50 protein-coding genes and 9 tRNA genes are annotated in these 56255 nt (G+C 67.7%); 18 read left to right on the forward strand and 41 right to left on the reverse strand.

Annotated elements, in window-relative coordinates; translation table 11 throughout:
• Position 1 precedes the first annotated feature (1 nt).
• From BW39_RS02720 to folC, 15 genes are all read right to left on the reverse strand, one after another.
• A tRNA-Asp gene (locus tag BW39_RS02720) sits at positions 2-78 on the reverse strand.
• 44 nt (positions 79-122) lie between these two features.
• Positions 123-198: transfer RNA gene (locus BW39_RS02725), tRNA-Glu, on the reverse strand.
• A 71-nt stretch (positions 199-269) separates the two neighbouring features.
• Positions 270-346, reverse strand: a tRNA-Asp gene (locus BW39_RS02730).
• Between the two features lie 44 nt (positions 347-390).
• Positions 391-466, reverse strand: a tRNA-Glu gene (locus tag BW39_RS02735).
• 71 nt (positions 467-537) lie between these two features.
• Positions 538-614 (reverse strand) — tRNA-Asp (locus BW39_RS02740).
• A gap of 44 nt (positions 615-658) precedes the next feature.
• A tRNA-Glu gene (locus tag BW39_RS02745) sits at positions 659-734 on the reverse strand.
• Between the two features lie 71 nt (positions 735-805).
• A tRNA-Asp gene (locus BW39_RS02750) sits at positions 806-882 on the reverse strand.
• 44 nt (positions 883-926) lie between these two features.
• Positions 927-1002 (reverse strand) — tRNA-Glu (locus BW39_RS02755).
• A 37-nt stretch (positions 1003-1039) separates the two neighbouring features.
• Positions 1040-1115, reverse strand: a tRNA-Ala gene (locus tag BW39_RS02760).
• 70 nt (positions 1116-1185) lie between these two features.
• Positions 1186-2592, reverse strand: coding sequence for a glutamate--tRNA ligase (gene gltX / locus BW39_RS02765; RefSeq protein WP_043819614.1), 1407 nt, complete (start codon positions 2590-2592; stop codon positions 1186-1188).
• Positions 2589-3803, reverse strand: coding sequence for an O-succinylhomoserine sulfhydrylase (locus BW39_RS02770; RefSeq protein WP_013801588.1), 1215 nt, complete (start codon positions 3801-3803; stop codon positions 2589-2591). Before BW39_RS02770 ends, gltX begins: the two co-directional genes overlap by 4 nt.
• Before the next feature lie 213 nt (positions 3804-4016).
• Positions 4017-5525 (reverse strand): amidophosphoribosyltransferase, encoded by a 1509-nt coding sequence (gene purF / locus BW39_RS02775; protein WP_012206568.1) that lies wholly within the window; start codon positions 5523-5525, stop codon positions 4017-4019.
• Between the two features lie 133 nt (positions 5526-5658).
• Complete coding sequence (locus BW39_RS02780; protein ID WP_012206569.1) at positions 5659-6150, reverse strand: CvpA family protein; 492 nt, start codon at positions 6148-6150, stop codon at positions 5659-5661.
• A gap of 49 nt (positions 6151-6199) precedes the next feature.
• Complete coding sequence (locus tag BW39_RS02785; protein WP_043819616.1) at positions 6200-7123, reverse strand: SPOR domain-containing protein; 924 nt, start codon at positions 7121-7123, stop codon at positions 6200-6202.
• A gap of 70 nt (positions 7124-7193) precedes the next feature.
• Positions 7194-8516 (reverse strand): bifunctional tetrahydrofolate synthase/dihydrofolate synthase, encoded by a 1323-nt coding sequence (gene folC, locus BW39_RS02790; protein ID WP_043819618.1) that lies wholly within the window; start codon positions 8514-8516, stop codon positions 7194-7196.
• Between the two features lie 79 nt (positions 8517-8595).
• On the opposite strand from folC, the gene BW39_RS02795 reads away from it, so the two are divergent.
• From BW39_RS02795 to argG, 4 genes are all read left to right on the forward strand, one after another.
• On the forward strand, positions 8596-8973 hold the full coding sequence (locus BW39_RS02795; RefSeq protein ID WP_043819621.1) for an ArsC family reductase: 378 nt from the start codon (positions 8596-8598) through the stop codon (positions 8971-8973).
• Between the two features lie 127 nt (positions 8974-9100).
• Entirely contained in the window at positions 9101-9844 is a 744-nt protein-coding gene (locus BW39_RS02800) for a glycine zipper 2TM domain-containing protein (protein WP_043819623.1), read from the forward strand.
• A 127-nt stretch (positions 9845-9971) separates the two neighbouring features.
• A complete protein-coding gene (gene ppnP / locus BW39_RS02805) occupies positions 9972-10289 on the forward strand; it encodes a pyrimidine/purine nucleoside phosphorylase (RefSeq protein ID WP_012206574.1) in 318 nt (105 codons plus the stop codon).
• A 118-nt stretch (positions 10290-10407) separates the two neighbouring features.
• Positions 10408-11742 (forward strand): argininosuccinate synthase, encoded by a 1335-nt coding sequence (gene argG, locus BW39_RS02810; protein WP_013801583.1) that lies wholly within the window; start codon positions 10408-10410, stop codon positions 11740-11742.
• Positions 11743-11808: 66 nt separating this feature from the next.
• Here argG and BW39_RS02815 read toward each other — a convergent pair whose 3' ends face one another.
• Entirely contained in the window at positions 11809-12708 is a 900-nt protein-coding gene (locus tag BW39_RS02815) for a LysR family transcriptional regulator (protein WP_043819625.1), read from the reverse strand.
• A gap of 138 nt (positions 12709-12846) precedes the next feature.
• Here BW39_RS02815 and BW39_RS02820 point away from each other — a divergent pair, with 138 nt between their 5' ends.
• Both BW39_RS02820 and BW39_RS02825 read left to right on the forward strand, forming a co-directional pair.
• Positions 12847-13716 (forward strand): MBL fold metallo-hydrolase, encoded by an 870-nt coding sequence (locus BW39_RS02820; RefSeq protein WP_043819627.1) that lies wholly within the window; start codon positions 12847-12849, stop codon positions 13714-13716.
• Between the two features lie 98 nt (positions 13717-13814).
• Positions 13815-14180, forward strand: a complete 366-nt coding sequence (locus BW39_RS02825) for an SPW repeat protein (RefSeq protein ID WP_043819628.1) — start codon at positions 13815-13817, stop codon at positions 14178-14180.
• 96 nt (positions 14181-14276) lie between these two features.
• Here BW39_RS02825 and murB read toward each other — a convergent pair whose 3' ends face one another.
• Positions 14277-15377: a UDP-N-acetylmuramate dehydrogenase gene (murB, locus tag BW39_RS02830; protein ID WP_043819630.1), complete on the reverse strand. Its 1101-nt coding sequence runs from the start codon at positions 15375-15377 to the stop codon at positions 14277-14279.
• A gap of 104 nt (positions 15378-15481) precedes the next feature.
• On the opposite strand from murB, the gene BW39_RS02835 reads away from it, so the two are divergent.
• Genes BW39_RS02835 through BW39_RS02845 form a run of 3 tightly spaced genes read left to right on the forward strand, consistent with a single transcriptional unit; the run spans position 15482 to position 17696 of the window.
• Entirely contained in the window at positions 15482-15967 is a 486-nt protein-coding gene (locus tag BW39_RS02835) for a YajQ family cyclic di-GMP-binding protein (RefSeq protein ID WP_012206580.1), read from the forward strand.
• Between the two features lie 33 nt (positions 15968-16000).
• Positions 16001-16666 carry a retropepsin-like aspartic protease family protein gene (locus BW39_RS02840; protein WP_043819633.1) on the forward strand — a complete coding sequence of 222 codons (666 nt, stop codon included), beginning with the start codon at positions 16001-16003 and terminating at the stop codon, positions 16664-16666.
• 40 nt (positions 16667-16706) lie between these two features.
• Positions 16707-17696: an HD-GYP domain-containing protein gene (locus tag BW39_RS02845; protein WP_034395880.1), complete on the forward strand. Its 990-nt coding sequence runs from the start codon at positions 16707-16709 to the stop codon at positions 17694-17696.
• A 38-nt stretch (positions 17697-17734) separates the two neighbouring features.
• Here BW39_RS02845 and BW39_RS02850 read toward each other — a convergent pair whose 3' ends face one another.
• The 9 genes from BW39_RS02850 to ybaK all read right to left on the reverse strand — a co-directional run bounded on the left by BW39_RS02850 (position 17735) and on the right by ybaK (position 28942).
• Complete coding sequence (locus tag BW39_RS02850) at positions 17735-18703, reverse strand: Bug family tripartite tricarboxylate transporter substrate binding protein (protein WP_043819635.1); 969 nt, start codon at positions 18701-18703, stop codon at positions 17735-17737.
• A 101-nt stretch (positions 18704-18804) separates the two neighbouring features.
• Positions 18805-19842, reverse strand: a complete 1038-nt coding sequence (locus BW39_RS02855; RefSeq protein WP_043819637.1) for an amidohydrolase family protein — start codon at positions 19840-19842, stop codon at positions 18805-18807.
• A 180-nt stretch (positions 19843-20022) separates the two neighbouring features.
• On the reverse strand, positions 20023-21783 hold the full coding sequence (locus BW39_RS02860; RefSeq protein WP_052155267.1) for an FAD-dependent oxidoreductase: 1761 nt from the start codon (positions 21781-21783) through the stop codon (positions 20023-20025).
• A complete protein-coding gene (locus BW39_RS02865) occupies positions 21762-23306 on the reverse strand; it encodes a polyamine aminopropyltransferase (protein ID WP_034395892.1) in 1545 nt (514 codons plus the stop codon). Before BW39_RS02865 ends, BW39_RS02860 begins: the two co-directional genes overlap by 22 nt.
• 87 nt (positions 23307-23393) lie before the next feature.
• Positions 23394-25541, reverse strand: a complete 2148-nt coding sequence (locus BW39_RS02870) for a TonB-dependent receptor (RefSeq protein WP_043819639.1) — start codon at positions 25539-25541, stop codon at positions 23394-23396.
• Positions 25542-25730: 189 nt separating this feature from the next.
• The gene (locus BW39_RS02875) at positions 25731-25949 is read right to left on the reverse strand and encodes a DUF350 domain-containing protein (RefSeq protein WP_013801574.1); all 219 of its coding nucleotides are present in this window, start codon (positions 25947-25949) and stop codon (positions 25731-25733) included.
• Positions 25950-25967: 18 nt separating this feature from the next.
• Positions 25968-27500 carry a DUF4178 domain-containing protein gene (locus BW39_RS02880; RefSeq protein WP_043819642.1) on the reverse strand — a complete coding sequence of 511 codons (1533 nt, stop codon included), beginning with the start codon at positions 27498-27500 and terminating at the stop codon, positions 25968-25970.
• 98 nt (positions 27501-27598) lie between these two features.
• Positions 27599-28279, reverse strand: coding sequence for a glycerol-3-phosphate 1-O-acyltransferase PlsY (gene plsY, locus BW39_RS02885; RefSeq protein ID WP_013801572.1), 681 nt, complete (start codon positions 28277-28279; stop codon positions 27599-27601).
• A gap of 168 nt (positions 28280-28447) precedes the next feature.
• The gene (gene ybaK, locus BW39_RS02890; RefSeq protein WP_012206589.1) at positions 28448-28942 is read right to left on the reverse strand and encodes a Cys-tRNA(Pro) deacylase; all 495 of its coding nucleotides are present in this window, start codon (positions 28940-28942) and stop codon (positions 28448-28450) included.
• Positions 28943-28999: 57 nt separating this feature from the next.
• Here ybaK and BW39_RS02895 point away from each other — a divergent pair, with 57 nt between their 5' ends.
• From BW39_RS02895 to BW39_RS02905, 4 genes are read left to right on the forward strand one after another with little or no spacing between them, the layout of a single operon-like run.
• Positions 29000-29548, forward strand: coding sequence for a DUF2975 domain-containing protein (locus BW39_RS02895; protein WP_043819645.1), 549 nt, complete (start codon positions 29000-29002; stop codon positions 29546-29548).
• Complete coding sequence (locus BW39_RS31615) at positions 29545-29703, forward strand: hypothetical protein (RefSeq protein WP_016449238.1); 159 nt, start codon at positions 29545-29547, stop codon at positions 29701-29703. Before BW39_RS02895 ends, BW39_RS31615 begins: the two co-directional genes overlap by 4 nt.
• Positions 29704-29706: 3 nt before the next feature.
• Complete coding sequence (locus BW39_RS02900; RefSeq protein WP_013801570.1) at positions 29707-29922, forward strand: helix-turn-helix domain-containing protein; 216 nt, start codon at positions 29707-29709, stop codon at positions 29920-29922.
• On the forward strand, positions 29919-30542 hold the full coding sequence (locus BW39_RS02905; RefSeq protein ID WP_043819647.1) for a hypothetical protein: 624 nt from the start codon (positions 29919-29921) through the stop codon (positions 30540-30542). The genes BW39_RS02900 and BW39_RS02905 overlap by 4 nt, the downstream gene beginning before the upstream one ends.
• Positions 30543-30579: 37 nt before the next feature.
• On the opposite strand, the gene BW39_RS02910 is transcribed toward BW39_RS02905, so the two are convergent.
• From BW39_RS02910 to BW39_RS02920, 3 genes are all read right to left on the reverse strand, one after another.
• On the reverse strand, positions 30580-31641 hold the full coding sequence (locus BW39_RS02910) for an aldo/keto reductase (protein ID WP_043819649.1): 1062 nt from the start codon (positions 31639-31641) through the stop codon (positions 30580-30582).
• A 104-nt stretch (positions 31642-31745) separates the two neighbouring features.
• The gene (hppD, locus tag BW39_RS02915; RefSeq protein ID WP_013801567.1) at positions 31746-32840 is read right to left on the reverse strand and encodes a 4-hydroxyphenylpyruvate dioxygenase; all 1095 of its coding nucleotides are present in this window, start codon (positions 32838-32840) and stop codon (positions 31746-31748) included.
• A 21-nt stretch (positions 32841-32861) separates the two neighbouring features.
• Positions 32862-34286 (reverse strand): amino acid permease, encoded by a 1425-nt coding sequence (locus BW39_RS02920; protein ID WP_043819652.1) that lies wholly within the window; start codon positions 34284-34286, stop codon positions 32862-32864.
• 320 nt (positions 34287-34606) lie between these two features.
• Between BW39_RS02920 and BW39_RS02925 the strand changes: the two genes are divergently transcribed.
• Positions 34607-35254, forward strand: a complete 648-nt coding sequence (locus tag BW39_RS02925) for a TetR/AcrR family transcriptional regulator (protein WP_043819654.1) — start codon at positions 34607-34609, stop codon at positions 35252-35254.
• Here the strand turns inward: BW39_RS02925 and BW39_RS02930 are convergent.
• From BW39_RS02930 to BW39_RS02945, 4 genes are all read right to left on the reverse strand, one after another.
• Positions 35227-36138: a LysR family transcriptional regulator gene (locus BW39_RS02930; protein WP_043819656.1), complete on the reverse strand. Its 912-nt coding sequence runs from the start codon at positions 36136-36138 to the stop codon at positions 35227-35229. The genes BW39_RS02925 and BW39_RS02930 overlap by 28 nt on opposite strands.
• An 83-nt stretch (positions 36139-36221) precedes the next feature.
• Entirely contained in the window at positions 36222-37313 is a 1092-nt protein-coding gene (locus tag BW39_RS02935; protein ID WP_012206598.1) for an ABC transporter ATP-binding protein, read from the reverse strand.
• Between the two features lie 6 nt (positions 37314-37319).
• On the reverse strand, positions 37320-39059 hold the full coding sequence (locus BW39_RS02940; protein ID WP_012206599.1) for an ABC transporter permease: 1740 nt from the start codon (positions 39057-39059) through the stop codon (positions 37320-37322).
• A gap of 97 nt (positions 39060-39156) precedes the next feature.
• Entirely contained in the window at positions 39157-40485 is a 1329-nt protein-coding gene (locus BW39_RS02945) for an ABC transporter substrate-binding protein (RefSeq protein ID WP_013801562.1), read from the reverse strand.
• Between the two features lie 209 nt (positions 40486-40694).
• On the opposite strand from BW39_RS02945, the gene BW39_RS02950 reads away from it, so the two are divergent.
• Positions 40695-41672, forward strand: a complete 978-nt coding sequence (locus BW39_RS02950; RefSeq protein ID WP_043819658.1) for an alpha/beta fold hydrolase — start codon at positions 40695-40697, stop codon at positions 41670-41672.
• A gap of 45 nt (positions 41673-41717) precedes the next feature.
• Here BW39_RS02950 and BW39_RS02955 read toward each other — a convergent pair whose 3' ends face one another.
• A complete protein-coding gene (locus BW39_RS02955; RefSeq protein ID WP_043819659.1) occupies positions 41718-44252 on the reverse strand; it encodes a penicillin acylase family protein in 2535 nt (844 codons plus the stop codon).
• A 185-nt stretch (positions 44253-44437) separates the two neighbouring features.
• On the opposite strand from BW39_RS02955, the gene BW39_RS02960 reads away from it, so the two are divergent.
• Complete coding sequence (locus BW39_RS02960; protein ID WP_034395933.1) at positions 44438-44818, forward strand: hypothetical protein; 381 nt, start codon at positions 44438-44440, stop codon at positions 44816-44818.
• 150 nt (positions 44819-44968) lie between these two features.
• Here BW39_RS02960 and BW39_RS02965 read toward each other — a convergent pair whose 3' ends face one another.
• The 4 genes from BW39_RS02965 to BW39_RS02980 form a co-directional block, all read right to left on the reverse strand.
• A complete protein-coding gene (locus tag BW39_RS02965; RefSeq protein WP_016449226.1) occupies positions 44969-45718 on the reverse strand; it encodes a sterol desaturase family protein in 750 nt (249 codons plus the stop codon).
• A 19-nt stretch (positions 45719-45737) separates the two neighbouring features.
• On the reverse strand, positions 45738-46730 hold the full coding sequence (locus BW39_RS02970; protein WP_043819753.1) for an LD-carboxypeptidase: 993 nt from the start codon (positions 46728-46730) through the stop codon (positions 45738-45740).
• A gap of 364 nt (positions 46731-47094) precedes the next feature.
• Positions 47095-48522, reverse strand: coding sequence for a tRNA adenosine(34) deaminase TadA (gene tadA, locus BW39_RS02975; protein ID WP_081816116.1), 1428 nt, complete (start codon positions 48520-48522; stop codon positions 47095-47097).
• Positions 48491-49750, reverse strand: coding sequence for a branched-chain amino acid ABC transporter substrate-binding protein (locus BW39_RS02980; protein WP_043819661.1), 1260 nt, complete (start codon positions 49748-49750; stop codon positions 48491-48493). The genes tadA and BW39_RS02980 overlap by 32 nt, the downstream gene beginning before the upstream one ends.
• Before the next feature lie 503 nt (positions 49751-50253).
• Between BW39_RS02980 and BW39_RS02985 the strand changes: the two genes are divergently transcribed.
• Positions 50254-52260 carry a peptidase U32 family protein gene (locus tag BW39_RS02985; RefSeq protein ID WP_013801553.1) on the forward strand — a complete coding sequence of 669 codons (2007 nt, stop codon included), beginning with the start codon at positions 50254-50256 and terminating at the stop codon, positions 52258-52260.
• Here BW39_RS02985 and BW39_RS02990 read toward each other — a convergent pair.
• On the reverse strand, positions 52224-52505 hold the full coding sequence (locus BW39_RS02990) for a hypothetical protein (protein ID WP_012206611.1): 282 nt from the start codon (positions 52503-52505) through the stop codon (positions 52224-52226). The two genes, BW39_RS02985 and BW39_RS02990, sit on opposite strands and share 37 nt — an antisense overlap.
• A gap of 10 nt (positions 52506-52515) precedes the next feature.
• Positions 52516-54858 (reverse strand): FdhF/YdeP family oxidoreductase, encoded by a 2343-nt coding sequence (locus BW39_RS02995; protein WP_043819664.1) that lies wholly within the window; start codon positions 54856-54858, stop codon positions 52516-52518.
• Positions 54859-54986: 128 nt separating this feature from the next.
• On the opposite strand from BW39_RS02995, the gene BW39_RS03000 reads away from it, so the two are divergent.
• Complete coding sequence (locus BW39_RS03000; protein ID WP_043819666.1) at positions 54987-55451, forward strand: GNAT family N-acetyltransferase; 465 nt, start codon at positions 54987-54989, stop codon at positions 55449-55451.
• 47 nt (positions 55452-55498) lie between these two features.
• Here BW39_RS03000 and BW39_RS03005 read toward each other — a convergent pair whose 3' ends face one another.
• Positions 55499-56227 (reverse strand): alpha/beta fold hydrolase, encoded by a 729-nt coding sequence (locus BW39_RS03005; protein ID WP_043819670.1) that lies wholly within the window; start codon positions 56225-56227, stop codon positions 55499-55501.
• Between the last annotated feature and the right edge of the window lie 28 nt (positions 56228-56255).

The following is a 56255-nucleotide window of genomic DNA, read 5'->3' on the forward strand; positions in this document are numbered from 1 at the left end:
CTGGCGGAGTGGACGGGACTCGAACCCGCGACCCCCGGCGTGACAGGCCGGTATTCTAACCAACTGAACTACCACTCCTGGCAGGCAGCTTTTGCGCTCTTGCGAGCCAAGTGCTGCAAACTTGGCGACCCTACGGGGATTCGAACCCCGGTACTCACCGTGAAAGGGTGATGTCCTAGGCCTCTAGACGATAGGGTCACAGCCTATGATCCGCCGATAAAAAAGCGCCTTCGTTTTTCAAAGGCGCTTACATACCAAGCGGCAAATTTTGGCGGAGTGGACGGGACTCGAACCCGCGACCCCCGGCGTGACAGGCCGGTATTCTAACCAACTGAACTACCACTCCTGGCAGACAGCTTTTGCGCTCTTTCGAGCCAAGTGCTGCAAACTTGGCGACCCTACGGGGATTCGAACCCCGGTACTCACCGTGAAAGGGTGATGTCCTAGGCCTCTAGACGATAGGGTCACAGCCTATGATCCGCCGATAAAAAAGCGCCTTCGTTTTTCAAAGGCGCTTACATACCAAGCGGCAAATTTTGGCGGAGTGGACGGGACTCGAACCCGCGACCCCCGGCGTGACAGGCCGGTATTCTAACCAACTGAACTACCACTCCTGGCAGACAGCTTTTGCGCTCTTTCGAGCCAAGTGCTGCAAACTTGGCGACCCTACGGGGATTCGAACCCCGGTACTCACCGTGAAAGGGTGATGTCCTAGGCCTCTAGACGATAGGGTCACAGCCTATGATCCGCCGATAAAAAAGCGCCTTCGTTTTTCAAAGGCGCTTACATACCAAGCGGCAAATTTTGGCGGAGTGGACGGGACTCGAACCCGCGACCCCCGGCGTGACAGGCCGGTATTCTAACCAACTGAACTACCACTCCTGGCAGACAGCTTTTGCGCTCTTTCGAGCCAAGTGCTGCAAACTTGGCGACCCTACGGGGATTCGAACCCCGGTACTCACCGTGAAAGGGTGATGTCCTAGGCCTCTAGACGATAGGGTCAATCCTAGAACTTGCGTAAATACTCAAGTCTCAATTTTGGTGGAGGTAAACGGGATCGAACCGATGACCTCTTGCATGCCATGCAAGCGCTCTCCCAGCTGAGCTATACCCCCTTCATGCTGCAATCGCTGCTTCTTGTTAGTTGCTGCGTTTGCATCAGAGACTCGAATTATAGACAGGTTTTTAGCGGTTTTTCAAACGGGCCAGAATTTTTTCACGACCCAGCAGCTCCAGCACCGCGTCCACCGAAGGCGTGTGCGCCGTGCCCAGCGTCAGCACGCGCACCGGCATGGCCAGTTGCGGCATCTTCAGGCCCTGGGCCTTGAGCACTTCCTTGATCAAAGCGGCAATGGCTTCCTTGCTCCACTCCACCGAGGCGATGCCTTCGGCGAAGGCGTCCAGGGCGGGCGCCACGGCGTCGGTCACATGCTTGGCCAGGTCTTCGGCGTTGCGGTCGAAGGCTTCCACATAGAACAGACGCACCCAGCCGGCCAGATCGACCAGGGTTTCGCAGCGGTCCTTGAACAGGGCGCAGATGCGCGGCAGGCGGTCGTCGGCGTCGAGCAGGGCCTGGTCCAGGCCGGTCTTGAGCACGAAGGGGCGCACCAGCTCTGCCAAGGCCGCATCGTCCAGCGCCTTCAGGTGCTGGGCGTTGACCCAGCGCAGCTTGGCCTCGTCGAACTGGCCTGCGCTGCGGCCCAAGTGGTCGAGGTTGAACCACTCCAGGAACTGGGCGCGGCTGAAGATTTCGTCGTCGCCATGGCTCCAGCCCAGGCGGGCCAGGTAGTTGACCATGGCGTCGGGCAGGTAGCCTTCGTCGCGGTACTGGGTGACGGCCTTGGCGCCGTTGCGCTTGCTCATCTTCTCGCCCTGCTCGTTGAGCACTGTGGGCAGGTGGGCGAACACGGGCACGCTGGCGCCCAGCGCCTCGAAGATGTGGATCTGGCGCGGCGTGTTGTTGACGTGGTCGTCGCCACGGATGACATGGGTGATGGCCATGTCCATATCGTCCACGCAGACGCAGAAGTTGTAGGTGGGCGTGCCATCGGGACGCGCGATCACCAGGTCATCGAGTTCGCTGTTCTGGAACTCGATGCGGCCCTTGCACTTGTCTTCCCAGGCCACGACGCCGCCCTGCGGCGTCTTGAAGCGCAGCACGGGGCGCACGCCTTCGGGCACGGGCGGCAGCACCTTGCCTTCTTCAGGGCGCCAGGTGCCGTCGTAGCGCGGCTTTTCCTTGTTGGCCATCTGGCGCTCGCGCAGGGCGTCGAGTTCTTCCACGCTCATGTAGCAGGGATAGACATGGCCCGAAGCCTGCAGGCCGGCCAGCACCTCCTTGTAGCGGTCCATGCGCTGCATTTGATAGAAGGGACCTTCGTCATGGTCCAGCTGCAGCCAGGCCATGCCTTCGATGATCACGTCCACCGAAGCCTGGGTGGAACGCTCCACGTCGGTGTCTTCGATGCGCAGGATGAAATCACCACCCGTGGCACGCGCGAAGGCCCAGGGATACAGGGCCGAGCGGATGTTGCCCAGGTGGATGAAGCCCGTGGGAGACGGGGCAAAACGGGTTCGTACTTTTTGTGTCATTGCAGGGTATCCAGTCCGCGGGACAGATCGTTCTTGATGTCGCCCAGGTATTCCAGTCCGACGGAGATGCGCAGCAGGCCCTGGCCGATGCCGGCGGCACGGCGCTGCTCTTCGCTCAGGCGGCCATGCGAGGTGCTGGCCGGGTGGGTGATGGTGGTCTTGACGTCGCCCAGGTTGGCCGTGATCGAGCACACCAGGGTGCTGTCGGCCACATGGAAGGCATTGGCGCGCAGTTGCTCGGCGCCCTCGCCCACCACGTCGAAGGACAGCACGCCGCCGCCCATGCCGTTTTGCTGGCGCATGGCCAGCTCGTGCTGCGGGTGGCTGGCCAGGCCCGGGTAGTAGACACGGGCGACCTTGGGATGGGCCTCCAGCCAGGTGGCCAGCTCCAGCGCGGCGGCGCTTTGCGCCTTGACGCGCAGGGACAGCGTCTCCAGACCCTTGAGCACCACCCAGGCGTTGAACGGCGCCAGGTTCAGGCCGCCGCTGCGCAGGAAGGTCCCCATGACCTTGTCCACCAGTGCCGTCGTGCCACAGACGGCGCCCGACATGACGCGGCCCTGGCCGTCCAGCAGCTTGGTGCCGGAGTGCACGACCAGGTCGGCACCGAACTGGGCGGGCCGCTGCAGCGCGGGCGAGGCAAAGCTGTTGTCCACCGCCAGCAGCGCGCCATGGGCGTGCGCCAGTTCGGCCAGCGCGGCGATGTCGCACAGGTCGGTCAGCGGGTTGGTCGGCGTCTCGGCGAACAGCAATCGCGTGTTGGGACGGATGGCGGCCTTCCAGGCCTGCACATCGGTCTGCGAGACAAAGCTGGTCTCGATGCCGAAGCGCGCCATCTCGCCGCCCAGCAGCTTGATGGTGGAGCCGAACATGGACTGCGAGCAGATCACATGGTCGCCCGCCTTGAGCGTGGTCAGCGCCACCAGCAGGATGGCCGACATGCCGGTGGACGTGGCCACGGCGCATTCCGTGCCTTCCATGGCGGCCAGGCGCTGCTCGAAGCTGGTCACCGTGGGGTTGGAGGTGCGGCTGTAGGTGTAGCCGGGCTCTTCGTTGGCGAAGCGGCGCGCTGCCGTTGCGCAGTCGGGCTGCACAAAGCTGCTGGTCATGTACAGGGCTTCGCTGTGCTCGCCCCACTGGCTTCGTTCCACGGCCACGCGCAGGGCCAGCGTATCGGGATGCAGGCCTTCGGGAAGTGTCTTGTTCGTCACGTTGATGGTCCTTGGGGTCGGGCGCGGCCCGCCGATGGCGGCGGTGCCCGGAAAAAAGGAGCTAGAAACACTTGTCACCTGGGGACTTGCTGGGCGTTGCAGCCTGCAGTCCTCCAGCACCAGCGCTTTTAGCTCATTTGTCAAAAAAGGGCGGGCCTCAGGCCCGCCCCCGTATTGTCACTGAAGCCCGATCGCTCTGACTCAGGCTCGGGCTCAGGCTTCCTGGGCGTTGGGCAGGGACAGGCGCGAGGCGTCGCTGGACTCTTCCTCGCCGCCGCGGTTGCGGCCTTCATTGAGTGCCGTGACTTCGTCCTCGGAGATGTCGCCCGTGATGTAGACGCCATCGAAGCACGAGGCCTCGAAGCCCTGCACCTGCGGGTTGATCTTGCCCACGGTCTGCTTCATGGCAGCCACGTCCTGGTAGATCAGCGCGTCGGCACCGATGACCTGACGGATTTCCTCGACCGTGCGGCCATGCGCCACCAGTTCGGCGCGCGTGGGCATGTCGATGCCGTAGACGTTGGGATGGCGCACCGGAGGCGCTGCCGAGGCCAGGTAGACCTTGACGGCACCGGCATCACGCGCCATCTGCACGATTTCCTTGGAGGTGGTGCCGCGCACGATGGAGTCATCCACCAGCAGCACCTTGCGGCCCTTGAACTCGCTGCCGATGGCGTTGAGCTTCTGGCGCACCGATTTCTTGCGCGAGGACTGGCCCGGCATGATGAAGGTCCGGCCCACGTAGCGGTTCTTGACGAAGCCTTCGCGGTACGGAATGCCCAGCAGCTGGGCCAGCTGCATGGCGCTGGGGCGGCTGGATTCGGGAATCGGGATGATGGCGTCGATCTCGTTGGGCGGCACGGTGGAGACCACGCGCTTGGCCAGCGTCTCGCCCATGTTCAGGCGGGCCTGGTAGACGGAGATGCCATCCAGCACGGAGTCCGGGCGGGCCAGGTACACGTACTCGAACACGCAGGGGTGCAGCTCGCTCTTTTCAGAGCACTGGCGGGTTTCGACCTGGCCGTCGCTGTGCACGAACACGGCCTCGCCCGGGGCGACATCGCGCTCGAGCTGGTGCAGCGTGCCTTCCAGGGCCACGGACTCGCTGGCCAGCATCACCGAGCCGTCGGCACCGCGGCCCATGCACAGGGGGCGGATGCCGAACGGGTCGCGGAAGGCCAGCAGGCCGTAGCCGGCGATCAGCGCGATCACCGCATACGAGCCCTTGATGCGCTTGTGCACGGCGCTGACGGCCTGGAACACGTCTTCGCTCTTGAGCGGCGCGCCACTGCTGGCGCGGGCCAGCTCGTGGGCCAGCACGTTGAGCAGGACTTCGGAGTCGCTCTCGGTGTTGGTGTGGCGGTGGTCGGTGTCCGACAGCTCCTCGCGCAGCTGCTTGGCATTGGTGAGGTTGCCGTTGTGCACCATGACGATGCCGAAGGGCGCGTTCACGTAGAAGGGCTGGGCCTCTTCCTCGCTGGTCGCGTTGCCGGCCGTCGGGTAGCGCACCTGACCCAGGCCCACCGTGCCCGGCAGGGCACGCATGTTGCGGGTGCGGAACACGTCGCGCACCATGCCCTTGGCCTTGTGCATGAAGAACTTGCGCTCCTGCTGGGTCACGATGCCTGCGGCATCCTGGCCACGGTGCTGCAGCAGCAGCAGGGCGTCATAGATCAGTTGATTCACGGGCGCGGTGCTGACTACACCAACGATTCCACACATAGTTGCGTTCCATCCGTTTGCGAAGGTCGCCCTTCGCTGTCTGGGCCGTAGCAGCCACCCATTGGCCACGCCTGCGCCCGATTTCTCTATCCAAACTGTTTCTGCCAGCTGACTCCTGCGCTGCAGCGCCTTGTCATGCAGCCGGCAGATAGCGTCCCCATTCCTGCGGCAGCTGTGGCAAAACCACAGCCAGCGCCTGCATCAGCCATGGCGCCAGGGCTGAATCCTGCCACCACTGCCCCTGGTGCAGCGGCGTGTAGCTGATCACCATCGTTGCCACCAGGGCCAGCAGCGCCCCGCGCAGCACGCCGAACAGCGCGCCCAGCGTGCGGTCCACGGGCCTCAGCCCCACCGCCTCGATCAGCCGGCGCGACAGCCAGGACACCAGGCCCCAGCCGAACAGCGCCAGCACGAACAACAGCACAAAGCCTGCGGCGTAGCGCAGCTGCATGTCCCAGTCCTGCATGGGCAGCCACAGCGCCACGTCGGCCGCCCAGATGCGGGCCACGACAAAGGCCACCAGCCAGCCCAGCAGAGACAGTACCTCGTACACCAGCCCGCGCCAGGCGCCAAGCAGCATCGAGGCCAGCACGCAGGCCAGCAAAACCCAGTCCACCGTGGACATACGCTATTTCTGTGCGCCCGTGCTGCTTTGCAAGATGTACGTCACCGCGTCAGAGCTTGATCACCGACGCCGGCAGGCCCTGGCCCTTGACGCGCGCCGCCGCCTTGTCTGCTTCAGCACGGCCGTTGAACGGGCCCACACGCACCCGCGTGCGCTTGCCGTCCTTGGTGTCCACCACCTGCGTGAATGTCTTCAGGCCCGCCAGCTCCAGCTTGGCGCGGATTTCCTGGGCCTTGCCGGCGTCGGAGAAGGCACCGACCTGCACGATGAAGCGTTCGTCCGTCGCCGCGGCCGCCGTTGAAGCGGCGGGCGCGCTGCGTCCTTCCAGCAGGGCCCGGGCACGCGCGGCATCGTCGCTCCTGGACGGCTCGGGCTTGGGTTCGGGCTTTGGCTTGGGCTCGGGTTTCGGTTCGGGCTTGGGCTCCGGCTTGTGTTCGGGCTTCGGCTGCTCAGGCTTGGGCTTGGGTTCCGGCTTGGGCTCGGGCTTGGCCGCGGGCTTGGGCTCCGGCTTTGCCTCGGGCTTCGCTTCAGGCTTGACCGGAGCCACCTGGGAAACGGGAGGCGCCACAGGCACGGACGGCACGGACGGCGTTGAAGGCCTGCCCATGGGAACCTCTTCCTCATCGGCACCCAGCGAGGCCTGGGCCGACACGCGGCCCGTCGGCGCAGCCGCGCCATGCGAATGGGCATCCACGGCATTGGCGCCGGGCACGACCAGGGGCGCAACCTTGTCGCGGTCAGGAATCTCGATGGGGATGTCTACGGGAATCGGACGCGGCTGGGTGTCGAACAGCAGGGGGAAACCGACCACGCCCGCCAGGACCAGCACGGCAGCGCCGATGAGGCGGTGGCGCGCCCGGCGGCGCATGACATCGACGCTTTCCGCCTGTCCCAGCCGTGTGGGCCGCCTCGATGCGGACGACGAATCACCGTCGTCTTTTTTGCCGGGCCAACGAAAATTGAAAAATGCCATGGAGTGCGGACTCGTTCATATCGGCCACCACAGCGGCCACGATGGCCGCCTGCGGTGCGGATCACTGGATTCAGGTGCCCAGATGCTTGGCGTTCAGCCGGGGCGGGCCGTCCTGCAGCACGCCGCCCACCGTGAAGAACGAGCCAAAGACCACGATTCTATCAGTGGGACCTGCGGCCAGAACCGCTGCATCCAGCGCCAGCTGCGGGTTTGCGAAGGTGGCCACCGACAGCTCGCGGGGCACGCCGGGCGCGGGCGGCAGGGCTTCGATCTTCTGGCGCAGCACTTCGGCGCTTTCGGCACGCGGCGTGGGCAGGTCGGTCAGGTACCAGCGGTCGATCAGCGGTGCGATCCTGCCCAGCATGGGCGCCAGGTCCTTGTCGCGCATGGCGCCGAACACCGCATGCGTGCAGGGAAAGTAGCCCATGGCGTCGAGGTTGGCCGTCAGCGCCGCCACCGAATGCGGGTTGTGCGCTACGTCCAGCACCAGCGTGGGCTGGCCCGGAATGATCTGGAAACGCCCCGGCAGCTCGACCATGGCCAGCCCCGTGCGCACGGCCTGGGCCGTGACCGGAAGGCGGCTGCGAATGGCTTCGAGCGCGGCCAGCGCACCCGATGCATTGACCAGCTGGTTGGCGCCGCGCAGCGCCGGATAGGCCAGGCCCGCATAGCGCCGCCCGCGCCCGGCCCAGCCCCACTGCTGCTTGTCGCCCGAGAAGTTGAAGTCCTGGCCCAGGCGCCAGAGATCGGCGCCAATGGCCTGTGCATGGTCCAGCACGCTTTGCGGCGGCATGGGATCGCTGACCACCACCGGCCGGCCGGCGCGCATGATGCCGGCCTTCTCGCGGCCGATGCTCTCGCGGTCCGGGCCCAGGAATTCCACATGGTCGATGTCGATGCTGGTGATGACGGCGCAATCGGCGTCGATCACGTTCGTGGCATCCAGCCTCCCGCCCAGGCCCACCTCGAGAATCGCCACATCCAGCCTGGACTGGCTCATCAGCCGCAGGATGGCCAGCGTGGTGAATTCGAAATAGGTGAGCGCCACTTCCGTGCCCTGCACGCGCGCCTGCTCCACGGCCTCGAACTGCGGCAGCAGCTCGGCGGCCCTCACGATCTCGCCGCCCACGCGGCAGCGCTCCTCGAAATGCACCAGATGCGGCGATGTGTAGACGCCGGGACGAAAGCCCGACTGCAGCGCCACGGCCTCCAGCATGGCGCAGGTCGAGCCCTTGCCATTGGTGCCCGCCACCGTGATCACTGGGCAGTCGAAACGCAGGTCCAGGCGCTGGGCGACTTCGCGCACGCGATCCAGGCCCAGCGCGATATTCTTGGGGTGCAGGCGCTCGCAATATGCGAGCCATGCATCCAATGTGGGAAATGAGGTGTGCATACTGCGCGCTATTGTTACCCAGGGACAGTGTCCTTATGGGGTCCTCGCCATCCGCGGACTGCGGCAACTGCAACCAATCATGACCACCTCAAACACTGTGACGCTCTACGGCATTCCCAACTGCGACACCGTCAAGAAGGCCCGCGCCTGGCTCACCGACCAGGGCATCGCCTACGAATTCCACGACTTCAAGAAACAGGGCGTCCCTGCCGCTCAACTGCCCGCCTGGATGCAGGCCGTGGGCTGGGAAAAGCTGCTCAACCGCCAGGGCACGACCTGGCGCAAGCTCGATGCCGACACCCAGGCCGGCGCCCAGGATGCGGCCGGTGCCGCCGCCCTCATGCAGCAGCAGCCCAGCGTCATCAAGCGCCCGGTCGTCCAATGGCCGCAGGGACGCATCACCGTGGGTTTTGCGCCCGACGCCTGGGCAGAGCTGGCCCACGAGGGCAAGCGCTAACACTGCCGTCAGGCCTGGAACAGCTTATTACGTGGATTTACGCGGCCGCAAACTGCTTTTCGGGCCCGAGGAATACACTTGCATGGAGCCTGGCAGGAAGTACCGCCAGCGCAACAGGAGTGCAATCATGAAATCCCTGGTTCTTTTGACGCTGGCGGCCACGACCGCCACCGTAGCCCTGGCCCAGGAGCAAGGCCGGGTGCTTTCCGTGACCCCGGTGACGCAACAGGTGGCCGTGCCCCAGCAGGTCTGCCGCGATGAGAACGTCTACTCGGGCCAGCGCAGCACCTCGGGCGCGGGCGCCGTGCTGGGTGCGCTGGCGGGCGGCGTGGTGGGCAACGCCATTGGCCACGGCGGCGGACGCGCTGCGGCCACGGCAGCCGGCGTGATTGGCGGCGCCATGCTGGGCAACCAGGCTGAAGCCTCGGGACAGCAGCCCCAATACCAGACGGTGCGCAACTGCACCACCCAGACCTACTACCAGAACCGCGCCGTGGCCTACGACGTGGTCTATGAGTACGCGGGCCGCAACTACACGACGCGGACCACCACGCCGCCTGGCGACTGGATTGCACTGAGCGTGCAGCCCGCCGCCAACAGCGGCGCCTACGGCAGCAATGGTTACTACAGCACCAACCAGCCGCCCCAGGCCGCGTACTCCACCACGCCCGTGCCGCCGCCCGTGGTCTATGAAAACAATTACTACGACGGTGGTTACTACCCGGCCCAGCCGGTGCAACCGGTGTATTCGGCCGGTGACTATGTGGCGCCCGTGGTGATTGGTGCAGCCCTTGCTGCCGGCGTGTACTACGCCTCGCGCCCCAGCTATCACGGCTGGCGCGGCGGCTACCGCCATGGCTGGCGCCGCTGAGGCCGCCATGCGCTCGCCCCGCAAGCCCCGACAAGGGGCTTTTTGCATGGCGGCGGCCAGCACGTACGGGCAGCGGCCGGGTGCTGGCCTAAAATGGGCGGTTTAGTCCACCCTCTGCCCAGCTTCCATGACCACCGAAACCATCTCTGGCATCACCCTGACCACCAAGGCCAATGTCTATTTCGACGGCAAATGCATCAGCCACGGCTTCACGCTGGCCGATGGCACGAAGAAGTCTGCCGGCGTGGTGCTGCCCAGCCAGCTGACTTTCGGCACGGCCGCTGCCGAGATCATGGAATGCGTGGCCGGCTCCTGCGAGTACAAGCTCGACGGTTCGGACCAGTGGCTCACCTCCAAGGCCGGCGAGTCCTTCCAGGTGCCTGCGAACTCCAAGTTCGACATCCGCGTGACCGAGGCCTACCACTACATCTGCCACTACGCCTAAGCGCCTGAGCGCCTGAGCAGACCGACGCATTCGACCTGACGGCGCCCAGGCGCCTTCCGTGTTTTCCGGCAGCCGCGTCCCGCACGCCAGCCGCCATCGTTATTGAGAGAAGCATCGTATGGAAACCATCCTGCAAAACGTTCCCGTCGGCCAGAAGGTCGGCATCGCCTTCTCGGGCGGCCTGGACACCAGCGCTGCCCTGCGCTGGATGAAGAACAAGGGCGCCCTGCCCTACGCCTACACGGCCAACCTGGGCCAGCCCGACGAGGCCGACTACGACGAAATCCCCCGCAAGGCCATGGAGTACGGCGCCGAGCAGGCCCGCCTGATCGACTGCCGCTCGCAGCTGGCCGGCGAAGGCATTGCCGCCATCCAGGCCGGCGCCTTCCACATCTCCACGGGCGGCATCACCTACTTCAACACCACGCCCCTGGGCCGCGCCGTGACCGGCACCATGCTGGTGGCCGCCATGAAGGAAGACGACGTCAACATCTGGGGTGACGGCTCGACCTTCAAGGGCAACGACATCGAGCGCTTCTACCGCTACGGCCTGCTGACCAACCCCGCGCTGAAGATCTACAAGCCCTGGCTGGACCAGACCTTCATCGACGAGCTGGGCGGTCGCGCCGAGATGTCGGCCTTCATGACCAAGGAAGGCTTCGGCTACAAGATGAGCGCCGAGAAGGCCTACTCGACCGACAGCAACATGCTGGGCGCCACGCACGAGGCCAAGGACCTGGAGTTCCTGAACAGCGGCATCCGCATCGTCAACCCCATCATGGGCGTGGCGTTCTGGAAGCCCGAAGTCGAGGTCAAGGCCGAGGAAGTGTCGGTGACCTTTGACGAAGGCCGCCCCGTGGCCATCAACGGCAAGGAAATCGCCGACCCCGTGGAGCTGTTCCTGGAAGCCAACCGCATCGGCGGCCGCCACGGCCTGGGCATGAGCGACCAGATCGAGAACCGCATCATCGAAGCCAAGAGCCGCGGCATCTACGAAGCCCCCGGCATGGCCCTGCTGCACATCGCCTACGAGCGCCTGGTGACCGGCATCCACAACGAGGACACCATCGAGCAGTACCGCATCAACGGCCTGCGCCTGGGCCGCCTGCTGTACCAGGGCCGCTGGTTCGACCCGCAGGCCATCATGCTGCGCGAAACCGCCCAGCGCTGGGTGGCCCGCGCCGTGACCGGCACCGTGACGCTGGAACTGCGCCGCGGCAACGACTACTCCATCCTGAACACCGAATCGCCCAACCTGACCTACGCTCCCGAGCGCCTGTCGATGGAAAAGGTCGAGGACGCGCCTTTCAGCCCCGCCGACCGCATTGGCCAGCTGACCATGCGCAACCTGGACCTGATGGACACGCGCGACAAGCTGGCCATCTACTCCAAGGCCGGCCTGCTGTCGCTGGGCACCAGCACCGCCCTGCCCCAATTGGGCGGCAAGGAATAAGCCACTCTGCGGCGCCCTGCCGCAGATTGCCAAGAGCCGCCGCAAGGCGGCTTTTTTACGCCCCTGCTACCAGCGCGCGCCCTCGAAGCGCTGCACGAGAAAATCCAGCAGCGCGCGCACGGCCACCGGCAGGTGGCGGCGGGAGCTGTACAGCGCATGCACGGTCAGCGGCTGCGGGCGCCAGTCCGGCAGCACCAGCTCTAGCTCGCCGGCCTGCAGCATGGGCTGGACCAGGTAGGTGGGCTGGAAGGCGATGCCCGCGCCCTCGACGGCGGCGGCGGCCAGCACGGTGGCTTCGTTGGCGTTGAACCAGGTGGTGACGGCGATCTGCTGCTCATCGCTCTCATCGTCACGCCGCGCCAATTGCCAGACATTGCGGCCCACGCGCATATGGCCCAGGCAGCGGTGGGCCTGCAACTGGGCCGGTGTCTGCGGCCGCCCTGCCGCGTCCAGGTAGGCAGGCGAAGCCACCAGCACCGATTCGCACACGGCCAGCGGCCGGCCGATGAGTGCGGCGCCCGGATCGGCGCTGATGCGTATGGCCAGGTCGATGCGCTGCTGCACCAGGTCCAGCGCGCCGTCGTCCACCAGCAGGTCGATCTTGAGGTGCGGGTGCTGCCGCATGAACTGCGCAATGGCCGGCGCCATCTGCGCATGGCCGAAGGACATGCTGCAGGTCACGCGCAGCAGGCCGCGCAGCTGGCTGTCGCCCGAGCGCATTTCACTTTGCACCTCATCGGCCAGGGCCAGCATCTGCTGGCTGTAGCGCAGGCACTGTGCACCGGCATCGGTGAGCGAGACGCGGCGCGTGGTGCGGTGCAGCAGGCGCGCGCCCAGCCACTGCTCCAGCGACTCCACATGCCGCGTGGCCATGGCACGCGACAGGTCCAGCCGCTCGGCCGCCGCCGTGAAGCTGCCGCATTCGGCCACCGTGGCAAACACCTGCATCGCCAGCAATCGGTCCATGGATCTGCTCGATTTTTGCAACAAACAAGCGCATATTCTGCGGTTTATCTGCTCGATTTCAAAAACTAAAGTACCACCCATGGCAGCACGGCGCTGCCACCCGTTTTCTGTCTTGTGCTTTTTTCAAAGGAAATCGACATGCTTCGCACCACCGTGCTTTCGCTCACCCTGGCCCTGTCGGCCGGCCTGTCCCATGCCCAGGCGCCCGCCCCGCTGCAGATGAAGGTCTACCAGGCCGACGAACACAGCTTTGCCGTGACCTCCACCCTGATCACCGGCGCCAAGGAGGCCGTGGTCGTGGACAGCGGCTTCACCCGCGCCGATGGCCTGCGCATTGCCGCCAATGTGCTGGACAGCGGCAAGCAGCTGACCACCATCCTCATCAGCAATGCCGATCCCGACTACTACTTCGGCGCCGAGGTGCTGAAGAACCTGTTCCCGCAGGCCAAGGTCGTGGCCACGCCCGCCGTGCGCGAGAAGATCGAGTCCAAGCTGCAGGGCAAGCTGGCCTTCTGGGGCCCCAAGATGGGCGCCAACGCACCCGGCAAGCCGGTCCTGCCCGAAGCCCTGCAGGGCAATACGGTGACCGTGGACGGCCAGATGCTGGAGCTGCGCGGCACCACCGGCCCGCTGGCCCATCGCCCCTATGTCTGGGTGCCTGCGCTGCAGGCCATCGTCGGCAACGTGGGCGTGTTCGGCAACCTGCATGTCTGGACGGCGGACACGCAAAAGAGCGCCGAGCGCAAGGCCTGGCTGGCGCAGCTGGACGAGATGCAGGCCCTCAAGCCCGCCGTCGTCGTGCCCGGCCACATGCAGGCCGGCACCGCCATGGACGCCAGCGCCATCGCCTATACACGCGACTATCTCCAGCGTTTCGAAGCCGCCGCCGCCAAGGCCGCAAACAGTGCCGAGCTGATCGGTGCCATGAAGCAGGCCTACCCGCAGGCCGGCATGGCGCTGTCGCTGGACATTGGCGCCAAGGTGAACAAGGGCGAGATGCCCTGGTAAGCAGGTACTTTCACAAAAATCCTCATGGAACCTGCATGCTGCGGCCTTGATCCAACGAGTTGCCGCCCTCATTCGTCGTGGCGGCAGGAGGTGCAGCCATGAAATACATGAAGCATTGGCAGGACCCGATCAATGTCCTGCTGGGAGCCTGGTTGGCGGTCTCGCCCTGGGTGCTCGGGTTCCAGGACCAGATGGCGCCCACGGCCAATGGCGTGGTCATCGGCCTGGCGCTGATTGCCGCTGCGCTGGGGGCCATCTTCATGCCCCGCGCGTGGGAGGAATGGACCGAAGGCCTGCTGGGACTGTGGATGGTGATCTCGCCCTGGGCGCTGGGCTTTGCCGGCCAGATGGATGCCATGCGCAATGCCGTGGTGTCCGGCGTGGTGGTCATGGTGCTGGCGCTGTGGGTGCTGATGACCGACAAGGACTACATGAGCTGGCGCAGCAGCCACTCCGCCCACTGATGCGCTGAAGCACTGAAGCGCCGATACAAAGCAAGCAAAGCGGCCCGCAGGCCTCCACGGTCTGCGGGCCGCTGTTTTCTTGAGGCCGTCGATCGATCAGACCACGACGGGCTCGGGCTCCAGGCGGATGCCGAATCGCTCGTAGACGCTGGTCTGTATCGCGCCGGCCAGCGTCATGACCTCGCCGCCGGTGACGCTGCGGTCCACGCTGTGCCGGTCGCCCCGGTTGACCAGCACCAGGGCCTGCTTGTCATACACCCCGGCGCGGCCCATGGATTTGCCCTTCCAGCCGCAGGCATCGATCAGCCAGCCGGCGGCCAGCTTGATGGAGCCGTCGTCCATGGGGTAGTGCACGATCTTGGGCTCGCGCGCAATGATGTCGGCGCACTGCTCGGGCGTCACCGTCGGGTTCTTGAAGAAGCTGCCGGCGTTGCCGATCTGATCCGGATCGGGCAGCTTGGCGCGGCGGATCTCGCAGACCCAGTCGAAGATCTGGCGGGCCGTGGGCTCGGCCACGCCGGCCTCGGCCTGGCGGCGCTGCAGGTCCAGGTAGCCCAGGCCGGGCTTCCAGTCCTTGGGCAGGGCCAGGCGCACGCGCGTGATCACCGCACGGCCCTTGAGGCCCATGCCGCGCGGCGGCACGCCGCTCATGCGCGCCCGCGCCACGGGCGTGGGCTCGGCCGGGGCGTGCTTGAACACCGAGTCGCGGTAGCCGAAGGCGCATTGCGCGGCATCCAGCGTGAAGGATTCACCCGTGGCCAGGTCGATGGCGTCCAGCGACTCGAACCGGTCCTGCAGCTCCAGCCCGTAGGCGCCGATGTTCTGCACCGGCGATGCGCCCACGGTGCCGGGAATCAGCGCCATGTTCTCCAGGCCGCCATAGCCCTGCGACAGGGTCCAGGCCACCAGGTCGTGCCAGCGCTCGCCGGCACCGGCCTCGACGATCCAGTGGCGCTCGGTCTCGCGCAGCAGGCGCATGCCCGCTATTTCCATCTTGAGGACCACAGGATCGACATCGCCCGTGATCACCACGTTGCTGCCGCCACCCAGCACGAACACGGGCTGGCGGCCCCACAGCGGATCGGCCAGGAAATGGCGAATATCCTCATCGCTGCGCACACGCACCAGGGTGTGGGCACGGGCGGCGATGCCGAAGCTGTTGCAATGCTGCAGCGGAACATTTTTCTCGACTAACATCAGCCGGATTGTCGCACCGCGTCCCCACGCCTCCGGCACCGTGCCCGCATCGCCCGGTCCCGCGCTGCGATACTTTTTCAGAACATTTACAGGAAATATTTGCCATGCCTTCTTTTGACACCGTGTGCGAAGCCGACTTCGTCGAAGTGAAGAACGCCGTGGAGAACACCGCCAAGGAAATCGGCACGCGCTTCGACTTCAAGGGCACCTCGGCCGCCATCGAGCTCAAGGACAAGGAAATCACGCTGTTCGGCGATGCCGACTTCCAGCTGCAGCAGGTCGAGGACATCCTGCGCAACAAGCTGACCAAGCGCAGCGTGGACGTGCGCTTCCTGGACATCCAGAAGGCCCAGAAGATCGGCGGCGACAAGCTCAAGCAGACCATCAAGGTCAAGAACGGCATCGAGGCCGAGCTGGGCAAGAAGCTGCAAAAGCTGATCAAGGACAGCAAGCTCAAGGTGCAGGCCGCCATCCAGGGCGACGCCGTGCGCGTCACGGGTGCCAAGCGCGACGACCTGCAGGCGGCCATGGCCCTGATCCGCAAGGACCTGGCCGACCATCCCCTGTCCTTCAACAACTTCCGCGACTGATCGCCCGGCATCCGCCCCTGCACCACAAGCCCCATGCGTCACCTGCGTGCCGTACTTCTGAGCCTGGCCGGCGTTGCCGTGCTGGCTCCGCCACCGGCGACAGCGCAGTCCGTGGCGCTCAGCGGCGTGCTAGGCAGCAAGGCCCTGCTGGTCATCGACGGCGGCACGCCACGCGCTCTGGCGGCCGGCGACAGCCTGCAGGACGTGCGCGTGCTGCAGGTATCGGGCGACACGGCCGAGGTGGAGATCAAGGGCCGTCGCCAGACATTGCGCCTGGGCGAAGCGCCCATCAGCCTGGGCGGCCGGGGCGCGGCAGCGGGCGATCCCGCGCTTGGCCGGCGCGTGGTGCTCAAGGCCGACAACCGGGGCCATTTCATCGAACGCGGCCAGATCAATGGCAAGACCATGGTGTACATGGTGGACACGGGCGCCAGCTCGGTCGCCATAGGCCGGTCCGACGCCGAACGCATGGGCCTGCCCTTTCTCAAGGGCCAGCCCGTGATGATGCGCACCGCCAATGGCGACGCCCAAGGCTGGAGCCTGCGGCTGGACTCGGTGCGCGTGGGCGATGTCGAGGTCTTTGGCGTGGACGCCGTGGTCGCCCCTCTTGCCATGCCCTATGTGCTGCTGGGAAACAGCTTTCTGGCCCACGTCCAGATGACCCGCCAGGGCAGCGAGATGGTGCTGGAGCGGCGCTGATGCGGCCTGCACGCGCCCCGTTTTCCGCACCCCGCCACCGATGAGCCGACGCCCCGACGATTCCTACGAAGACCTGCTGGGCCTGTGGTCCGACCTGGAGGCCGCGCTGTCCGTGCTGCTGTCCGCGCCGCTGCAGGTGCAGGGCTTCCTGGTCAAGCTGCAGCAGATCGACCTGTGGCTGCAGGAGTTGATCGCCCACGACAGCGATGCCGCGCTGTACCTGATGTTCCAGCGCGCCTGCTCCTCCACCGTGGGCTACAGCGCCTCCCATGCCCTGGTCTGCGCCTGCCTGTGCCATGTGCTGGCGCGCGAGCTACGCCTGAACGAGACCGAGCACCGCACCCTGGTACGCGGCGCGCTGACCATGAACATCGGCATGAACGCGCTGCAGGACGAACTGGCGCTGCAGCGCGAGCCGCTGACCCCCGCCCAGCAGCAGGCCGTGCAGCGCCATCCGCTGCAAAGCCAGGCCCTGCTGGCGCGTCTGTTCGTCAACGACGCGCTGTGGCTGGAACTGGTGGCCCGCCACCATGAAGCCGTGCCCCAGCAGCCCTTGGCCACACTGCCCCCGGTGCAGCGCCTGGTGCGCATCCTGGGCACGGTGGACCGCTACGCGGCCCTGATCAGCCCGCGCAAGTCACGCGAAGGCCGCAGCGCCGCCGAGTCGCTGCGCGCACTCACCCAGCAGCAGCGCTACTCCGACGAGGTGGGCTTTGCGCTGGTGCGCGCCGTGGGCCTGTGCCCGCCCGGCACCTACGTGCGGCTGGACAACGGCGACATCGCCGTGGTGCTGCGCCGTGGCGAGCCGCCGCAGCCGCCGCTGGTGGCCAGCGTGATCGGCGCCGACGGCGCCAGCCTCTACCCGCCCGTCATCCACGAAGGCGAGGACGGCCCCCGCATCCGCTCGGCACTGGCGCGCGCCGCCATCACGCTGGAGCTGGACCCGCGCACGCTGGCGCAGCTGGGCGTGCTCGCCGCACGCGGCAGCCAGTCGCTGTACCGCATGGTGCAGGTGCCGGGTCCGCTGTAGCGCGTCCTGCCGGCCGGCCATCGGCCTTAAATCGGTCGTCAATCGGCCTTGATGCCCGCCTGCCGGATCACGGCGCTCCAGCGCTGTATCTCGTTCTGCACCCATTGCGTGGCCTGCTCGGGCGTGTTCGCCACCACGGACAGCCCCATCTCCGCCATCTTCCGGCTGGCCTGCGGCTGGGCCAGTGCCGCGTTGAATTCCTTGTTCAACCGGGCGACGGCGGCCGCAGGCGTGCCGGCCGGGGCGCCTATGCCAATCCAGTAGTCGATGTCCATGGCGGGGATGCCGGCCTCTTTGGCACAAGGCACATCAGGCAGCGTTGCATTGCGCTCCGAGCCCGTCACCATCAGTGCCCTGAGCTTGCCGCTTCGGATGTAGGGCAGCGCCGTGGGGACCGAAGTGATGAGGGCCTGCACCTGGTTGCCCATCAGGTCGGCCAGCACGGCGCCCGCGCCCTTGTACGGCACATGGACCAGATCCGCGCCCGTTGCGCTTTTGAACAGCTCGCCGGCCAGGTGGGTGTTGGTGCCGTTTCCGCCAGAGCCGTAGTTGAGCTTGCCGGGCTGCGCCCTGGCCAGCGCAATGAACTCGCCCACGCTGCGCGCCTGCACCTGGGGGTTGACCACCAGCACATGGGGCACCTTCACCGCCGTGGTGACCTGGGTGAACGCCTTGCGCGGATCGAAGGGCAGGTTCGGCATCAGGCCGGCTGCAATGGCATAGGACAGCTCCACGGTCAGCAGCGTCTGGCCGTCGGGCGCGGCACGTGCGGCCGCGCTCCAGCCCACCACGCCGCCACCGCCGGTGCGGTTGTCCACCACCAAGGCAGAGCCCAGTCCCGGCGCGGCGAACTGCGCGATCACGCGCGTCACCAGATCGGCGCTGCCGCCCGGCGCATACGGCACGATGATGGTCACGGGCTTGCCCTGGGCCGCCGCCCAGGTGGGGGCGAGGCAGGCTGTGCCGGCCAGCGCCAGCATGGCGCGACGAGAGATGAGGGATGGCATGGCGGTCTCCTTGGAATGATGGCTTGGACGAATAAGTCGGGTGAGTCAGGTGAGATGGGATCGATGGGGCAGGCGAGGCAGATGGTTCCGGTGATGCAGCGTCATTCGCGCTGCGCCTGGCCCAGCCGGTACACGCGGCTTGCCGTTCCTTCGAAAAGGGCCTGGCGCTCGGCGGCACTTGCGCCCGCCGCCAGCCGCTTGAAGGCGTTCCAGCAGGTGGCGTAGCTGAAGGAACCCTTGTCCACCGGGAAATTGCTCTCGAACATGCAGCGGTCGGCGCCGAATGCCTCGATGCAGGTCTCCATCCACGGTCTCCAGGCCGCAGCCAGTTGCTCCGAGGCCGCAGGCCTGTCCGCTTTCTCGAAGCCGAATCCGTTGATGCGCATGCCCAGCCCACCGAGCTTCACGTACACATTGGGCAGCCGGGCCAGGGCCTGCATGGAGGTCTTCCAGCGCTCGAACACCTCGGCATGCCGGCCTTCATAGGCGCCGATGCGCGCCACGCCCCCGCAGTGGTTGATGATCACGGCTGTCTGCGGAAAGGCCAGTGCCAGGTCCAGCAGCTCCGGCAGCTGCGGAAAAAGCAGCCAGGCATCGAAGGAAAGCCCCAGCGGCGCCAACTGCGCTACGCCCTGCCGGTAGGCCCGGTCCAGCAGCAGGCCCTGCGGCGCGGCGGTCAGGGGGTTGACCAGGGAACTGTCCGCGTCCCAGGTCGCCAGGTGCCGGATGCCGCGAAAGCGCCCCTTGCCGGCCTCCAGATGGGCCAGCAGCACCTCGCGCACCGCCGCACCGGCGCGCAGGTCCGCATATCCGACGATGCCCTGCGCCAGGGCGCAGGCCGCATGGCCTTGCCTGTGCTCCTGCACGTCCTCCGCCGCCTGCACCACGAACTCGGTCTCGCCCACCGGCTGCATCGCCTGCGGGCCGGCAGTGCGGTAGCGCGTCAGCGCCTGCATGTAGACCGAGGCACGGACCCTGTGGCCCGAGCCCGCGTCGGCCAGGTACTCGTCCGCCAGGTAGCGCCAGCCCGGTCGATCGTAGAAATGGTGGTGGGCATCGACGATGGCCAGCGATGGCTCAAGGATCTCCTCCTCGTGCAGGCCCAGCCAATCCGGCCTCACCGGTAGATAGTTGCCCATGTGCGTTTCGTACCCTTTTTCAAAGTTCTATCTGACAGAATTAAGATCTATCAAATAGAACTATAGCCAGGCATCTACGGCACACGGACAAGGGCAAACCCGCTGGCGGACGCGGCCAGCGACGAACCGGCAGCAGCTTGCCCGGCGATCAGGAATCCACGAAAGAGGTCGGTATGGAGATCAGGCGCCGGCCCACAGGCCCGCATGGTGGCCGCGCGTGAAGGCCTCTTCCAGCACCGAGTAGCCGGCCCAGTCGGAATGCGCGAACCACAGGCGTCTCGTGCCCGGCGTGGGCAGCAGGGCCACGCGCTCGCCGGCGCACTGCGCGCTGCGGCCCCGGTGGAGCGACTGCAGCGCCACCTGGCTGAGCAGTTGCTGGTCGCCAGGCCGGGGAATGGCCATGGCGTGGCCGTAGCGCGTGATCTCCATGCGCGTGGCCTTGTGCAGCAGGTCGGGATGGGGGACGAGCAGGCTGCCGACGATGCGGTCCCGCCAGAAGCCGAAGGGCTGGCCCAGCAGTTGCGCACGCCCGTCAGGCCAGTCGCCCAGCGCCTGGTAGTAACTGAGCACCGTGGGCCGGGGCGTGAGCCGGTCCAGGCCCTGGTGGCCCGCGTCCACGTAGCCCAGACCGCCCGCATTCGGATCGGCAAAGAGCACGTTGTCCCAGGCAGGATCGGCGCCGGGCCGGTCAGCCAGCGGCCGCTGCAGATGGATGTTGGCCACCAGCCAGGGCGCCCAGTCCAGCCGGCCCGCCACCGCGCGCAGGAAGTCCGGCGCATCGCGCACCACGCGTGCCGCGATGAAGCTGGGCAGGGCCACGACGCAGCGCGCGGCCAGCCAGCGCTCGTGCTGCTGGCGGCCATGGTGGTAGACGTCGATCTCCACACCGTCGGCACCTTCGGCGATGGATAGCACGCTGCAATCCGTCTGCAGGTCGGTGGAGCCCAGCCCTGCCACCAGCTGCTGTGAAAGCCAGCCATTGCCCTGGGGCCAGGTCAGCACGGCATCACCCGCCTCTTCGGCAGTGCGCTCGTCCTGGCGGCGCGGGGCCGAGAAACCATGGCGGCTGGCGAAATAGTGAATGCCTGCCCAGGCCGATACGCGCGCCAGGCCCGCGCCAAAGTCGTCGCGGCAGCAGTACTCCAGATACCAGATCAGCTGCGCATCATCGATGCCCTGGCTCGTCAGCCAGGCCTGCATGGTCTGGCCGTCCAGCGCGGCATGGGCGGCGGGCAGACGGCCCTCGCGCTGCCAGACACGGATGGACGGCATGGCAAAGGCCGCCCTGTCCATCTCCTGGGCCACGCTGCGCGCAAAGAGTTCGTACTGCTCCAGCGTGCGCGGCGCCACGCCATCGACGGGCAGCAGGCCCTCATGCCAGGCGCCCTGCCAGAACAGGCGCTCCTGCGGGCTGTGGCACAGATGGCGCTCGTCGTACTGCCAGCGGCCCGCGCGGCGCTGGCGCAGACCCAGGGCCTCCAGCCAGTCCTGCACCTCGGCCGCATCGTCGCCGGGCAGGGGCAGATAGTGGGCACCCAGCGGACAGGGCAGGCCCGCAATGCTGCCGCCCTGGCTGTTGCCGCCCATGGCCTGCTGCGTGTCCAGCAGGGCCACGCCCTGCACTCCCGCCAGCTCCAGTGCGCGCGCGGCGGCCAGGCCTGCCATGCCGCCGCCGGCAATCACCACCTTGGCACGGTGCACCACGGCCGGCGGCGGCAGCGCCAGGCCCTGGGCCAGGCGCTGCCAGAACGCGCGCAAGGCATGGCCGCGCTCCAGCGCCACGCCGCTGAATCCGCCGGGCAGGTCCTCAAGCCGCGGTGGCGTTGGCGTACAGCCGGACAGGCCCAGGCCCAGGGCCGCGCCGCCGGCCAAGCCCTGCAGCCATTGGCGCCGGCTCCACAGGGGCAAGAGGCCGGTGCTCAACGCTCCACCCTGCCCCATTCGCGCTCGTAGGTATTGACCAGCACCTGGTTCGACAGGCGGTTGACCTCGGCCGGCACACGCGCCATGTCCAGCGGGAAGTCGAACATCAGCGCCATGGTCTGCGCGCTCAGAAAGCGCAGGCCCGCAGGCAGGGCATCGGGCTCGCGCCAAGGCCGGTGGCTGGCGATGACGAAGCCCCATTCGCCAAAACTGGGCACATGCGCGTGGTAGGGCGTGGCCTGCAGGCCGATGGATTCGATGGTCTGCACCACGGTCCAGTAGCTCTTGCGTGCGATCAGGGGCGAGGTGGTCTGCACCACGGCGTAGCCGCTGGCCGCCAGGCGCTTGTCCAGCAAGGCATAGAAGCTGTTGGTGAACAGCTTGCCGATGGCGAAATTGGTCGGATCGGGGAAATCGACGATGACCACGTCGAAGGTATCGCCGCCCTGCTGCAGCCAGTGGAAGGCATCGGTATTGAGGATGTGCACGCGCGCATCGCTGAGCGCTTCGCCGTTGAGCCGGCGCAGCATGGCGTTGTCCTTGAACAGGTCGGTCATGGCCGGGTCCAGCTCCACCAGGGTGACCGACTCCACCGAGGGGTACTTGAGCACCTCGCGCACGGCCATGCCGTCGCCGCCGCCCAGCACGGCCACGCGCTTGGGCGCACCATGCGCGGCCATCACGGGGTGGACCAGGGCCTCGTGGTAGCGGTACTCGTCGCTTTGGGCGAACTGCAGGTTGCCGTTGAGGTACAGCCGCGCGCCCTGGCGCCCCTGCGTCACCACGATGCGCTGGTAGGGCGAGCTGCTGGAGAGCACGATGCGGTCCTGGTAGAAATGGTCGTCGGCCAGGCGCGTCAGATGGTCGGCGCCCCAGATGCCCGTGCCCAGCAGGGCCAGCACGGCCGCGCAGGCCAGGGCATGGGCGCGCGGGCGCCGCAGTTCATGGCGAAACAGCAGCAGTGCCCAGACCGCCACCGCCGCATTCATGAAGCCGAACAGCAGCCCTGTGCGCACCAGGCCCAGCTTGGGCACCAGCAGCAGCGGAAATGCCAGCGACACGGCCAGCGCGCCCAGGTAGTCGAAGGTCAGCACCTGGGACACCAGGTCCTTGAGCGTCACATTGCGCTTGAGGATGCGCATCACCAGCGGAATCTCCAGCCCCACCAGCGTGCCCACCACCAGCACCATGCCGTACAGCAGGAACCGGAACGCGCCGGGCGCGTAGGCGTTGGCAATGAACAGCGTGGCCGGCAGCGCGCCGCCGACCAGGGCCACCATCAGCTCGATGCGCAGAAAGTGCGCGGGCAGATGGTCCTCGAAATAGCGCGAAAGCCAGGAGCCTATGCCCATGGCGAACAGATAGCTGCCGATGATGGTGGAGAACTGCAGGACCGAGTCGCCCAGCAGATAGGAAGCCAGCGCACCTGCAGCCAGTTCGTAAAGCAGGCCGCAGGCCGCGATCACGAAGACGCTGACCAGCAGGGCGATGTCGATGGGACGCGCCGGCTGCGCGCCGGCAAGAGGGGCTGAGGTTTGCACGGCCGGTATTGTGCGCGATGCGCCCCTTCCCGCGTGCAACGCACACCGTGCAAAGCGGGAAGGAGCGCAGCGCCTCGGGCGCCGCCGTCAGAACTGGTAGTTGGCGCTGACCAGAACGCTGCGCGGTGCGCCTGGCATGGAGCTGGAGCGCCAGTACTGCTTGTCGAACAGGTTGGACAGCGCCACGGTCACCGTCCAGGCGTCCTGGCGCCAGCCCACCAGCGCATCCCAGCGCGTGTAGCCGGGCAGGAGGGCCGTGTTGGCGGCGTTGGTGAAGCGGCTGCCCGTGTAGGTCACGCCGACTTCGCCGTACCAGGGTCCCTTGGGCGCATAGCGCAGGAACAGGTTGCCGTTGCGCTTGGCCGTGTCACGCAGGTACAGGCCCACGTTGGCGGGGTTTTGCGCGTCTTCAGCCACCTTGGCCTCCATGAAGGCCACGCCGCCGCGCACATACCAGGAACTGGCCACGCGGCCGGCCGCGCTGAACTCGATGCCGCGCGAACGGTCCTTGCCCCGGATGGCCCAGGTGTAGGGATCGTTCTCGGGATCGGGGCGGTAGCGGATGTTGTACTTCTCCAGCTGGTAGACGGAGACCTGGGTGGACAGCGCGCCGCCCAGCCAGTCGCTCTTGACGCCGACCTCGGACTGGCGCGAGTACTGAGGCTCGTCGTCCGGCACCGCGCCCACGGCGGTTTCCACGGTCAGGATGCCGCGGCCGCCATAGGGCGAATAGCTCTTGTTCCAGGACGCATAGAAGCTGTGCTCACGCACCGGCTGCCACACCACGCCCACGCGCGGGCTGAAGCCGTTGCCGTCGGTCTTGCGCGTGAGATTGGCGATCCTGTTGGTGCTCTGGAAGTCGTAGCTGTCGTAGCGCAGGCCCAGCAGCAGCTTCCACTGCTCGGTCAGGCTGACCAGGTCCTGCATGTACAGCGCCTGGCCCTTGCCCTTGTGATAGTTGTCCTGGGTCGGATTGCCCTGCGCCGGACGGCTGGGCCAGACGATGGGCTGCAACGGATCGTAGGAGAAGGTGCTGCCGGGCTGGCCGACGCGCGGCGCGCGCTCTTCCTCGCTGGCCTCCAGGCCCACCAGCAGATCGTGCTTGATGCTGCCCGTGCTGAACTTGCCCGTCAGGTCCAGCGTGTTGGACAGCGTCGTGTTGCGGGTCTGCTGCCAGGCGTAGTTGGGCGTGATCTTGCCGGTCGCGGCGCGGTAGGTACCGGCGAAATAGTGGTCGAAGTCCTGGCTGGCCTCGCGCTTGCTGGCCACCCAGCGCAGACTCCAGCGGTTGTTGAAGTCATAGGACAGGTCGGAGCGCAGCACGCGCAGGCGATCTTCCACGTAGTCGCCCGGTGCCGCGAAGCCCTTGCGGATGGAAACGCCGGCTGGCAACTGGTCATAGACCGGACCGCGATCGGGCACGCGCCAGACGTTGTCATAGGTGTACTGGCCGGTCCAGCGCCATCCCGTGCGGGTGTCCACCAGGATGCTGGGCGAGACCATCTCGTTGCGGTTGCGTATGCCTTCGCGGAAGCTGTGGGCCTGCTCGCGGTCGGCCGTCAGGCGCACGGCCACGTTCTCGTTGAGCACGCGGTTGATGTCGATGGTGCCGCCCACGTTGTCCCAGGAGCCGCCGCGCAGCGTGATGCTGCTCTTGGCGTCGAAGCGCGCCTGCTTGCTCACCATGTTGACCACGCCTCCGCCCGCGCTGCGGCCGTAGAGCACCGAGGCCGGTCCCTTGAGGATCTCGATGCGCTCCACATTGGCCGTGCTGCGGCGCACCTGGCCGCTTTCGCGCACGCCGTCGCGGTAGATGTCGCTCTCGTCGGCCTTGAAGCCGCGGATGTACACGCCCTCGCCACGCATGTCGTAGGTGGTGTTCACGCCCGGCACGCCGTCCAGCATGGTGGCCAGGTCGTTGATGCCGTAGCTCTTGTACTTGTTGACCTCCAGCGTATCGATGGTCTGCGGGATGTCCTTGGGCGCCAGGTAGGTCTTGGTCGCCGTGGTCACGCCTTCGGGGCGCACGTCGTCAGGGTCGTACTGGGAAGCGTTGACCTGCAGCGTGGGCAGGGTGTGGGCCTGTTGAGGCTGCGTCTGTGCCTGGGCCGGATCGGCTGGAACGGCTGGAGCGGCCTCCTGGGCATGGACCGCGCCCGCCAGCGCGGTGGTGATGATGCCAGCGGTCACACCCGCTGAAAGCCTTGCCCTGCGGTCGGCTTGATGGTCTGTCATGGAAACCCTCTCTTCGAATGAAGGGGGCGATTCTATTTAGAATGCAAACGAATATCATTTGCAAACTCACTATCAACAAGGAATTTGTTGCCACGCAGCAACGCCGCCATGCGCAGCGCAGCCGCACCTTTTCAGGCGGACTGCGTGTCGGCGGGAGATGGGGAGTGCAGGGGGGCCAGGCGGCCCCGTTCAGTGGATGGCGGCAGCGACGATGATGCTGATGCCCAGGCACATGGCGGCCACCACCATGGCCAGCGCCTTGTTGTGCTTCTCGACGATCTCGGCCCACATGTCCACGGGCGTGATCTTGTCGATGATGATGAAGCACAGCCAGAACACCACCACGCCCACCAGCGCATAGAGGATCGAGCCGAAGAAGGCGGCGGGGTTGAACCAGTCGAAGTTCATGATCAGTTTCTCCGTTGTTTACTTGTGGCTGCCGCCCGAGGTGTAGCCACCCCAGGAGCCGCCGCTGCTGCGGGTGTAGCTGTTGCAGTTGGGATCGGTGTTCGGGTTGCAGTTCGGGCGCGACATGCAGCCGCGCAGCATGACGAACACCAGCCACAGGATGACCAGGCCGATGACGATGGTCCACAGGCCGAAGCGGCTGCCCGACATCACGCCGACCTGCGAGCGGTCCCGCAGCTGCTTGAGGCCGAAGGCCGTGGCCAGCGTGGTGGCCGAGACGGCGCTGCCATGCGACCAGGTGGTCTCGCCGTTCTCGGTCTCGCTGGCCAGAAAGGCCTTGTTCTGCGCGCCTGCGCTCACATAGTCCACATTGCGCGTGGTCTGGCCGCGCTGCACGGGCCAGTAGAACTCGCCCAGCGCATAGGTGGTCTCGGCCGTGTAGCGCGATTCAAGCTGATATTGCCGGCCCATGTACTTGGCCGTGCTGCGGTTCTTGGAGAGCTTGGGCACGCCCGTGGTCACGCGGGCCATGCTCCAGCCATCGGAGGAATCGACCAGGAAGGCGAAGCCGGCCTTCTGGCTGAACAGCAGGTATTCCTCCCAGCCAAAGCTCTCGTCGTCGCCAGGCTCCTCGCCCATGCGGTGCTGAAAGCCCACCACCTGCCACTGCAGGCCTTCCAATGCGCCCTTGCTGCCCAGGGGGATGGCGGGGCGCACGGGCTCGTTCTGTTCGGCATAGGACAGTTCCTTGCCAATGCCCTGGCTCAGGTCCACCAGCGATCCGCAACTGGGGCAGCTCAGGCTCTTGGTGGTGGAAAAGCGCACAGGCACCACGGCGCCGCACTTGGGGCAGTTGAAGTGCCTGCCCTGCTCGCCCTTGAGCGAGGCGCCGTCGCGCAGGCCCTGCAGCCTGAGGTCGTCCAGCACCACGCGTTCGCCCAGGCTCAGCGCAGGCGGCTGGGCCGAGAAGTCCACGGACAGGACCTGGCCCTGCTCGCTGCGCAGCTCCACCAGCCGGTACGGCGTGCCGGGCTCGGGCAGCTGCGCCAGTTCGCCCTGGGCCGATACCAGCCGCGCGTTCTGCACGCTGCTGACCGTGAAGCTCTTGCCGCCCAGCACGCGCTGCGAGCCCAGCAGCCAGTCGGAGGCCTTGAACGGCCCGTTGCGCAGGGCCTCGGCCTCCCAGGGCCAGGACCAGACGAACTGGCCGTTGTCCTCGCTCAGAAAGCCCAGCGCACCATCGCTGAACGCGGCCACCCATTCGCTCCAGGCGCCCGCCTCGCTCTTGAGCTGCAGCCGCCCGACCAGGGTGAAGTGCTCGGGCTTGCCGTTGCGCAGCATCTGGCCAGTGGCGCCGATGCGCAGGGGGCTGTAGTCCTCGAAGACCTCGGCCATGGAGCCGCGGCGCTGCAGCACATCGCCCTGGCGCACCACGGTGCTGCGGCAGAACTCGCAGACGGCGTAGCTGGCCTGGGCGCTGGAAAATTCCACGGGCGCGCCGCAGCCGGGGCAAGGTGCGCGGTAGACGCGCTGCGATGGACTCGATGCCATGTGGGAAGGTCGTCAGTGGTGAGAGGGCCTGGAGCGCGGCTGGCCGGCCACGCCATTCGCGCAAGCTGCGCCCGTGGAGCGCAGCGCGGCGGCGGCGGTCAATGCGGCTTGCCTTTGGCCGTGCCGGGCTTGGCAGCGGCGGCTGCCGGGTCGGCCTTCTTGCTGCCCAGCCTGGATTCCTTGCCGGCCATCAGGCGCTGGATGTTCTCGCGGTGGCGCCAGATCAGCAGGGCCGCCATGGCGACGATGGCGGCGGCAATCGGCGTCTCGGCATACCAGACCACGCCACTGCACAGCAGGTAGTAGACGGGGGCGAACACGGAGGCCACCAGGGCCGCCAGCGAGGAATAGCGGAAGAACACGGCAATGATCAGCCAGGTCAGCGCCACCGCCAGGCCCAGCCAGACGCTGATGCCCAGCAGCACGCCCAGGGCCGTGGCCACGCCCTTGCCGCCCTTGAAGCGGAAGAACACCGGGTACAGGTGGCCCAGGAAGGCGGCCAGCGCCACCATGGCCACCGTGCCGTCGCCCAGGCCGAAGCGGCTGCCGAACCATTGCACCAGGGCCACGGGCAGCCAGCCCTTGGCGGCGTCCAGCAGCAGGGTCACGGCTGCGGCCGCCTTGCTGCCGGAGCGCAGCACATTGGTGGCGCCGGGGTTGCCGCTGCCATAGGTGCGCGGATCATTCAGGCCCATGGCCCGGCTGACGATGACGGCGAACGACAGCGAGCCGATCAGGTAGGCCGCCACGGTGGCGAGAAGGGGGTAGAGCGCGTTCAATTGAAGTCCTTGGCCGGTCTGTGGAGCGCCGGCGCGCGATCCGGCCGGCCATGATGGCCCGCCCTCCCTGATCGCCGACACATGTTTTTCATCAGGACCTGCGCGAACCCGTGGGAGGCGGTGGCCGCCTTCCCGTGTGCGCAAGTCATGTTCATTTCTTCAGGGCATCTATTCTGCCAGCGCGCAGTGCACGGGCCGTGCATCCAGCAGCTGCACGCAGACCTGCGGGTCCAGCTGCACCAGAAAGCCCCGGCGCCCGCCGTTGATGGCGATGCGCGGCAGCGCCAGGATGCTCTCTTCGATATAGACCGGCATGTCCCGGCGCGTGCCGAAGGGCGAGGTGCCGCCGACCAGGTAGCCGCTGTGGCGGTTGGCGACTTCGGGCTTGCAGGGCTCCACGCTCTTGGCGCCGATCTGCCGTGCCAGGTTCTTGGTGGAGACCTTGCAGTCGCCGTGCATGAGCACGATCAGCGGCCTGGCGTCCTGGTCCTGCATCACCAGGGTCTTGACCACCATGTGCTCGTCCAGGCCCAGGCTGGCCGCGCTGTGCTCGGTGCCGCCGTGTTCCAGGTACTCATAGGGATGCTCGGTGAACTCCACCTTGTGGGCGCGCAGCAGCTGCGTGGCCGGTGTCTCGCTGACATGAGAGTTTTTCTTGGACATGAATTTTTTATCGTTTTACAATAATTTTTTATCGATTCATCAATACAAGGCTGTGCCATGAACTATACGCCCCACGCCGCGGGCAACGCCCTGAGGCGCCACTCCCAGGCGGCGCGCATCCTGATTGCGCTCGGTGCCGTCGCGCTGCTGGCCCTGCCGGCAGCCGCCCTGCTGTCGCCGCAAGATCTTTCGGGCCAGGCGGAAGGCCTGCTGGGCATGCCGCCCGACCAGCCGCTGGACATGGCTGCGCGCTGGCGCACCGCACTGGTCAGCCTGCTGCCCGTGGGCTGCGGCCTGTATGCGCTGCGCCAGTTGTGGACACTGTTCGGCGAGTACCTGCAGGGCCGTGTCTTCGGCCAGCAGGCGCAGCACGCCCTGATGCGCTTTGCCTGGACGGTGCTGGCGGGCGCGCTGGCCCTGCCCTTCACGCGCGCGCTGATGTCGGTGGCGGCCAGCATGGGCAATCCGCCAGGGCAGCGCTTCGTCACGCTGGGCCTGTACTGGCACGATGGCCTGCTGGTCCTGCTCGGCGTGGTGCTGGTCTCCATCGCCCATGTGATGCTGCAGGCGCGGCGCATCGCCGACGAGAACGCGGGATTCGTATGAGCGGCGTTCCCATCACGATCCACCTCATGGTGCTCCCCGGCCAGCGCCCGCTCTCGCTGCACCTGTACGAGGCCGCATTGGTGCTGCTGGGCCTATTCCTGCTGACCCTGGTGATCTTCCTTCGCGACGCCAACCGATTCCGGGATGGCGACTGAACCATGCCCATCATCGTCCACCTCGATGTGATGCTGGCGCGCCGCAAGATGCGCTCGCGCGAACTGGCCGAGATGGTCGGCATCACCGAACAGAATATTTCCCTGCTCAAGAGCGGCAAGGTGCGCGGCGTGCGCTTCGACACGCTGGAGCGCATCTGCGAGGCACTGCAGTGCCAGCCCGGCGACCTGCTGGAATGGGTGGCAGGGCCCGAGGCTTGAGCAGCGGACGGCTGCGGCTGATCGCGGGCCTGCTGCTGTCGCTGCTGCTGCACGGGGCGCTGCTGTGGCAGGGTCTGGCCCCGGACATTGCGCGGCCCGGCACCGGGCAGGCCGAGGCGCACCGCCTTCAGGTGGTCTGGGTCGAGACGCCGACTTCGACGCCGACGCCGGCCCCCTCTCCTGCTCCAGCGGCTGCCCGGCCCGGACCGGCGCCCGCGCCCGCGTCCCCGCCTACGCGACGGCCGGACACCGCCGCCGTCGCACCGCCTTCAAGGCAAGGCGCAGGGGCTGCAAAGGCCACGGAGCAGGCCGCGACAGCCGCCGCGCCGCAAGCGCCTGTCCCCGCCGACACCGAGGCCGTCCCGGACACCGCGCGCAGCGCCAGGGCCATGGGCCGCCTGCTGGACTCGGCCGCAGGCCGCGAGGCCGTGCAGTCGGCGGCCCGGCAAGGCCTGGTCAGGCCCCAGATCCCTGCGCAGCGCGAGGACCCGCTGGCCAGCGGCATGCGCGAGGCCGCCCAGGGCGACTGCATGAAGGGCGAGTTCAAGGGCGGCGGCATGGGCCTGCTGAGCCTGCCCATGCTGGCGGCCGCTGCGCTCAAAGGCGAGTGCAGCCGCTGAAGGCGCGGGGCCGAGGCCTATTGCGCAGGGCCTAGGCCTATTGCGCAGGGTCGCGCACTTCCCAGCGGATGGCGTCGATGGCCGACAGCAGTTCGGGCGACAGTTGCGTGCCCCAGGCGTTCAGGTCCTCATCGAGCTGGGCCACCGAGGTCACGCCGATGATGGTGCTGGCCACCTGCCACTTGGTGTAGCAAAACGCCAGCGCCAGCTGCGTGGGCGTCATGCCATGCTCGCGCGCCAGCGCGTTGTAGCGGCGCGCGGCGGCCAGGGCTTCGGGCCGGCCCCAGCGCTGCTTGCGCACGGACTCGTAGCGCGCAATGCGTGCGGCCTGCGGCGCTGCGGGATCGGTGGGTGCATGCACGTCGAACTTGCCCGTGAGCAGGCCGAAGGCCAGCGGCGAATAGGCCAGCAGTGACACGCCCAGGCGGTGGCAGCTTTCGTCCATGCCGTTTTCCCAGCTGCGGTTCAGCAGGCAGTAGGCGTTTTGCACCGAGGCCACGCGCGGCAGGCCGTGCTGCTCGGCCAGGCGCACGAATTCGTGCACGCCCCAGGGCGTTTCATTGGACAGGCCGATGTGGCGCACCTTGCCTTCCCGGACCAGGCGGCCCAGCGCCTCGAGCTGCTCGTGGATGCCGGTCTGCGAGCCTTCCTTGGACGGGTCGTAGTACAGCTGGCCGAAGGCCGGCACATTGCGCTCGGGCCAGTGGATCTGGTAGAGGTCGATCACGTCCGTGCCCAGGCGGCGCAGGCTGCCTTCGCAGGAGGCGGCGATGTCGGCCGCCGTCATGCCCTTGCCCTCGCGCACCCAGGGCATGCCCCGCGAAGGACCAGCCACCTTGGTGGCCAGCACGACCTTGGCGCGCGCGCCGGGGCGCTGGGCGAACCAGCGGCCGATGATGGTTTCGGTGGCGCCGCAGGTTTCGGCGCGTGCGGGCACGGCATACATCTCGGCCGTGTCGAAGAAGTCCACGCCGCGTTCCAGCGCGCGGTCCATGATGGCGAAGGCCTCGGCCTCGCCGACCTGCTCGCCGAACGTCATGGTGCCCAGGCAGATGGGGCTGACTTGCAATGCGCTTTGACCGAGCGCCACCGGTTGCATCGAGGGGGAATTCATGGGCACCGAGTGTAGGGCCGCCCGTGTTTACCCTGACGACAGCGCGCCCACCCGGCCAGGGCCGGGCGGGCGCGTTGCGTCCGTTGGGATCAAGCGCCCTGCGGTGCCTCGGTCTGCAGCACGCCGCGGTTGATCTGGTCGCGCTCCATGGACTCGAACAGGGCCTTGAAATTGCCTTCGCCGAAGCCTTCGCGGTAGTTGCCCTTGCGCTCGATGAACTCGAAGAACACGGGGCCCAGCATGGGCTGGGAGAAGATCTGCAGCAGCAGGCGCGGCTGGCCGCCCTCGGTCGTGCCGTCCAGCAGGATGCCGCGCGCCTGCAGCTCGCCCACGGGCTGGCCGTGGCCGGGCAGGCGGCCTTCCAGGTTCTGGTAGTAGATGTCGTTGGGCGCGGTCAGCAGCGGAATGCCGGCCATCTGCAGCTGGTCGATGGAGTCCAGCAGGTTGTCCGTCAGCAGGGCGATGTGCTGGATGCCCTCGCCGTTGAACTGCATGAGGAACTCCTCGATCTGGCCGCCGCCCTGGCGCGATTCCTCGTTCAGCGGAATGCGGATCAGGCCGTCGGGCGCCGTCATGGCCTTGGAGGCCAGGCCGGTGTACTCGCCCGAGATGTCGAAGTAGCGGATCTCGCGGAAATTGAACAGCTTGCTGTAGAAGTCCGCCCAGTAGGTCATGCGGCCGCGGTAGACGTTGTGCGTCAGGTGGTCCACCACGTGGAAGCCGTGGCCCTTGGGGTTGCGGTCCACGCCGGGCAGGAACTCGAAGTCGATGTCGTAGATGGACTTGCCTTCGTCGAAACGGTCGATCAGGTACAGCGGCGCGCCGCCGATGCCCTTGATGGCCGGCAGGCGCAGCTCCATGGGACCCGTGGGGATCTCCACCGGCTGGGCGCCCAGTTCCAGCGCGCGCTTGTAGGCCTGGTGCGCGTCCTTGACGCGGAAGGCCAGGCCGCAGGCCGAGGCGCCGTGCTCGGCCGCGAAATAGGCGGCCTGCCCCGGCTCATTGTTGATGATGAAGTTGATGCCTCCCTGGCGGTACAGCAGCACGTTCTTGGAACGGTGCTTGGCCACCAGGGTGAAGCCCAGCTTCTCGAACAGCGGCTCCAGCACGCCGGGCGCGGGCGACGCGAATTCCACGAATTCGAAGCCCATCAGGCCCATCGGGTTGTCGAACAGGTCTGCCATGGTTGGTTCTCCTTGAAGGTTTCAACGGGGGATGTGCGCGGGTTCCAGTACGGATTCCAGCACAGGCGTGGGACGTTGGCGGAACACGAGGCGATAGGCCCCGTAGACCACCAGGACCCAGATCGGAATGGCCAGCGCGGAGGACCGCACCGACGGTGTCAGCAGCATTACGCCCACCACCAGGGCCATGGCGGCCAGGCAGATGGCGTTGGTCAGCGGCGCGGCCGGTGCGGGAAAGCCCAGCACGGTCTTGCGCGCCACATGCGCCCGGCGAAAGCGCCAGTGCGCCACGATGATGATGGTCCAGGTGATCACCAGGGCTGCCACGATCAGCGACATCAGCAACTCCAGCACGCCGGCCGGCGCCACATAGTTCAGCACGATGGCCAGCGCCGTGAAGATGGCCGGATAGACGATGGCCCGCACCGGCACGCCGCGGCGGTTGACCTGCATCAGCGAGCGCGGCGCATTGCCTTCGCTGGCCATGCCGTACAGCAGGCGGCTGTTGCTGTAGACCATGCTGTTGTAGACCGACAGCGTGGCCGTGAGGATCACGAAGTTCAGCAGGTGGGCGGCCGTGTTTTCGCCCAGGCCCGAGAACACCAGCACGAAGGGGCTGCTGCTGTAGGTGTCGCCGCCGGCCTTGAGCTGGCCCAGCAGATCGGTCCAGGGCATCAGCGACATCAGCACGGCCATGGAGCCGATGTAGAACACCAGCACGCGGTAGATGAGCTGGTTCACGGCCTTGGGGATGACGGTGCGCGGCTGGTCGGTCTCGGCCGCCGCGAAGCCCAGCATCTCCACGCCGCCGAAGGCGAACATGATGAAGGCGAAGGCCATCACAAGGCCTGAGAAGCCGTTGGAGAAGAAGCCGCCGTGCGTCCACAGGTTGCGCACGGTCTGCTCGGGCCGGTCGGCATTGGCCAGCAGATACACGCCCGCAGCGATCATGGCCAGCACGGCCGCGATCTTGATCAGCGCGAACCAGAACTCGAACTCGCCATAGGCCTTGACGTTGATGAAGTTCACGCCGTTGATCAGCACGAAGAACACCGCCGCCGTCACCCAGGTGGGTATGCCGGGCCACCAGAACTGTATGAACTTGCCTGCGGCCGTCAGCTCCAGCATGCCCACGAGCACATACAGCGCCACACAGTTCCAGCCCGCCAGAAAGCCCGCGAAGCGGCCCAGATAGCGGTTGGCGAAATAGCTGAACGAGCCCGCGTTGGGCTCCTCGACCAGCATCTCGCCCAGGAAACGCATGATGAAAAAGATGATCAGCCCGCCAATGGCGTAGCCGAGCAGCACGGACGGGCCGGCCAGCTCGATGATGCCGGCCGAGCCCAGGAACAGGCCCGTGCCGATGGTGCCGCCCAGCGCGATGAGCTGGATATGGCGGTTCTTGAGCCTGCGCTCCAGATGGCCCTGCGAAGAAGAACTGTGCATCAAGGGGGTGCTCCGGCTCTCAGCAAGGCGCGCGGCGGCGCAGGGGTTGGAACACTTCGGTGGTCTTCACGGCAATGTCTCCTCGTGGGGTGCCTGTTGGAATGCGGGGCCTTGTGCGCCCCTTGTTGATGGGTATCAACTATAAAAAACAATAAATTATTATTTCTTGTAATTTATCCCTATGGACAAGCCCAAAAAGAAGGAGTAGCGAAGGCGATCGACACATTGCCGCCCGCCATGCCGCACTGCGGCAACGGTTGAACGCCCGCAACAAACAAAAACAATCTACTATTATTTTTTTGCCCTCTGGAGCCCAGAACATGACGACGTCCGCCACGCAGCGGCGCGCACGCACGCCGCAGACCGAGCGTGTGGAGACAACGCAACGCAAGATCATCGACTCCGCCCTGGCGCTGCTGCGCGAGGGCGGCTTCAAGAGCGCCACGCTGCAGGCCATCGCGCGCGGCGCCGATGTGTCGCTGGGCGCGCTGCAGCACCACTTCGAGAGCCGCGATGCGCTGATGGAGCGGCTGGTCATCGAGGTCATGGAGCCGCTGAGCGACCAGGGCACGGTCTGGCCCGACAAGGCCCTGCCCCTGCGCGAGCGCGCACAGACCTTCGTCACCCTGGCCTGGGACAACATCTTCGGCGCGGCCAACTACCAGGCGGCCTGGAGCATGTTCTTCGGCTGCAAGGCCTCCCCCTCGCTGTTCGACCGCGTGGACGCGCGCCGCGTACATGTGGACAGCGTGTTCTACACCCGCTTCCTGGACGTCTTCCCCGAGATCGCGGCCCACCATCCCCGCCCCCAGGGCTTTGCGGCCATGGCCTTCGCCATCCTGCGCGGCACCGGCGTGCTGGAGCTGTTCGAGGTGGGCGAGCAGGAACGCCAGGGCAGTCTCGATGCGCTGGTCGAGGCCATCGTCCAGGCAGGCACCCCTCAGACCGGCGGCGGCGCCGCCGCCTGAACCTCGGTCAGTCCCCAGACCCTGCGCAGCTGCGACAGCGTGGCCACCAGGGCCGGGTCGTGCTCGGCCTCGCGCGGGTGGATGAAGCCCAGCTGCGCCGACACGCGCGCATGCGGCCAGATGGCCACGCAGCCATGCTCGGCCGCGGCCAGGGCGCGGTCCTCGCGCAGCAGCGCCAGGCCCAGGCCGGCGCGCACCAGGCTCTCGGGCGCGGCGGCGGCATCGCTTTCCACGATCTGATTGGGGCTAAGCCCCTGGCGGGCGAACAGCGCCAGCAGCAGGGCCTGCTCATGGTGCTGCGCGGGCGCACCGATCCAGGGCAGTTGCGCCAGGTCCTTCCAGCCCGATTGCAGGACGCGTTCGCGCAGCGCGGGCGGCGCCGCCACGCGGTAGTGCAGTGTCTGCAGCACCAGCGCGCCCAGGTCGCGCGGCATGTGGGCGCCGATGTAGAACGCGCCCTGCAGGCCGCCGGCCGCGACCTGCGCGCGCAACTCCTCCGCCCAGCCCTGGCGTGTCTTGATATCCAGCAGCGGCAGCGCCTCCACCAGGCCGTGCAGCAGTGAGCCCAGGCGCAGCGCCTCGGGGTCGGCCACCGTGCCCAGCAGCAGCTGGCCGGTGATCTCGCCCTGCAGCTCGCGGGCCTGGCCCTGCAGGCGTCCTGCCGCATCCAGCACCTGCCGGGCGGGCTCCATCAGGGCCTCGCCGGCCCGCGTGAGGCTGATGCGGCCCGGGCGCCGGTCGAACAGCGCCACGCCCAGCTCCTCCTCCAGCGCCTTGATCTGGGCCGTGATGGCGGGCTGGGTCAGGTGCAGGGCCTCGGCCGTGCGCGTGACGCTGCCCAGCGTGGCCGCCGTGACGTAGGCGCGCAGCTGATACATCTCCATGGGCGGCCAGCCTAGCGCAGGCGCCAGGGCCTGCGGCCCGGGCAGGCCCGGGTTTCAGGGAACATCCCTAGCCGTCTCATCGTTCACTCATCGAGGTAGCGCAGCTGCGTGGGCTCGATGCCCAGGCGCACCGGCATGCCCATGGGGAACATGGCAATGCCTGCGTAATGCGCCTGGTCGGCGACCACGGCCACCTCGCCCACGCGCACGCGGTAGCGCGAGAACTCGCCCAGGAATTCGGCGCTCTCGATCTGCCCTTCCACCCAGACGCGCGAGGCATCGCCCGCATCGTCGCGCACCGCAATCTGCACCTGGTGCGGCCGGAAGGCCAGCGCCGCGCGCCCCGGCACGGGCGGCTGGGCCGGGCGCGGCAGGGTCAGCGTGCCCAGGCCCGGCACCTTGAAGACCAGCGACTCGCCTATCGTCGGCAGCACCTCGCCCTCCAGCACATTGGCCGTGCCGACAAAGCCCGCCACGAAGCGGTTGGCCGGATAGTCGTACAGCCCCGCCGCCGAGCCCACCTGCTGCAGCACGCCCTTGTCGAGCACGGCCATGCGGTCGGCCGTGGTCATGGCCTCCTCCTGGTCGTGGGTGACGAAGATGGTGGTCAGGCCCAGCTTGCGCTGCAGGCTGCGCAGTTCCTCGCGCATCTGCACGCGCAGCTGCTTGTCGAGGTTGGACAGCGGCTCGTCCAGCAGCAGCAGCTTGGGCGCGATCACCACGGTGCGCGCCAGCGCCACGCGCTGCTGCTGCCCGCCCGACAGCTGGCCCGGGCGGCGCTGCGCGTACTGCGACAGGCCCACCAGCTCCAGCACTTCGCCCACCTTGCGGCGGATGGTGTCGCGGCTTTCGCGGCGCTCGACCAGGCCGAAGGCCACGTTGTCGTACACCGTCATGTGAGGCCACAGCGCATAGTTCTGGAACACCATGCCGATGTTGCGCGCATGCGGCGGCACGCCCGTGATGTCCTGCCCGCCCACCAGCAGCTCGCCGCGCTGGTGCCGGTTGAAACCGGCAATCAGCCGCAGCAGCGTGGACTTGCCCGAGCCCGAAGGCCCCAGCAGCGCGAAGAACTCGCCGGGCTCGATCTTGAGGTTGACGTCGCGCAGCACTTCGTTGCTGCCATAGCTCAGGCTGATGTGCCTGCATTCGAGGGAGACAGGGTCCAGGTGCATGGCGTTTCACTCCGAAGTCGATTGCACGGTGGCGCGCGAGCGCTCCACGAAGCGGTGCGAGAAATACGTGCCCAGGCCGACCACGACCACGGCCAGCACGCCCAATGCCGCACCGGGTCCGCGCCCCGAGATGCTTTGCATGTACAGGTAGATGCCGTAGCTCATGGGCGCCTGGCTCTGGGCCGAGGCCAGCATGATGGTGGCCGACAGCTCCACCGCCGCCGTGATGAAGCTGGTGACGAAGCCGGCCAGGATGCCGCCGGCCATCAGCGGCACCATCACGCGCCGTATCACGCTGGTGCGGCCCGCGCCCAGGCTTTGCGCGGCCTCCTCCAGCGAGATGTGCACCTGCTGCAGCGCCGCCATGCACGAGCGCAGCGCATACGGCAGCCGCCGCACCGCATAGGCCAGCATGATCAGCACCCAGGTCGTGACGATGGGCGTATCGGTGAAGGGCAGGTTCACGCCCTTGAACAGCCGCAGGTAGCCGATGGCCAGCACCAGCCCCGGAATCGCCAGCGCCACCGAGGCCAGGTAGTCCAGCCACTGCCGGGCAGGCAGCCGCGTGCGCAGGATCAGGTAGGCGATGGCGGTGCCGATCACCACGTCGATGCCCGCCGCCATCAGGCAGTACAGCAGCGTGTTGCCGATCATGTAGCCCGAGTCGGTGAACACCGTGGCGTAGTGCTCCAGCGTGTAGCTGTCGGGCAGCACCGAGAAGCTCCAGACCTTGGAGAACGACATCAGCAAAATGCCGATGTGCGGCGCCAGCACCACCAGCAGCACCAGGGCGATCCAGCCATAGGCCAGCAGCGCCTCCCAGGCCGACAGCCGGCGCTTTTGCAGCGCGCTGCCGCCCTTTTGCAGCGTGGCGTAGTCCTTGCCCTTCATCACCCGCGCAGCCAGCCACAGGGCGACGATGGAGAACGCGATCATGATCACGCTGATCACATAGCCCAGCGGATCATCGAGCCCCACCGAGGTGATGCGCAGATAGGCCTGGGGCGCCAGCATATTGGTCACGCCCATCACCAGCGGCGTGCCCAGGTCGTCGAACACCTTGACGAACACCAGGGCCGCGCCCGCCAGGTAGCCGGGCATGGCCAGCGGAAAGATCACGCGCCGAAACAGCCGGAAACCGCGCGAGCCCAGGTTCAGCGCCGACTCCTCCATGGCCCCGTCGATATTGCGCATGGCCGCCACGAGGTTGAGCAAGATGAACGGGAAGTAGTGGATGCTCTCCACGAAGATCACGCCCGTCAGCCCCTCCATGATGGGCACGGTGAAGCCGAACCAGTCGTCCAGCAGCAGGTTGACCGAGCCGCTGCGCCCGAAGATCAGCTGCAGCGCCACCGCCCCCACGAAGGGCGGCATGATCAGCGGCAGCACGCCCAGCGTCTGTATCAGCAGCGCGCCCCGGAACTCGAAGCGCACCGTCAGGTAGGCCAGCGGCACGGCGATCAGGCTGGCGAAGAACACGCTGGCCAGGGACACGCCCAGGCTGTTGAAGAACGACTCGCGGAAGACGGTCTGGCCGAAGAAATTGCCGAAGTGCCCGAGCGTGAGCCCGCCGCCTTCATTGACGAAGGCGGTGTAGACCACCATGCCCACGGGCACGATGAGAAAGGCCAGCAAAAAGGCCAGGATCAGCGCGAAGGCCAGCCACGGCCCCCAGCCCGACGGAATGCGCCGCGCGCGCGCAGCAAGGGGGGCGGCGCCGGGCGCCGCCATGGAATCGATGCTCATGCGAATGCTCCGCAGCGAAAGAGACTGTCAAGGGGAGTGCATGCAGGCGCCCGGTGCCGGGCCCCTGCGCCACCTACCACGCCACCTACCGCGCCACTTAACGGGCCAGGCCGCGCGCCTCGGCGGCCAGCTTGCCTGCGCGCTCGTAGTTGGCACGCGCCTTGTCGGCCCACATCTGCTCCAGGCCCGTCAGCTCCTTGGACACGGCCACATCGCGCCGGCTCTTGCGGAACAGCTCCAGGAACTGCTCGTCCTTCACATTGGCTTCGCCCACCAGCGGCGAGTAGGCGATATCGCGCGCCTGGGCCAGCAGCTCCTGCCCCTTGGCATTGGGCTTGGCCTGCAGGGCCTTGTGCGCCTCCTGGATGGCGCGCGTGGCGGCCTGCAGCTCCTTGAGGCGGAAGGTCACCATCTGGTCGAACAGGCTGATCACCACGGCATAGCGCGACTCGGACAGGTTGGCGTCGAACTGCACCTTGGCGCGCTGCGCCACCTCCTGCGGCACGGGGTAGCCGGCCGGCGCCTTGAGCTGGCTGTAGGGCAGGATGGGCAGGCGGCTGATCTTGGGGTCGAACAGCAGCTGCTGGCCCGGCACCGACATAGTGAAGGCCATGAACTTGCGCGCCTCATCGGCATTTTTGGCGCCCGCGATCAGCGCGATGTTGGCCGGCACCACGGCCGTCATCGCCGGATAGGCGAAGTCCACCGGGAAGCCCGAGTACTTGCCCGCCAGCCCGAAGAAATCGATCACGATGCCTATGCCGTACTGGCCGTTGTTCACGCCATCGGGCACGGCAAAGCTGCGGTCGGTCACGGCGGCGGCATTGCCCATCATGGACAGCAGCTGGCGCCAGCCCTTGTCCCAGCCCTCGCCCTGCAGGATGGTCTCCACCGTCAACTGCGTGGTGCCCGAGCGCGAGGGCGAGGAGATGGCGATGTGGCCGAAGTACTCGGGCCGCGTCAGGTCGCTCCACTCCTTGGGCGCCGCCAGCTTGTGCGCCTTCAGGTAGCGCGTGTTCCACATGATTCCGTAGCCGGCCAGCGCCTGGCCGTAGTACAGGCCCTGCGGGTCGTTGAGCGGGTAGTTGCCGATCTTGGCGGGCGCGGCCGGATTGCGCGTCTCGGGCGCAGCGGTCAGCAGCTTGTTGCGCGCCAGCACCTCGAAGGCATCAGGGGCGCTGGCCCACATGATGTCGGGCCGCTGGCCCTCGGGCAGCTCGCGCACATAGGCCACGGCGGCCGTGGTGTTCTTGTTCAGGATCTCGATCTTGATCCCCGGATTGGCCGCCTCGAAGGCCTTCTGGTAGGCCGTCGTCAGCTCCTTGGGAAACGAGGTAAGCACCGTCACCGTGCCGGCCTGGGCCGCCATGGCGGCGCCCCACAATCCTGCGGCCATGGCGGCCGTCAGCCATCTGCGTTGCTGCATTGCTGTCTCCTTCGGGTTGTTGTGCGGTCAATCTGCAACCCACTGTAGGCAGCGCCGGCCCCGCCGGCCAATCATTGTTTCTGATGCCGTGCATCAGCGGCGGCGGCGCTCGGGTTACTACCTGCGGGTCTGCCGCCACAGGGAAATCCCGCGCAACCGCTGTCCCGCCCCTGACTGCTGCACAGCAGCAAACCGGAATAATCGGCGGGATGCTGCAAGCCCCCTCTTCCCTCTCTACCCCGGCCGCTGAAGAAGCGCCCATCTACGTTGCCCGCCGCCCCTGGCGCTCGCGCATGGTGCCGGTGCGCACCATGGAGTACCACGTGCGCGAGTGGGGGCCGGTGGATGGCGATCCCGCGCTGGCGCCGCTGGTGCTGGTGCACGGCTGGATGGATGTGGCGGCCTCCTACCAGTTCGTGGTCGATGCCTTTGGCGAGGCCTTCATGGCGGGGCGCCGCATCATTGCGCCGGACTGGCGCGGCTTCGGCCTGAGCCGGCCGGCCTGGCCTGCCGACCGGCATGACTTTGCCGACTACCTGGGCGACCTGGACCATCTGCTGGACACCCTAGTGGGCGATGCGCCCGTGGACCTGGTGGGCCACAGCATGGGCGGCAACGTGTCCATGATGTATGCGGGTGCGCGGCCTGCGCGCATACGCCGGCTGGTCAATCTGGAGGGCTTCGGCATGCCGGCCACCCGGCCCGACCAGGCGCCCGCACGCTACGCGCAGTGGATGGACGAGCTGCGCCAGCTGCGCAGCGGCGGCATGGAGCTCAAGAGCTATGACAGCGTGCAGGACGTGGCGCGCAGGCTGATGAAGACCAACCGCCGCCTGCCCGGGGACAAGGCGCTGTGGCTGGCCCACCACTGGGCGGCGCCCAATGCGCAGGGCCGCTGGGAAATCCTGGGCGACACGGCGCACAAGCTCATCAGCGCCCAGCTGTTCCGCGTGGAAGAAATCCTGGCCCTGTACCGTGCCATCACGGCGCCGGTACTGGCCGTCGAGGCCAGCGACGACAGCCTGGGCATGTGGTGGAAGGACCGCTACACGCTGGCCGAGTACCACGAGCGCATCGGGCAGATAGCCGACTGCCGCACGGCCGTGGTCCAGGACGCGGGCCACATGCTGCACCACGACCAGCCGGCGGACGTGGCCGGGCTGATCGAGCAATTCCTCAGCACCTGAGTCCTGCGCGCGCCGCTACTGCAGCCTAATGCAACCTACTGCAACCTACTGCGGCCGCAGCATCATCGAATGGCGCCAGCGCGCGGGCGCCATCTGCAGCGGCCGGTAGCGGCCGTCGGCCCATTCGGCAGACATGTCCGCATAGCGGCTGGACAGGGCCACGCCGCTTTGGCCGGTCTGGTAGATGAACAGCGAGCGCTCGGGCTCGGCCAGGTCGTAGATGGCGCGCAGCGATGCCGCATGGCGGTTGGCGAACGGCGCCCTGGCATCGCCGGGCAGGTACTGGCCCACGTTGACGGTGTAGCTGTCGCCACCCGAAGGCACGCTGACATTGAAGATGCCTGCCAGCAGCCCCACGCTGCCCAGCGGCCGGTGGCTGCTCAGGGCCGCATGCGCCGTGCCCCAGCGCCAGCGGCCCAGGTCGCTGCCCTGCATGGACTGCAGGCGCACCAGCGCCCGGTCCAGCGCCTGGCTGACCTGGGCACTGCAGCCTGCAGCCGCGCACCACCAGCCGTCGCGGCGTTCCAGCATGCCTTCGATGCCTGCGCGATAGTCGCGCTTGCCATAGGTGGCCGCAAAGGTCTGGGCGCCAATGCGCGGGATCACCAGGCCGCGCGTCAGTTCGTCCACCCAGGCGGCAAAGATCAGGGGCGCGGCCTGCGCGGCATCCATGCGGCCGTCGAACTGCGCCATCACCCGGCGCGCCTGCGGGGCCAGCGGATGTGTGGCCGGCGCTTCGTCCAGGGCCTTGAGCATTTGCGGCAACAGGGCACGGGCGGCCAGCGAGGTCTGGTCGTTCTGGATGGAGGCCATGCTGACCACGTCGTGCCTGTCCTTCGCCTCGATGAGCTCGGAGATGCGGCGGTGCCGGTACGGCAGGCTCCAGTCCTGGGTGAGAAAGTGGGCATAGCCCTCGCGCGTGATGCGCTGGTTGGCGGTGGCCAGATAGCCCAGCGCCGTTCCATCGTCCTGTGGAGCCTGGTCGTAGGGCAGCCAGCCCTGCCAGTCGTAGCGTGCCTCCCAGCCCGGCGCGGGCGCCACGCCGCGCAGGTCGTTGTCGGCCGCACGCAGCGGCACCCGGCCTGCGGCCTTGAAGCCGATGGCGCCATGCACATCGGCCGCGACGATGCTCTGCATGGGCGAGTGGTAGTCGGCAAAGGCCTCGAACAGCTGGGCCACGCTGCGCGCCTCGTTGGCCCGCAGGCCCGCCTGCACGGTGAGGTTGTCGGTGTCCAGCGCGGCCCAGCGCAGGGCCACGGCGTAGCGGCGCTTGTCGAGCACGGCCTCGTACTGGGGCTGCACATCGCTGATCACGGGGCCGTGGCGCGTGCTGCGCAGCGTGAGCTGCACATCGGCCCGGCCCTTGACCCTGATGCGCTCGCTGCGCTCGGTGAAAGGCGCCCAGCCGTCCGGCGTGCGGTAGCGGCCCGGGTTGCCTGGATCGATCTGCTCCAGGTACAGATCCTGCACATCGGGATTCGTGTTGGTGAAGCCCCAGGCCACCTCGCGCGTGCGCCCCAGCACCACGAAGGGCAGGCCCGGCAGGGTGGCCCCCACCACGTCGATGGGCGACAGCGGCGTGCCATCCTGCGCTTGACCAGCAGGCGACTGCAGGCGTGCGTAGTACCAGATGGCGGGCGCGCTCAGGCCCAGATGGGGATCGTTGGCCAGCAGCGGTTTGCCGCTGGCCGTGCGGCTGCCCGACAGCACCCAGTTGTTGCTGCCCTTGCCGTCGTTGGTGCCCGCATCGCGCACCATGTCGCGGGACCAGCGGGCCCAGGCATCGTTCACGTCGCTGGCGGCAGCCACCTTGGGCGCAGACGCAGCCTGTGCCTCCTGGCGGTACACGCCCAGGCCCCGGTAGAGGGCCGCAAGGTCGGTGGAGGTGGCCGGCGCCTCGCCGGGATAAGGCGGCATCAGCTGCCACAGCTGCTGTGTGTTCAGTTGCGAGAGCGCGGCCAGCCGCGCGAATTCATTGCCCCAGTTGCCGCCCAGGTCCAGCGCCATCATCAGCGCCCAGCCCACGCTGTCCTCGGGCGCCCAGGCCGAGTTGTCTCCGCCGCCCGGCGACGTGTCCAGCAGCATGAACTCGGGCACCTGCGGGTGCTGGCGCATGGGCAGGGCCGCATAGAAGGCCGCGATGCCCTCGCTGTAGGCCTGCAGCGCCTCGCGCGCGTTGGCGGGCAGGGATGCGTACTGGCGCCGCGCCGCGCCGCGTATGTCCAGCGCGCGCATGAGCTTGTCGGTGTCCAGCGTGGCCGGGCCGAGGATCTCGGACAGCGTGCCATGCATCAGGCGGCGGTTGAACTCCAGCTGCCAGCCGCGTTCCTGCGCATGCACATGGCCCAGCGCGCGCCACAGGTCCTGCGGCGAGAAGGCGCTGATATGGGTGACGTCGGCATCATCGCGCCGCACGCGCACGGGCTGCTCCAGCCCGGCCAGCGTGAGCTGTCCGTCAAGCACCGGCTGCACGCGCACGGCATAGATGGCCAGCGCGCTGCCGGCCAGCAGGGCCGAGCCGACCACCGCCACGGCGCCCACACCCCACCACCGCGAGTTCAGGATTCGCATGATTCCCATTCTTTTCCCCACCCTCTGCTTTTTTCGTATCGTAGTGTTGCAGTTTGTAGCATATGCGCGCGCGACATGCTCACATTGCTCACGACAGAAAGCCGCGCCTGCGGGGCGCAGGCTTCAGGCGACAATCACTGCCGGCCCTGCGCACATGGATGCAGGGCAACCGACAGAAACAGGAAGTACGTGGAATGTGGCCTTTCAGCCTCTTGAAGAAGCTCACCCAGGACCCGCCCGTGGGCCAGCCCCGTGGTGACTACATCGGCTGCTACCTGCTGGGCACCGAGGCGCCGGGCCAGGCCGGCGTCAGCTATGTCTCGCTGGCCACCACGCGCGAGCAGCTGGAGGCCGACGCCCGCGCCTACCTTGAAGGCTTCGTACGCGACCACCCCGAGGCCGCCGACACCGACCTGTCCGCCATCCACTCCCTGCTGGAGAACCTGCCCCAGCGCCTGGACGCCCACCTGTCCGGCGACACGCGCGTGCCGCTGGCCGAGCAAGGTGGCACCGTGCTCTTCCTGCGCACCGGCATGCGCGCCCGCCGCAAGGAAAACGGCCGCTACCTCGAATAGCAGTCAGCCCCCACCGCCACCGTACAGAGCCTCAAAAACTGGCGCGGCCAAGAACAAGGGACAGCGAGCAAGGGCCTACGCCGGCCGCGCCGCCCCGCAGCGAGGCTGTCGTCCCCCCCGCGAAGCGAGAGGGGGAAGGCGCGCAGCGCCTCAGGGGGAGTTCTGCTTGTGCACGTCTTGCCAGCGCAGCATGTCGGTCACGCGCTCGGCCTTGTCGGCATCGAAGCCCAGGCGCTCCACCCGCTCGGCCGGATTGGCCCAGGTGCCGAACAGCAGGTCCCAGACGGGCAGGCCGTAGTTCTGCGCATGGTGGCCGTACTGGTGGTGCACAGTGTGCATCTCGGGCCGCTGCACGATGTATCCCAGCCAGCGCGGCGTGCGGATGTCGGCATGCAGGAACAGATCGAACGCCCCCGTGAGGCCGATGGCGAAGGCGGCAGCCAGCGGGCTGGCCCCCAGCACCCAGTAGCTGGACAGCGCGCTCAGCAGCACGGCGGCCGCCGTGTCCATGGGATGGGCGAAAAACGCCGTGAGCGCCTCCACGCGCGGCGCGCTGTGGTGCAGCTGGTGGAACAGGCGCCACAGCGTGTCCGACCGGTGCGTGGCGCGGTGCCACCAGTAAAAGACAAAGCTGGTCAGCACAAAGCTCAGCGCGCCCACGGCCCAGGCCGGCCATTGCCGGCCCACGTCCAGCAGTGCATGGCGGCGGATGCCGTCCGAGAACAGATGGCCTACCGCCAAGGTGGTGGCCAGCGTGCCCAGGCCCAGCAACGTGGACAGGATCAGCCAGCGCCGGTCGCAATGGTTGCGCGAGGCCGGCGCGATCACCTCGCGCGTGAAGATGCCGACGAACATCAGCGCCAGCAGCGGGTAGGCCGCGAACTCCCACATCTGCAGCATGCCGCCTGCTCCTTGCCGCTCAGTGCACGTGGCCCCAGTAGATCAGCGCATCGCGCCCTTCGACCGACAGCGACACGGGCGCGCCCACGGGCAGCATCACCTTGGTCGGCACATGGCCGTAGGGCAGGCCCTGCAGCACGGGGCACTTGACCTGGCTGCGCAGCCAGTCGATCACGGTCTGCAGCTTGAAGCCCTTGTCATGCGAGCTGAGCTTGAACTCGCTGAACTGGCCGAACACGATGGCCTTTTGCTGGGCCAGCACGCCGGCATGCAGCAGCTGGGTCAGCATGCGTTCCACGCGGTAGGGATGCTCGCCCACGTCTTCCAGGAACAGGATGCCGCCCTTGATCTGCGGGAAGTAAGGCGTGCCCAGCAGGGAGACCAGCACGGCCAGGTTGCCGCCCCACAGCGTGGCGCCGCCGCTGATGTAGAAGTCCTTGACGGCAGGCTTGCCGTCTTCGCGCAGGCCGATCTTCGGCATCTGCCAGCCCGCGCCCTCGCCCTGGCCGCTGAGCAGGTCGCTGAAGCAGTCCAGCATGATGTCGTCCACGCCGCCCTCGTCGTCGGGGCGGCCGAAGTCGTGCACCAGCAGCGGGCCGGCCCAGGTGGTGGCGCCGGTCCTGGCCAGCAGGGCCAGCGACAGCGCCGTGAAGTCGCTCAGGCCCACGAAGCGCGTGCCGCCTGCGATGGCCTTGGCCACGGCCTTGTACTTGATGCCCGGCAGGATGCGCGTGAGGCCGTAGCCGCCGCGCGTGGGCAGCGCCAGGTCGGCACCGCTGGCCGCTGCGCGCTCGATGGCCGCCAGGCGCGTGGCGTCGTCGCCTGCAAAGCGCTGGTGGCTGCTCAACGCGTCGGCATCGATCTCCACCTGGTGGCCCATGGCCTCCAGGCGGCGCACGCCGCGCTTGAAGCCGGCCTTGTCGCGCACGGCACCGGCGGGCGAGTAGATATAGATGTGGCGCGGACCCTCGTCATGCGCATGGCCGCAGCAGCTGCCGTCGGCGGCATGCACATGGCCATGATCGTGGTCGTGCTCGTGGCTGTGGGCAGCGCCATGGTCATGTGCCGCAGCATGCGAATGCTCCTGTGCACGGTCATGGCCATGTGGATGTTCGTGCCCATGGGCACAGCAGGTGCCGTCGGCGGAATGCACATGTTCGTGCGCGTGATCAACGGGTGCAGGCGCGGCAGCGGCTGCCTTTTTGCGGGGCGTGCCGGATGTGCTGGGTGTGCCGGGCGTGCTGGAAGAGCGGGAACTGCGCGAAGTGGCCAAGGTGGTTCCATGCCGGCCCTGGCCGGCATGCTCCATATTGCAAGGGGAGTGAAGACGGGGACCTGCCGCTGCGCAGCCCCGGCAAGGGGCCGGCGGCGCAGGCCTACGGGCGGAAGTATTCCACAGCGTCGGCCACCATGCCGGCAACGCACAGGGGAACCCAATGGCCGCACGGGGATAGGCGCAGTTGCGCTGGCGGCAGCTGTGGCAGCGCCTGCAGCCAGGCCTGGCGCCATGCGGGCGCAGGCATCAGCGCATCGTGCTCGCCGCCCTGCACCCACAGGCGCTGCTGTTGGCTCCACTGCACCAGCAACGCCATCGGCAGCGCCGGCATTTCGGCCTGCACGCGGGGCCAGGCCTGCAGCGCGGCGCGGTGGCCGGGCTGGGAAAACGGCAGGTTCCAGGCCTGCGGCTGTGCGCCGGCCTCCTCACCCACCTCGTGCATGGCGCGGCCCACGGGCCATGACGGCTTGCGCGCCGCCTGCGCAAACCATTGCACGCAGGCATCGGGCGCCGGGCCTGCGGGCCAGGCATTCATGAGCCAGGCGCCGCAAAAACGGGCGGGCTCGGCCTGCGCCACGGCCAGGCCCAGGCGCGCGCCATCGTCATGGCCGACCAGCACGATGCTCCGCAGGTCCAGCGCCAGCACCAGCTCGCGCAGCACCTGCACATGCCAGGCCGCGCTGTGCGCCTTCTCCTTCTTGGGCTGGTCGCTGCGGCCAAAGCCCGGCAGGTCGGGGACCACCACGCGATGGCCGGCCTGGAGCCAGCCGGGCAGCATGGGCTGGAACAGCTGGCCCCATGAGGGGCTGCCGTGCAGGCACAGCCAGGTCAGCGGTGCATCGCGCGGTCCTTCATCGACCACGGCCAGGCGCAGGCCTGCCAGCGCCGGCAGATCGCTGCGCCACTGCGGCTGGGCAAAGCCGCCAAAGGTGGAATCCGCATGGCGCAGCGCCGTGTCCTTGAGCGGATGCGGCTGGGCCGCGCGCTGCTCGGCGCGGCGCGTGCGAAAGAAGTCCGACATCAGGGCCGCGCATTCGCCGGCCAGCACGCCGCGCGTCACCTGCGTGTGGTGGTTGATCTGCGGCAGCGCAAACACGTCCAGCACCGATCCGGCCGCGCCCGTGCGCGGCTCGGCCGCGCCATAGACCACGCGGCCCAGGCGCGCATGCAGCATGGCGCCGCTGCACATGGTGCAGGGCTCCAGGGTCACGTAGAGCGTGCAATCGTCCAGCCGGTAGTTGCCCAGGTGCGCGGCCGCATCGCGCAGCGCCAGCACCTCGGCATGGGCCGTGGGATCGCCGTGGGCCACGGGCGCGTTGCGGCCCCGGCCGATGATGGCGCCGTCCTTGACGATGACGGCGCCCACGGGCACCTCGCCCGCCCCGGCAGCGGCACGCGCCAGCTCCAGGGCGGCGCGCATCCAGGCCTCGTCGTCGGCCTGCGGCAGTGGACGGTGCTCGGCAGTCAAGGTGTCACAGTGTCCGGGCGCCAGGGGGTTAGGGCAGCGGCTTGCGCACGCCCTGCGCATAGTGGTAGAGCGTGACGACCGGCGCCTGCAGCTCGCCCTGGGGCGTGAAGGCAATCGGCGCCGTCACGCCGTCATGCCGGGTCTGGCGCAGATAGGGGATATAGGCATCGGGCCGGATGGAGTCGGCCCGCACCATGGCCTGGGCCAGCACCATGGTGGCGTCGTAGGCGTAGGGGCTGAAGACCTGGTACTGGTCGGGAAAGCGCTGGTCGTAGCGCTGCTTCCAGGCAGCGCCGCCCGGCATGCGCTCCAGCGGGCTGCCGCCCACGGCGCAAGTCACATTGCGCAGCGGGGACGTGTTGCCCGCCAGCTCGGGCAGGCGCAGCGTGCACAGGCCGTCGCCGCCCAGCAGGCGCACCTTGTCCATGGCCAGCTGGGCCATCTGCCTGAGCATGGGGCCGGCCTGGGCGTCCAGGCCGCCGAAGAAGATGGCGTCCGGCTTCTTGCCCTTGATAGCCGTGAGGATGGGCACGAAGTCGGTGGCCTTGTCGCCGGTGAACTGCTTGTCCACGATCTCGATGCCCTGCTCGCGCGCCTCGGCCTCGAACAGCGCCACGATGCCCTGGCCGTAGGCCGAGCGGTCATCGATGATGGCCGCGCGCTTGACGCCCAGCTTGCCCACGGCGTGCGCGACCAGCGCATCGACCATGGCGCGGTCGTCGGCGATCACGCGGTAGGTGGTGTCGTAGCCCGCCTGGGTGATGGCCGGGTTGCTGGCTGCGGGCGTGACCATGACGATGCCGCAGTCGTGGTAGATGGATGTGGCCGGCAGCGTGGTGCCCGACTGCAGGTGGCCGACCACGGCCGCCACCTTCTTGTCGCACAGGCGCCGCGCCAGGGCCACGGCCTGGCCGGGGTCGCCGCCATCGTCGCCGGCCTCCAGCTTCCAGCGCAGCTTGCGCCCGCCGATCTCCAGCCCCTTGGCGTTGAGATCGTCCAGGGCCATGCGCACGCCGTTTTCCTCATCCTTGCCCAGGCTGGCGATGGGGCCGGACACCGGCCCCGCATGGGCAATGCGCACCACCAGGGGCGCATCGGCTGTACCCGGTGCAGCGGGTGCAGCAGGCGCAGCGGCCGCACCGGGTGCAGCCGCCGCAGCGGAAGCCCCTGCCGACTGCCCGTTGGCCGGGCCGCTTCCCGGCAGCGCCCAGGCCAGGCCGCCGCTGCCCAGCATGGTGCACAGCAGGGCCGGGCCGGCCCACGGGAAATGGCGAATCGAGGCGTGCATGGCAACTCCTGGAAAAAACGGTCAATCTGTGAAACAGGCGCCCTGGCAAACGAAATCCGCTGCGGCGTGGCCCACTCGGGCGCTGCCCGGCCGGGCAAGGCCTGGCGCAGAAAGCGCGCATCAGGCCCGGGGCGGGGCAGGCACGGGCCTGGGTATCCGGCATGGCGGCCCGGCCCGTGCAGTGCGCATCCTAAAGGATAGGCAAAAACCGGCGCCGCCCGCCAGGGCATCGGGCGCATACCCCCTGGCGCGCGTTTTTTCGGGGCTGCGGCGATAATGCTGCGCCTCACCGCAAGCGGGCTGCGAGGTTTTCGTCGCCGGACCGCCCCAAGAGTGGGGGCCTTTTTTTGTCGCCGGGCCGCCCCAAGACAAAAAGCGGCCCCCTTGGGGGGCAGCGGACCTTGCGCAGCAAGGGTAGCGTGGGGGCCAGTTTCCCCCGCATTGCGCCCGACGCCCGGCCCCCACGCCGGTGCGGGTACGAACACAGAACACCACAAAGCCCCATGTCCCTCCTGCCCCACCAGCTCGAACTCCTGTCACCCGCGCGCGATGCCGACATCGGCATCGAGGCCGTGAACCATGGCGCCGACGCCGTCTACATCGGCGGCCCGGCCTTCGGCGCACGCGCCACGGCGGGCAACGACATCCGCGACCTGCAGCGCCTGATCAACCACGCGCACCGCTTCGGCAGCCGCATCTTCATCACGCTCAACACCATCCTGCGCGACGATGAACTGGAGGCCGCGCGCAAGATGGCCTGGCAGATCTACGAGGCCGGTGCCGACGCGCTGATCATCCAGGACATGGGTCTGCTGGAGCTGGACCTGCCGCCCATCCAGCTGCACGCCAGCACCCAGACCGACATCCGCACCCCCGAGAAGGCGCGCTTCCTGCAGGACGCCGGCCTGTCGCAGATCGTCGTTGCGCGCGAGCTGGACCTGCAGCAGATCGCCGCCGTGCGCGCGGCCACCGACCCGGCGCGCACCACCATCGAATTCTTCGTGCACGGCGCGCTGTGCGTGGCCTACTCGGGCCAGTGCTACATCACCCACGCCCACACGGGCCGCAGCGCCAACCGCGGCGACTGCAACCAGGCCTGCCGCCTGCCCTACGAGGTACTGGACGCCAGCGGCCGCATCATCGCCCACGAAAAGCACGTGCTGTCCATGAAGGACAACAACCAGAGCGACAACCTGCGCGCCCTGATCGACGCCGGCGTGCGCAGCTTCAAGATCGAGGGCCGCTACAAGGACATGGGCTACGTGAAGAACATCACGGCCCACTACCGCAAGCTGCTGGACGAAATCATCGAAGAGCGCGAGTTCTCCGACACGCCCCTGGCGCGCTCATCCTCGGGCAGCACCACGTTCAGCTTCACGCCCGACCCCGACCAGAACTTCAACCGCGAGTTCACCGACTACTTCGTCAACGGCCGCAAGGACGACATCGGCGCCTTCGACACGCCCAAGACACCGGGCCGCGCCATCGGCTGGGTCACCAAGGTGGGCGAGAACTTCGTGGAGATCGAGACCTCGAGCCGCGACACCGAACTGCACAACGGCGACGGCCTGTGCTACTACGACCTGCAAAAGGAACTGGTGGGCCTGCAGATCAACCGCGCCGAGTCGGTGGATGCGAAGAAGTCGCTGTGGCGCCTGTTCCCCAAGGACCCCATCGCCGGTTTCAAGGACCTGCGCAAGGGCCTGGAGGTCAACCGCAACCGCGACATGGCCTGGGTGCGCACGCTGGACAAGAAGTCCAGCGACCGCCGCATCGGCCTGTGGGCCGAACTCAAGGAAACGCCCGACGGCTTTGCGCTCACGCTGACCGACGAGGATGGCTTCACCGCCACTGCCGCCATCGCGCAGGAACACCAGGCCGCCACCGACGCAGCCCGTGCCGAGGCCACGCTGCGCGAGCAGCTGGGCCGCTTCGGCGCCACCATCTTCTCCGTGCATGACATCGGCCTGCAGCTGAGCCAGCCCTGGTTCGTGCCGGCCTCGGCCCTGAACCAGCTGCGCCGCGACGCCGTCGCCGCGCTGGAGGCCGCGCGCCAGGCCGGCTTCGTGCGCCTGCCGCGCGCCCTGCCCGTGGAGCCGCCCGTGCCCTTCCCCGAGGACACGCTGACCTATCTGGCCAACGTCTACAACCAGAAGGCACACGACTTCTACATCAAGCACGGCGTCAAGGTCATGGACGCGGCCTACGAGAGCAAGGAAGAAGAAGGCGAAGTCAGCCTGATGATCACCAAGCATTGCGTGCGCTTTTCCATGAGCCTGTGCCCCAAGCAGGCCAAGGGCGTGATCGGCGTCAAGGGCACCATCAAGGCCGAGCCGCTGCAGCTGATCAACGGCAAGGAAAAACTCACGCTGCGCTTCGACTGCAAGCCCTGCGAGATGCACGTGGTCGGCAAGATGAAGCGCGCGGTGATCAACCAGCACGCCAAGGAAATGCAGGAGTTTCCGATGCAGTTCTACCGCACGCGGCCCGTGCCCTCGGCCAGCGCCTGACAGGCCTCGGCCTCCACCCACAAGCGCCCGCGCTCCGTCAGGGCCGCCAGCCACCGCCCCTCTTCCTGCTCCAGCCTGACCCAGCCCGGCCCCGGTGTGCCGGCAATGGGCGCATCGCCCATCAGTGCCAGGCAGCGCATGAGCACGCTAGCGCCCTGCCCCAGGCGCTTGCCCAGCCTGGGCAGGGACATGGGTGCGGGCTCGGTGGCCAATTCGCGCAGGATGGCGGCGGCCAGTTCTTCCATGCCTTGCATTTCAGGCCGCCATTTCTTCCAGCGCGGGAGACGGCACGGCAGGCAGCCTGTGCGCCACCAGCTGCACGGGAATGGACTTGGAGCTGGGCGTGCCCGCCACGATGGCCGTGGCCGACAGCGGCACCAGCGGATTGGTCTCCGGATAGTAGGCAGCGATGCAGCCGCGCGGAATGTCGTAGGCCACGAGCCTGAAGCGCTCGGCGCTGCGCTGCTGGCCGTCATCCCACACCGTCTGCAGGTCCACCCAGTCGCCATCCTTCATGCCCAGGGCGCGGATGTCCTCGGCATGGATGAAGACCACGCGGCGCTGTCCGAAGACGCCGCGGTAGCGGTCGTCCATGCCGTAGATGGTGGTGTTGTACTGGTCGTGCGAGCGCGTGGTGAACAGCGTGAACACCGGCGATGCGCCAGGGCTGCGCGCGGCACGTGCGCGGTGCACGGGCGTGTCGCGCGGCACGGCGTGCACGAAGAAGCCGGCCTTGCCCCGGGGCGTCTCCCAGATGCGCTCGCTCGCCGCATTGCGCAGCTTGAAGCCGCCCGGCACGGCCACGCGCGCGTTGAAGTCGTGGAAGTCGTCGAAGACCTGCTCGATCAGCTCGCGTATGCGTGCATAGTCGCCAGCCAGCTCCAGCCAGGGCACGGGCCGCTGCGCGCCCAGCGTGGCGGCGGCCAGGCGCGCGACGATGGCGATCTCGCTGAGCAGGTGCTCCGACGCAGGCGGGTTGATGCCGCTGGAGATGTGGACCATGCCCATGGAGTCCTCCACCGTCACGCCCTGCGGGCCGGTGGCCTGCATGTCGATCTCGGTGCGGCCCAGGCAGGGCAGGATCAGCGCCTCGCGGCCGTGCACCAGGTGGCTGCGGTTGAGCTTGGTGGTCACATGCACGGTCAGGTCGCAGCGGCGCAGCGCCTGCCAGGTGGCATGCGTGTCGGGCGTGGCCGCCGCGAAGTTGCCGCCCAGCGCGAAGAAGACCTTGCCCCTGCCTTCGAGCATGAGGCGTATGGACTCGACCACGTCCACGCCGTGGGCACGCGGCGGCTCGAAGCCGAAGACCTGCTGCAGCCGGTCCAGCAGCGCGGCCGGCGGCTTCTCCCAGATGCCCATGCTGCGGTCGCCCTGCACATTGCTGTGGCCGCGCACCGGGCAGGCGCCCGCACCCGGGCGGCCGATGTTGCCGCGCAGCAGCAGCAGGTTGACCAGCATCTGCACGGCGGCCACCGAATGCATGTGCTGCGTGATGCCCATGCCCCAGCAGACGATGGTGCTGCGGGCGGCGATGTAGACCTCGGCCGCCGTCTGCATCTGCGCGCGGCTCAGGCCGGACTCGGCCTCCAGCAGGCCCCAGTCCTCGGCCCGCAGGTCCTCGGCCAGGGCCTCGAAGCCGGTGGTGTGTTCGGCGATGAAGGCATGGTCCAGCACGCCGCCGCACCCTTGCCCCAGTGCATCGTCCTGCGCGATCACATGCTTCATGATGCCCTTGACGGCCGCGATGTCGCCGCCCACGCGCAGTTGGAAGTAGTGCGTGCTGATGGGCGTGGCGCCCAGGGTGGCCATCTCCAGCTTGCTTTGCGGGTCCTGGAAGCGCTCCAGCCCGCGCTCGCGCAGCGGGTTGAAGCTCAGGATGCGCGCGCCGCGCTTGTGGGCTGCGCGCAGCTCGCCCAGCATGCGCGGGTGGTTGGTGCCGGGGTTCTGGCCGAAGATGAAGATGGCATCGGCCTGCTCGAAATCGGCCAGCTGCACCGTGCCCTTGCCCACGCCGATCTGCGGCTTCATGCCGCTGCCGCTGGGCTCGTGGCACATGTTGGAGCAGTCGGGGAAATTGTTCGTGCCGTAGGCGCGCACGAACAGCTGGTACAGAAAGGCCGCCTCGTTGCTGGCGCGGCCCGAGGTGTAGAAGATGGCCTGGTCAGGGTCGGGCAGCGCGTTCAGGTGGCGGGCGATCAGTGCAAAGGCGCTGTCCCAGTCGATGGGCCGGTAGCGGTCGCTGGCCGCGTCGTACACCATGGGCTCGGTGAGCCGGCCCTGGTCTTCCAGCCAGAAATCGCTTTGCGCCATGAGCTCGGCCACCGTGTGCCGGGCAAAGAATTCGGGCGTCACGCGGCGCGCCGTGGCCTCGGCCGCCACGGCCTTGGCGCCGTTCTCGCAGAACTCGAAGGTGGAATGGTGGTTGCGGTCGGGCCAGGCGCAGCCCGGGCAGTCGAAGCCGTCGGGCTGGTTGGCCGACAGCAGGGTCTTGGCGCCCTTGACGGCGATATCCTGGCGCATCAGGGCCTGGCTCACGCTGCGCAATGCGCCCCAGCCGCCAGCGGCCCCCTTGTAGAACTCGATCTTTTGTTCGGACATGGGCCGGGAGTGTTCCGCCTGTCCATGATCCAGGTCAAATCACATCTCCAAATGGAGAGATTCAGCAAAGATATGAGCACGGCATCCTTGCCCTGCGCCATGCTGGCAACCTCCGCCCCGGACCACCGATGAACTCAACAGCCATACACACCGCCATCCCCGAAGACGCCGAGCTGATCGCCCCGCTGTTCGATGCCTACCGCCAGTTCTACGAGCAACCTGCGGATGCCGACGCGGCGCTGGCCTTCATCACGGCGCGGCTGGAGCGCGGCGAATCCGTGATCCTGCTGGCCCGCCGACCGGACGGCAGGGCCCTGGGCTTTTGCCAGCTCTATCCCTCGTTCTGCTCGGTGCTGGCCGCGCCCATCTACGTGCTCTACGACCTCTTCGTGGCGCCCGATGCGCGCCGCCTGGGCGTGGGCCGCGCCCTGTTGCTGGCGGCCGAAGCCCATGCACGCGCCACGGGCCATGCACGCATGGACCTGACCACGGCACGCAACAACCTGCGCGCCCAGGCGCTGTACGAGTCGCTGGGCTGGGTGCGTGATGAAGTGTTCCTGACCTATGCGCGCACGCTGGGCAATGCGGGTTAGAAGCCTGAAACTCAGTGGCGAAGACAGCCACGCGAGCCAGGCTCTCTTCAGCGCAGAAAACCGCGAATTGCCTGCGCAAACACTTCGGGCCGCTCGGCGGCCAGCATGTGGCCGCAGCCAGCCAGTGTGGCCTGGCCTGCGCACTGCGTGAGAGCCCAGTCCGGTACGTTCCAGCCTGCGCGCGAGCGTTCGCCAGCCAGCAGGTACACGGGACGCCGCTCGAAGACCTCGCACAGCATGGGCAGGTAGCCGGCATCGCCCGTCACATCGATGACGGAGCGTCCCATGGCCCGCAGCGTGCCGGCATCCTGGTGGTCCAGCCAGCGGGCAGCGGTGGCGGCCATGTGCGCAGGCGCCTCGGCAATGGCTCCGCGCAACCAGGCCAGCGGCTCGGCGCGCAGGCGCGCCAGCATGGCCTCGGCCTCGTCCTGGGACATGCGGCCCACGGAGGCCGACCAGAAAGCGTCATCCAGCGTGAAGTTGCCCTCGACGTTGACGATGCGGCGCACGCGTCCGGGATGCGTGTGCGCCAACAGCATGGCAATGGCCCCGCCCACTGAATGGCCGACCAGATCGACAGGGCCGCCACCCATGTGCGTGTCGATGTAGGCGCGCAGGTGCTCCACCTGGGCCGGCAGCGACACCCGGCCGGCGTCCACGGCCCTGCAGTCGCCATAGCCCAGCAGGTGGGGCGCGGCATGCGGCAGATCGAATGAGGCCACATCGAAGCTGCCGATGAAGCCATGGATGAAGAGAGCGGGCGGCTGGGGGTGCATGCCGGTATTCCTGGTGGACGCGAAAAAG

The sequence above is a fragment of the Delftia sp. RIT313 genome, from assembly GCF_000632165.1.
GTDB lineage: Bacteria > Pseudomonadota > Gammaproteobacteria > Burkholderiales > Burkholderiaceae_C > Comamonas > Comamonas acidovorans.

Coding starts and splice junctions, on each gene's coding strand:
- gltX (WP_043819614.1), bottom strand. CDS start 2,592: ATGACACAAAAAGTACGAACCCGTTTTGCCCCGTCTCCCACGGGCTTC.
- purF (WP_012206568.1), bottom strand. CDS start 5,525: ATGTGTGGAATCGTTGGTGTAGTCAGCACCGCGCCCGTGAATCAACTG.
- BW39_RS02780 (WP_012206569.1), bottom strand. CDS start 6,150: ATGTCCACGGTGGACTGGGTTTTGCTGGCCTGCGTGCTGGCCTCGATG.
- BW39_RS02785 (WP_043819616.1), bottom strand. CDS start 7,123: ATGGCATTTTTCAATTTTCGTTGGCCCGGCAAAAAAGACGACGGTGAT.
- folC (WP_043819618.1), bottom strand. CDS start 8,516: ATGCACACCTCATTTCCCACATTGGATGCATGGCTCGCATATTGCGAG.
- BW39_RS02795 (WP_043819621.1), top strand. CDS start 8,596: ATGACCACCTCAAACACTGTGACGCTCTACGGCATTCCCAACTGCGAC.
- BW39_RS02800 (WP_043819623.1), top strand. CDS start 9,101: ATGAAATCCCTGGTTCTTTTGACGCTGGCGGCCACGACCGCCACCGTA.
- ppnP (WP_012206574.1), top strand. CDS start 9,972: ATGACCACCGAAACCATCTCTGGCATCACCCTGACCACCAAGGCCAAT.
- argG (WP_013801583.1), top strand. CDS start 10,408: ATGGAAACCATCCTGCAAAACGTTCCCGTCGGCCAGAAGGTCGGCATC.
- BW39_RS02815 (WP_043819625.1), bottom strand. CDS start 12,708: ATGGACCGATTGCTGGCGATGCAGGTGTTTGCCACGGTGGCCGAATGC.
- BW39_RS02820 (WP_043819627.1), top strand. CDS start 12,847: ATGCTTCGCACCACCGTGCTTTCGCTCACCCTGGCCCTGTCGGCCGGC.
- BW39_RS02825 (WP_043819628.1), top strand. CDS start 13,815: ATGAAATACATGAAGCATTGGCAGGACCCGATCAATGTCCTGCTGGGA.
- murB (WP_043819630.1), bottom strand. CDS start 15,377: ATGTTAGTCGAGAAAAATGTTCCGCTGCAGCATTGCAACAGCTTCGGC.
- BW39_RS02835 (WP_012206580.1), top strand. CDS start 15,482: ATGCCTTCTTTTGACACCGTGTGCGAAGCCGACTTCGTCGAAGTGAAG.
- BW39_RS02840 (WP_043819633.1), top strand. CDS start 16,001: ATGCGTCACCTGCGTGCCGTACTTCTGAGCCTGGCCGGCGTTGCCGTG.
- BW39_RS02845 (WP_034395880.1), top strand. CDS start 16,707: ATGAGCCGACGCCCCGACGATTCCTACGAAGACCTGCTGGGCCTGTGG.
- BW39_RS02850 (WP_043819635.1), bottom strand. CDS start 18,703: ATGCCATCCCTCATCTCTCGTCGCGCCATGCTGGCGCTGGCCGGCACA.
- BW39_RS02855 (WP_043819637.1), bottom strand. CDS start 19,842: ATGGGCAACTATCTACCGGTGAGGCCGGATTGGCTGGGCCTGCACGAG.
- BW39_RS02860 (WP_052155267.1), bottom strand. CDS start 21,783: ATGGGGCAGGGTGGAGCGTTGAGCACCGGCCTCTTGCCCCTGTGGAGC.
- BW39_RS02870 (WP_043819639.1), bottom strand. CDS start 25,541: ATGACAGACCATCAAGCCGACCGCAGGGCAAGGCTTTCAGCGGGTGTG.
- BW39_RS02875 (WP_013801574.1), bottom strand. CDS start 25,949: ATGAACTTCGACTGGTTCAACCCCGCCGCCTTCTTCGGCTCGATCCTC.
- BW39_RS02880 (WP_043819642.1), bottom strand. CDS start 27,500: ATGGCATCGAGTCCATCGCAGCGCGTCTACCGCGCACCTTGCCCCGGC.
- ybaK (WP_012206589.1), bottom strand. CDS start 28,942: ATGTCCAAGAAAAACTCTCATGTCAGCGAGACACCGGCCACGCAGCTG.
- BW39_RS02895 (WP_043819645.1), top strand. CDS start 29,000: ATGAACTATACGCCCCACGCCGCGGGCAACGCCCTGAGGCGCCACTCC.
- BW39_RS31615 (WP_016449238.1), top strand. CDS start 29,545: ATGAGCGGCGTTCCCATCACGATCCACCTCATGGTGCTCCCCGGCCAG.
- BW39_RS02900 (WP_013801570.1), top strand. CDS start 29,707: ATGCCCATCATCGTCCACCTCGATGTGATGCTGGCGCGCCGCAAGATG.
- BW39_RS02910 (WP_043819649.1), bottom strand. CDS start 31,641: ATGCAACCGGTGGCGCTCGGTCAAAGCGCATTGCAAGTCAGCCCCATC.
- hppD (WP_013801567.1), bottom strand. CDS start 32,840: ATGGCAGACCTGTTCGACAACCCGATGGGCCTGATGGGCTTCGAATTC.
- BW39_RS02920 (WP_043819652.1), bottom strand. CDS start 34,286: ATGCACAGTTCTTCTTCGCAGGGCCATCTGGAGCGCAGGCTCAAGAAC.
- BW39_RS02925 (WP_043819654.1), top strand. CDS start 34,607: ATGACGACGTCCGCCACGCAGCGGCGCGCACGCACGCCGCAGACCGAG.
- BW39_RS02930 (WP_043819656.1), bottom strand. CDS start 36,138: ATGGAGATGTATCAGCTGCGCGCCTACGTCACGGCGGCCACGCTGGGC.
- BW39_RS02935 (WP_012206598.1), bottom strand. CDS start 37,313: ATGCACCTGGACCCTGTCTCCCTCGAATGCAGGCACATCAGCCTGAGC.
- BW39_RS02940 (WP_012206599.1), bottom strand. CDS start 39,059: ATGAGCATCGATTCCATGGCGGCGCCCGGCGCCGCCCCCCTTGCTGCG.
- BW39_RS02945 (WP_013801562.1), bottom strand. CDS start 40,485: ATGCAGCAACGCAGATGGCTGACGGCCGCCATGGCCGCAGGATTGTGG.
- BW39_RS02950 (WP_043819658.1), top strand. CDS start 40,695: ATGCTGCAAGCCCCCTCTTCCCTCTCTACCCCGGCCGCTGAAGAAGCG.
- BW39_RS02955 (WP_043819659.1), bottom strand. CDS start 44,252: ATGGGAATCATGCGAATCCTGAACTCGCGGTGGTGGGGTGTGGGCGCC.
- BW39_RS02960 (WP_034395933.1), top strand. CDS start 44,438: ATGTGGCCTTTCAGCCTCTTGAAGAAGCTCACCCAGGACCCGCCCGTG.
- BW39_RS02965 (WP_016449226.1), bottom strand. CDS start 45,718: ATGCTGCAGATGTGGGAGTTCGCGGCCTACCCGCTGCTGGCGCTGATG.
- tadA (WP_081816116.1), bottom strand. CDS start 48,522: ATGCGCAGGGCGTGCGCAAGCCGCTGCCCTAACCCCCTGGCGCCCGGA.
- BW39_RS02980 (WP_043819661.1), bottom strand. CDS start 49,750: ATGCACGCCTCGATTCGCCATTTCCCGTGGGCCGGCCCGGCCCTGCTG.
- BW39_RS02985 (WP_013801553.1), top strand. CDS start 50,254: ATGTCCCTCCTGCCCCACCAGCTCGAACTCCTGTCACCCGCGCGCGAT.
- BW39_RS02990 (WP_012206611.1), bottom strand. CDS start 52,505: ATGGAAGAACTGGCCGCCGCCATCCTGCGCGAATTGGCCACCGAGCCC.
- BW39_RS02995 (WP_043819664.1), bottom strand. CDS start 54,858: ATGTCCGAACAAAAGATCGAGTTCTACAAGGGGGCCGCTGGCGGCTGG.
- BW39_RS03000 (WP_043819666.1), top strand. CDS start 54,987: ATGAACTCAACAGCCATACACACCGCCATCCCCGAAGACGCCGAGCTG.
- BW39_RS03005 (WP_043819670.1), bottom strand. CDS start 56,227: ATGCACCCCCAGCCGCCCGCTCTCTTCATCCATGGCTTCATCGGCAGC.